Here is a 54,636-nt window from a genome sequence, read left to right as displayed (position 1 = left end):
CGGCCCCCCGCATCCCGGTCCACGAGCCCGACCCCGACCACATACCCGTCGAGCTCGGCGGGGTGACCCGGTTCGTCGCCGTCGACGACATCACCCACGTCGAGGCCCGGGGCGACTACGCCCGGCTGCACACCGACCGCGGCAGCCACCTGGTGCGGATCCCGCTCTCCACCCTGGAGGAGCGCTGGCGTGCCCGCGGCTTCGTCCGCATCCACCGCCGCCACCTCGTCGCCCTGCGCCATGTCGCCGAGCTCCGCCTCGACGCGGGCACCGTGAGTGTCCTGGTCGGCGGCGAGGAGCTCCAGGTCAGCCGCCGGCACGCCCGTGAACTGCGGGACCTGCTGATGAGGAGGCCGTGAGGTGCCCCACCAGGACCCCGCCGAGCGCCGCGTCGTCGTCACCGGCCCGCCCCGGCGCACCCTCCCCCACGCTCGGCTTCGCTCGCGCGGGCGGTACCCCCATGCCTCCGGCCACCACCGCCCGCGCACCGAGATAGACGAGCAGACCACCCTCGGCCACACCTACGTCCGCTCCCTGATGCGCACCCAGCTGCGCGCCGCGCTCACCGCCTTCGCCGTCCTGGTCCTCCTCGTCGGCCCGCTGCCGCTGCTGTTCGCGGCGATGCCCGACGCCCGCCGCCTGGAGTGGGCGGTCCTCGGCTTCGGCCTCTACGCCCCGCTCGTCCTGCTCGCCCGCTGGTACGTCCGCCGCGCCGAACGCAACGAACGCGACCTGGTGCGGCTGGTGGAGGACCGGTGAACTCGGCGTTCGCCGTCCCCGCCGTCGCCCTCGTCGTCGTGGCGACCGTCCTGGTCGGCGCCTTCGGCCTGCGGATCTCCCGCACGACCTCCGACTTCTACGTCGCCTCCCGCACCGTGGGCCCCCGCCTCAACGCGGCCGCCATCAGCGGCGAGTACCTGTCCGCCGCGTCCTTCCTGGGCATCGCCGGCCTGGTCCTCGTCCAGGGCCCGGACATGCTCTGGTACCCGGTCGGCTACACCGCCGGATACCTGGTGCTGCTGCTGTTCGTCGCCGCCCCGCTGCGCCGCTCCGGCGCCTACACCCTCCCCGACTTCGCCGAGGCCCGCCTCGCCTCCCAGGCGGTACGGCGGCTCGCGGGCGCCTTCGTCGTGGGCGTCGGCTGGCTCTACCTGCTGCCGCAGCTCCAGGGCGCCGGGCTGACGCTGACCGTCCTCACCGGGGCCCCCGACACCCTGGGCGGTCTGATCGTGGCCGTCGTCGTCACCGCGACCGTCGCCGCGGGCGGCATGCGCAGCATCACCTTCGTCCAGGCCTTCCAGTACTGGCTCAAGCTGACCGCGCTCCTCGTCCCGGCCCTCTTCCTGGTCCTCGCCTGGCAGGGCGACGGCGCACCCCGGCACGTCTTCGAGGAACCGCCCGCCTTCCGCGACCAGCGGTCCGTCCGGGTCGACGACCGCCTCGACCTCAGGCTGGAGCGGCCCCTGACCGTGACCGTGGACGGCACCGTCGACGGCCGCCGCCACCACGGCGCCGAACTCCGCCTCCCGGCCGGCACCCACCGCATCGAGGAGGGCACCCGTCTCACCTTCCCGCGGGGCACCGCCGTCCCCACCGCCGACCGCGGCGGCAACGGCGGCATGTCCACCTCCCTCGCCGCCGGCCGTGAGGACCGCCCCCTGTACGCCACGTACGGGCTGATCCTCGCGACCTTCCTCGGCACCATGGGCCTGCCCCACGTCGTCGTCCGCTTCTACACCAGCCCGCACGGCGTCGCCGCCCGCCGCACCACCGTCGCCGTCCTCGCCCTCATCGGCGGCTTCTACCTGCTCCCGCCCCTCTACGGCGCGCTGGGCCGCATCTACGCCCCCGAACTCGCCCTCACCGGTGACGCCGACGCCGCCGTGCTGCTGCTGCCGGACCGGGTGATCGGCGGCCTCGGCGGCGACCTGCTCGGCGCGCTGGTCGCCGGGGGCGCCTTCGCCGCGTTCCTGTCCACCGCGTCGGGGCTGACCATGGCCGTGGCGGGCGTGCTCACCCAGGACGTGCTGCCCTCGCGCGGCGTGCGCCACTTCCGGCTCGGCACCGGCCTCGCCATGGCCGTCCCACTGGGGGCGAGCCTGCTGGTGGGCGGGCTGCCGGTGGCGGACGCGGTGGGGCTGGCCTTCGCGGTCTCCGCGTCCTCGTTCTGTCCGCTGCTCGTCCTCGGCATCTGGTGGCGGCGGCTCACCCCGCCCGGCGCGGCCTGCGGGATGCTGGTGGGCGGCGGTTCGGCGTTCGCCGCGGTCGCCGCGACCATGGCCGGCCTCCCCGTGACGGGAACCCCGCACGCCCTGCTCGCCTGGCCCGCCCTGTGGTCCGTCCCGCTGGGCTTCCTCACCATGGTCCTGGTGTCCCTGGCCACCGCGGGCCGGGTCCCGCCCGGCACGGCGGCGGTCCTGGCCCGCTTCCACCTCCCCGAGGAGCTGCGGGCGGCGGAGGTGAAGGCGTGAGCGGCTTCCTGGCGGGCCTGTGCATCGCGATCCTGCCGTTCCTCGCCGCCGGGTTCTGGCTCGGCCGGCGCACCGCCCGCCCCGAGACCCTGGGCGGCCTCGGCACCCCTGTCGAGCACGCCACCTTCCAGACCCTGCACACCGCCTCGCTCGCCGCACCCCCGCTGCGGGCCGGCCTGACGGAGGAGACGGCCCGCAAGTCCGCCCGCCGACTGCGCGTACTCCTCGGCACGGACGCCCTCTGCCTGGCCGACCGCCGGCAGGTGCTGGTCTGGGACGGCGTGGGCGCCCACCACCGCGCCGAGATCACGGCCCGGCTGGCCGGCCCGCTCGACACCGGCCGCGGCGAGGCCTTCCCGCTGGCCTGCGACACCCCCGACTGCCCCGTCCGCTGGGCCGTCGTCGCCCCGCTCACCGTCGACGACCGGGTGCACGGCGCCCTCGTCGCCTGCGCGCCCCGCGAGTCCGCGGTCCTCGTCCGGGCCGCCGGGGAGGTCGCCCGCTGGGTCAGCGTCCAGCTGGAGCTGGCCGACCTCGACCGGTCCCGCACCCGCCTCATCGAGGCCGAGCTCAAGGCCCTGCGCGCCCAGATCTCACCGCACTTCGTGTTCAACTCGCTCGCGGTGATCGCGTCGTTCGTCCGCACCGACCCCGAGCACGCCCGGGAGCTGCTGCTGGAGTTCGCCGACTTCACCCGCTACTCGTTCCGGCGGCACGGCGACTTCACCACCCTCGCCGACGAGCTCCACGCCATCGACCACTACCTGGCGCTGGTCCGCGCCCGCTTCGGCGACCGCCTCTCCGTCACCCTCCAGATCGCCCCGGAGGTCCTCCCGGTCGCCCTGCCGTTCCTGTGCCTCCAGCCCCTGGTGGAGAACGCCGTCAAGCACGGCCTGGAGGGCAAGACCGACAAATGCCACATCCAGATCACCGCCCAGGACGCCGGCGCCGAGGCGCTCGTCGTGATCGAGGACGACGGCGCCGGCATGGACCCGGACCTGCTGCGCCGCATCCTGGCGGGCGAGGTGAGCCCGTCCGGCGGGATCGGCCTGTCCAACGTCGACGACCGGCTCCGCCAGGTGTACGGCGACGACCACGGCCTGGTCATCGAGACCGCGCCCGGGGCCGGGATGAAGATCACCGCCCGGCTGCCGAAGTACCGGCCGGGGGTCCACCCGGCGGCCCGCCCCGGGCCCGGCTGAACGCCGCCCGGCCCGGCTGAACGCCGCCTGGTCCGGCTGAACACCGTCCGGACCGGCTGAACACCGTCCGGACCCGTCCGGACCCGAACGGCCCTGCCCCCGACCCGCCCCGGGCCGGTCTCAGGGGGTGCGGGTCACCACCAGCGCGAGCGTGATCAGCCCGAGCACGACCCAGCCGAACCACAGCCAGCCGTTGCTGCCGAGAGCCACCGTGTAGGCGGTCACCACCACGAGCCCCCCGAGGGTGATCACCCCCATGGTCTTCGTGGAGCCGTCCGTGGTACCGGGCATCGCGACACCCTCCTCCGGCGCGCCCTCCGCAGGGCGCGTCCCCCTCCATGGTGCCCTGGTTCCGCCGTTCGTGGCAGGCCCGTCAGTCCTGGCGTGCGCTCAGCGAGGCCAGATAGGCGTTGTACGCCTCGAGCTCCTTGTCGCCGTCCCGGTCGGCGGCCCGGTCCTTGCGCTTGGCCTGCCGCTGCTCCGACCCGTACCACTGGAAGAGCAGGGCGATGAGGACCAGCACGGACGGGATCTCGCTGAACGCCCAGGCGATGCCGCCGGCCGCGTTCTGGTCGGAGAGGGCATCGATGCCGAGGGAGGCCGGCGGGTTCTCGAACGACGTGACCATCGGCGTCGACGCCATCATCAGCGCGATGCCGAAGAACGCGTGGAACGGCATGCCGGCGAACAGCTCCAGCATCCGCATCAGGTGTCCCGGCCGGTTGGGCCCCGGGTCCACGCCCATGATCGGCCAGAAGAACACCACGCCGACCGCGAGGAAGTGCACCATCATCGCGATGTGCCCCGCCCTGGAGCCCATCAGGAAGTCGAAGAGCGGCGTGAAGTACAGCGCGTACAGGCTCGCGATGAACAGCGGGATCGTGAAGGCGAAGTGCGTGATCACCCGCAGGTACCGGCTGTGCAGCAGCATCAGCAGCAGCTCACGCGGCCCCTTGCGCCCCCGGCCCGCCGTCGGCAGCGCGCGCAGCGCCAGGGTGACGGGCGCGCCGAGCAGGATCAGGATCGGCGACAGCATGCTGATCACCATGTGCTGCACCATGTGCACGCTGAACATGACCATGCCGTAGTCGTTCAGCCGGGTGCACGTCACCAGCGCCACGGTCAGCACGCCCACGACGTACGCCACCGTCCGCGACACCGGCCACGCGTCCCCGCGCCGGCGCAACCGGGCGACCCCCCACACGTACAGGCCGAGCCCCAGCAGGCAGGCGACGAGGAAGAAGGGGTCCGCCGACCACTGAAGACCCCGCCCCAGCGTGAACGGCGGCAGATCCATGGTCATGCCGTGCCCGCTGTGATCCATGTTCGGCGGCTCCTGATTCGTGGGGGGATGTACGTTTCCGGCCGCCCTCAAGAGTAGAGAGGCCCCCGGCGACCTCGGTCACCGGGGGCCGGAGGATCTCGCCGGACGGCTACAGCACCGTCTCCGCCTCGGCGTACCGCTCCTCCGGAACGGTCTTGAGCGTCTCGACCGCCTCCGCCAGCGACACCATCACGATGTCCGTGCCGCGCAGCGCCGTCATCATCCCGAACTCACCCCGGTGCACCGCCTCCACGGCGTGCCACCCGAAGCGGGTGGCCAGCACCCGGTCGTACGCGGTGGGCGTACCGCCCCGCTGCACATGCCCGAGGATCACGGGACGGGCCTCCTTGCCGAGCCGGGACTCCAGCTCGAGGGAGAGCTGCCGCGCGATGCCGGCGAACCGCTCGTGCCCGTAGATGTCCTTGCCGCCCTCGTCGAAGGCCATGGTCCCGGGCTTCGGCTTGGCGCCCTCCGCCGCGACGACGATCGCGAACCGCTTGCCCGCGTCGAACCGCTCGCCCACCCGCGCGGCGAGCTCCTCGATGTCGAACGGCCGCTCGGGCACGACGATGGCGTGGGCGCCGGCCGCCATGCCCGAGTGCAGCGCTATCCAGCCGGTGTGGCGGCCCATGACCTCCACGACGAGGACCCGCTGGTGGGACTCGGCGGTGGTCTTCAGCCGGTCGAGGGCCTCCGTCGCCACGCCCACGGCCGTGTCGAAGCCGAAGGTGACGTCGGTGACCGCGATGTCGTTGTCGATGGTCTTCGGCACGCCCACCACGGGCAGGCCGCTGTCCGACATCAGACGGGCCGCCTTGAGCGTGCCCTCGCCGCCGATCGGGATGATGGCGTCGAGGCCGAGTTCCGCGACGTGGCCGCGGGCCCGCTCCACGCCGTCCCGCAGGTGCGAGGGCTGGACGCGGGAGGAGCCGAGGATCGTGCCGCCGCGGGCGAGGATGCCGCCCACCGCGTCGAGGTCGAGCTTGAGGTAGTCGCACTCCAGGAGGCCCTTCCAGCCGTCCCGGAAACCGATGACCTCGTCGCCGTGGTCGGCGACGGCACGGTGCACGACGGACCGGATGACGGCGTTCAGGCCGGGGCAGTCGCCGCCGGACGTGAGGACACCAATGCGCATAGCCCGATACAACCTTCTTCGCGGGGGCCGGGTCCGGACCGCGTCGTCCGGCTCGATCCCCGCCACCCTAGCGGCAGAAGGGGGCGGGGCCGAAGAACGCGTCCGCCTGCTGGACGGACCTGCTCACCTGTGCGGATGCGCGGTCAGACGGGCTGCTGACGGTGGACCGACCATCAGGTGAACAGCTGGTCGGACGAGCCGCCGCGGCACGCGGTCACGCGGGCTGCTGCGCCGCCGTGATGCGCTCGTTGCGCAGCGCCTCGTACCAGTGGTCGTCGGTCGGCGGGAGCGCGTTCACGTCGAGCGCCAGCTTCAGCAGCAGGTCCGCGATGAGCGGGTTGCGGGCGAGTACCGGGCCGTGCATGTACGTGCCGAACACGGTGTCGTTGTAGGCGCCCTCGGTGCCGTCGCCGGTGCCGTTGCCCTTGCCGAGCTGGACCCGGGCGAGGGGGCGGGCGGTCGGGCCGAGGTGGGTGACGCCCTGGTGGTTCTCGAAACCGGTCAGCGGCGGCAGGCCCAGACGCGGGTCGATGTCGGCGAGGACGTCGCCGACGCACCGCTCGCCCTGGCCGCGCACCGTGGTGACGTCGAGCAGGCCGAGGCCCGGCTCGCGCTGCCCGAGGTCGTTGACGAACTCGTGACCCAGGATCTGGTAGCCGGCGCAGACCGCGAACACGATCGCGCCGTTGTTCACCGCCTGGTACAGGTGCCCGTCGCGGCGCAGCCGCTCCGCCGCGAGCCGCTGCGGCCGGTCCTCGCCGCCGCCGATGAGGTAGATGTCGCCGGAGGTCGGGATCGGCTGGTCGCTGCGGACGTCGAGACGCGCCACGTCGAGGCCGCGCTGCCGCGCCCGGCGCTCCACGACCAGGACGTTGCCCTGGTCGCCGTAGGTGCTGAGCAGGTCCGGGTAGACCCAGACGACCCGCAGTTGGTTGTCGCTCATCACGTGATGGTTCCTCGTCTCAGTTGCCGACGCGGCGGCGCAGGTCCTGGAAGGCGGTGTAGTTCGCGATGACCTCGATACGGCCCGGCGGGGCCGCCTGCACCGCCTGGTCGACGCTGTCGCACACCTGGAAGTGCTGGCCCGCGACCTCCAGGCGCACCGCGAGGTCCAGCTTGCGGTCGCCGATGACGAAGATCGGGTGGCCGGTCAGACGGGTGTAGTCCACGTCCCACAGCCAGGAGGTGTCGGTGCCGTCGGCGCCGCGCGCGTTCACCGACAGGATGACCGGGGTGGGCGGCGGATCGATCAGGCTGAACGTCTCGAGCCAGCCGGCCGGGTTCTTCGCCAGCAGCAGCCGCAGGTCGCGCTCCATGAACTGGACGACGTCGTAGCGTCCGGCGACGGCCTGCACCTGGTACATGCGCTCCAGCGCCACCTGCGGCGGCACGCCGAAGACGGCGGCCACGGCTGCCGAGGAGGCGGCGTTGGCCTTGTTGGCGCGGCCCGGCAGCTGGAGGTGGATCGGCCAGGCGGAGCCGTGCGGGTCGAGGACGTGGTCGCCGGAGAGCACCCAGCTCGGCGTCGGCCGGCGGAAGCCGCACTCGCCGCAGAACCAGTCGTCTCCCGGGCGCTGCATCACACCGCCGCAGGAGGGGCAGGACCAGGCGTCGTCCTTCCACATCTGCCCGGCGGCGACCCAGACGACGTTGGGGGAGGAGGACGCGGCCCACACCACCAGCGGGTCGTCGGCGTTCGCCACGACGACGGCCTTGGAACCGGCCAGCCCCTCGCGCCAGTTCTCGGCGAGCATCCGGGTCTCGGCGGCGCGGTCGAGCTGGTCGCGGGAGAGGTTGAGCAGCGCGATGCACTTGGGCGCGGTGTCCCGGGCCACGCCCGCGAGGTACTTCTCGTCGACCTCGATCACGCCGAACTTGGAGTCCGAGCCGCCCGCCAGCGCCGAGGTGATGCCCGCGGGCATGTTGGCGCCGAGCGCGTTGGACACGACCGGGCCCGCGGCCCGCAGCGCCTCCGCGATCAGCCGGGTGGTGGTGGTCTTGCCGTTGGTCGCCGAGACCAGGACGACGTCCAGGTTCTGTGCGAGCCGGGCGAGGAGGTCGGGGTCGAGTTTCAGCGCCACCCGGCCGCCGATCACCGAACCGCTGCCGCGCCCCGCGGCGCGCGATGCCGCCGCGACCGCCTTGCCCGCGGTCACGGCCAGCTTGGCCCGCGGCGTGAGCGGGTCCGAGTTGCCTGCCATCAGTTCTCGATCCTCCTTGCGTACGCGCCGCGCCTGAAGCCTGACGGCAACGTGGTGGGTGGTCAGCCTATCGAGATCCATTCGCACTCCCGAATCCCGGCACCCGGCCGACCCCGCGCGCGGCATGCCCGTGTCAGAAAGGACCGTACCCTTGCCGCCATGCGACACGGCTCCATCCCGGGCGCCCATGGGCGGGTCCGGCCCCTCACTCTCCTCGGCGACCCCGTCCTGCGGGACCCCTGCCACGAGGTCACCGGCTTCGGCCCGGAGCTCGCCCGTCTCGTGGAGGACATGTTCGCCACGATGTACGCGGCCCAGGGCGTCGGCCTCGCCGCGAACCAGGTGGGGGAGTCCCTGCGGGTGTTCGTCTACGACTGCCCCGACGACGAGGACGTCCGCCATCTGGGCCATGTGGTGAACCCGCGCCTGGTGGAGGCCGACGGGGTCGTGGTGCGCGGCCCGGAGGGCTGTCTGTCCCTGCCGGGCCTGGAGGCGGGGACGGAGCGGTACGACCACGCGGTGGTCGAGGGGGTGACGGTGACGGGGGAGCCGGTCAGGGTCCACGGCACGGGCTTCTTCGCCCGGTGCCTCCAGCACGAGTGCGATCACCTGGAGGGCCGCGTCTACGCGGACCAGCTGACCGGCCGGCGCCGGCGCAGACTGATGCGGCAGGCGGCGCGGGCCTCCTGGCACAGGGGCGGCGGACCGGCTTAGGTCCGGGTTGGCCAGGCCCTGTCGTCGCCTTCCCGTCCGCCCCGCGGCGCGGGCGCCGTCAGAACCCCGGGCCTCCGATCCGGTCCCCGGCGGCCGCGAGCCGCCCCCACAGCAGGTCCGCCAGGCTCCGCACCAGCTCGGCCCGGGAGCAGGGCCGCTCGCCCAGCCACCAGTCGCCGGCCGCGTGCATCATCCCGACGATGCCGTGCCCCCACACCCGGGCGAGCTGCTGGCTCCCGGGGCCGAGGTCCAGCCGGTCCTCGATGACCTGGGCCAGCTCCTCGCCCATCCGCCGCAGCAGCGGGGCCGAGTGCTTGCCGACGTCGAACCCCTGGTCGCCGGGCGAGCCCTCCGCCGGGTGCATCAGGAACCGGTACACCTGGGGGCGGGCCTCGATCGCCGCGAGGTAGGTGTCCAGCGTGGCCTCGACCCGCTCCCGCCGCTCGGCCGGGGCGTCCAGCGCCGCCCGCAGGGAGTCCAGCAGCGCGTCCGTGTGCCGGGTGGCGAGGGCGGCGTACAGGCCGCCCTTGTCCCCGAAGTGCCGGTACAGGATCGGCTTGGTGATGCCGGCCTCGGCGGCGATGGCGTTCATCGAGGCCTGGGGGCCGTCCCGGAGCACCACTCTGTCCGCGGCCTCCAGCAGCTCGCGCCGTCGGCGGTCGGCGGACCGCTGCTGCTCGGTCCGCTGCGTGGTGTCCATGTGCTCTCCCCACCCGTGCTGATTCGGTGACGCCTGCGCAAACTAACACCTGGCAACAGCCTGACATCGAACGGGCCTGCCCAGGTGTCATCAGGAGTTGACTTTTCCTACCGACGGGTAACAGACTTTGGTTACCGCTAGTAACAAGCACTGCCCGCCGCTGGAGGGGACATGGCCGAGTTCACCATGGAGCTCAACGACGAACAGAAGGAGGTACGGGACTGGCTGCACGGCTTCGCCGCCGACGTCATCCGGCCCGCGGCCGCCGAATGGGACGAGCGTGAGGAGACTCCCTGGCCGGTCATCCAGGAGGCCGCGAAGGTCGGCATCTACTCCCTCGACTTCTACGCCCAGCAGTACTTCGACCCGACCGGCCTCGGCATCCCGATGGCCATGGAGGAACTCTTCTGGGGCGACGCCGGCATCGCCCTGTCCATCGTGGGCACCGGCCTCGCCGCCGTGGGCGTCCTCGCCAACGGCACCGAGGAGCAGATCGGCACCTGGATCCCCCAGATGTACGGCGACGCCGGCGACGTCAAGGTCGCCGCCTTCTGCTCCTCCGAGCCCGACGCCGGCTCCGACGTCGCCTCGCTGCGCACCCGGGCCGTCTACGACGAGGCCAAGGACGAGTGGGTGATCAACGGCACCAAGACGTGGGCGACCAACGGCGGCATCGCCAACGTCCACGTGGTCGTCGCGGTCGTCGACCCCGAGCTCGGCTCCAAGGGCCACGCGTCCTTCATCGTCCCGCCGGGCACGCCCGGCCTCTCCCAGGGCCAGAAGTTCAAGAAGCACGGCATCCGCGCCTCGCACACCGCCGAGGTCGTCCTCGACCAGGTGCGCGTCCCCGGCTCCTGCCTGCTCGGCGGCAAGGACAAGCTGGACGAGCGCCTCGCGCGGGCCCGTGAGCGGGCCAAGTCCGGTGAGCGGGTGAAGAACGCGGCGATGGCCACGTTCGAGGCCTCGCGGCCGGCGGTCGGCGCGATGGCCGTCGGTACGGCCCGCGCCGCGTACGAGGTCGCCCTCGACTACGCCATGACCCGCGAGCAGTTCGGCCGCCCGATCATCGACAACCAGGGGGTCGCCTTCCAGCTCGCCGACATGCGGACCTCCATCGACGCGGCCCGGCTCCTCGTCTGGCGCGCCTCCTGGATGGCCATCAACGGCAAGCCGTTCACCGCGGCCGAGGGGTCGATGTCCAAGCTGTTCGCGAGCGAGACGGCCAAGAAGGTGACGGCCCAGGCCGTCCAGATCCTCGGCGGCAACGGCTACACCCGGGAGTACCCGGTGGAGCGCATGCACCGCGACAGCGCGATCTACACGATCTTCGAGGGGACGAGCGAGATCCAGCGGCTCGTCATCGCCCGGACGCTGTCCGGGATGCCGATCCGGTAGCGCCCCGCGGGGAGCTGCGCGACGCGGTCCGCGGGTGCGTCGTGGCTGGTCGCGCAGTTCCCCGCGCCCCTGGGTGCGCTCAGGGGCGCGGGGCCCTGCCGACGTGCGGCTCCGCCGCGTGGGCGCGACGCGCCGCGACGCGCCCGCACCCGGCGACACGCCGCACCCCCTACGGAGTGCTCCCGCTGCTGTGCGCGATGCACGCCACATCGATGCGATCCGCCAGCTTCGCCAGCTCGATGGTCAGCGCGGCGACGGTGTCCTCGTCCAGCCCCTCCGCGCCCGCCTCGACGAGATGCAGCCACCGGCCGCCCAGCGTCCGCAGCAGCTTGCTCACGTCGGCCGCGGACACCTGGAGGGTCCCGCGGTCGTCGACGATCAGCGGCAGAGTCACTTCGCGGTTCACACCCGGGATCGTAGCCGCGCGACGGTCACGCACCGTGCCAAACCGTGGTGATGTTGCAGAACTCGCGGATTCCGTGCCCGGACAGCTCACGCCCGTAGCCCGACCGCTTGACCCCGCCGAACGGGAACGCCGGGTGGGACGCCGTCATGCCGTTGACGTACACCCCGCCCGCCTCCAGATCCCGGACGAAACGGTCGACCTCGGCCTCGTCGCGCGTCCAGACGTTGGAGCTCAGGCCGAACGGGCTGTCGTTGGCGATGAGGACCGCCTCGTCCAGGTCGGCGGCCCGGTACAGCGTCGCGACCGGCCCGAACGCCTCCTCGCGGTGGATCCGCATCTCACGGGTGACGCCGGCCAGCACGGTCGGCGGGTAGTACCAGCCGGGCCCCTCCGGACGTTCCCCGCCGCACAGCACGCGGGCGCCGCCGCGCCGCGCGTCGTCCACCAGCTCCTCCAGGTCGGCGCGCCCCCGCTCGCTCGCCAGCGGGCCGACCTCGGTGTCCTCCTCCAGCGGGTCCCCGACCCTCAGCGCCCTCATCCCTTCGGTGAAGCGCTCGGCGAAGCGGTCGTACACGTCCGTGTGGACGACGAACCGCTTGGCGGCGATGCACGACTGCCCGTTGTTCTGCACCCGTGCCGTCACCGCGACCTCGGCGGCCCGGTCGACGTCCGCGGACGGCATCACGACGAACGGGTCGCTGCCGCCCAGCTCCAGCACCGTCTTCTTGACCATCTCGCCGGCGGTGGAGGCGACCGCGCGTCCGGCCGGCTCGCTGCCGGTCAGGGTGGCGGCCTTGACCCGCTCGTCGCGCAGGATCTCGTCGACCGCGCCGGAGCCGATCAGCAGGGTCTGGAAGCAGCCCTCCGTGAAGCCCGCCCGGTGGAACAGGTCCTCCAGGTAGAGGGCGGTCTGCGGGACGTTCGAGGCGTGCTTGAGCAGACCGACGTTGCCGGCCATCAGCGCGGGCGCGGCGAAGCGGACCACCTGCCACAGCGGGAAGTTCCACGGCATCACCGCGAGGACCGGGCCCAGCGGCCGGTAGCGGACCAGGGCGCGGGAGGCGCCGGAGTCCCTCACGTCGGCCTCGGCCGGCTCCTCGTCGGCGAGCAGCGCCTGCGCGTGCCCGGCGTACCAGCGCATCGCCTTCGCGCACTTCGCGGCCTCGGCCCGCGCCTGCTTGACCGGCTTGCCCATCTCGGTGGTCATCACCCGGGCGATCTCCGGCGCGTCCTCGTCGAGGAGGCCGGCGGCCCGCTCCATCAGCCGGGCCCGCTCGGCCAACGCCGACGTGCGGTACGTGCGGAACGTGGCCTGCGCGAGCTGGAGCCGGCGTTCGAGCTCCTCCTCGTCCATGGCCTCGTACGTCTTGAGCGTCTCGCCGTTCGCCGGGTTCACCGTCGCGATGGGCATGACCGACCTCCTGGAAACCGACTGTGCTTCGACCTTCGCGCGGCGCGCCGGGCCCCGCAACGCGTGCGCTCTCAGCCCGAGTGCTCCGCCAGCCGGTCCAGAAACGCGGACTGGGCCCTGACGATCACCTCGCGCGCCCGGTCCAGGCCGTACCAGGCCACCCGGTCCAGCTCGGGGAACTCCCGCGTCCGCCCGGACCGCGGCGGCCACTCCATGACGAACGTGCCGGGCTCGACCGACGCCGGATCGAGGTCCGCCTCGACCGCCCAGGCCGTGACGGTCTTGCCGTTCGTCTGCCGGACCTCACCGAGCTCGACCGCCTCCCCGTCGGGCGGCGCGACGCCCAGTTCCTCCCGGAACTCGCGGCGGGCGGCCTCCCAGGCGGGCTCGTCGGGCTCGTACTCGCCCTTGGGCACGGTCCACGCCCCGGCCTCCCGGCGCGCCCAGAACGGGCCGCCCATGTGCCCCAGCAGCACCTCCACGCCGGTGTCGGTGCGCCGGAACAGCAGCAGGCCCGCGCTGCGCCGCGCCGTCACGGACGCACCTCGGGGTGCGCGGCGAGCACGGTCTCGACGCTGTCGGCCTCCTCGGGCCGCTTGTCCTCGCGGTAGCGCAACACGCGGGCGAAGCGCAGGGTGACGCCGGCCGGGTAGCGGGTGGAGCGCTGGAGACCGTCGTAGGCGATCTCCACGACGAGGGCGGGGCGTACGGTCAGCCCCCAGCCGTGCTCCTGGACGGCCAGCTCCCTCAGGTGCCCGGTCTGCCAGGTGAGCATCGCGTCGGTCATGCCCTTGAAGGTCTTGCCGAGCATGGCGAAGCTGCCGTCGGCGGTGCGGGCGCCGAGATGCAGGTTGGAGAGCTTGCCGGTACGCCGTCCGTGGCCCCACTCGGCGGCCAGGACCACCAGGTCCAGGGTGTGCACGGGCTTGACCTTCAGCCAGGACGCGCCGCGCCGGCCGGCGCTGTAGGGCGCGTCGAGGGCCTTGACGACGACGCCCTCGTGGCCGCGTCGCAGGGTCTCCGCGAGGAACTCCTCGGCCGCCGCCGTGTCCCGCGGGCCGGACACGACCGTGCGCCGCACCCGCATCGGCTCGGGCACCAGCCGGGCCAGCTCCGCGTGGCGTTCGGTGAACGGCAGGTCGAGCAGGTCCCGGCCGTCCACGGACAGCGCGTCGAAGAAGACGGGGGAGACGGGGACCTCCCGGGCGGCCGTCTCCACGTCCACCCGGGAGCCGACCCGGCCCGCGGTCTCCTGGAAGGAGCGCGGCCGGCCGGCGCCGTCGAGGGCGATGACCTCGCCGTCCAGGATGAACCGCTCCCCGCGCAGCTCGCGTGCCGCCGCGGTCAGTTCGGGCAGGCGGTCGGTGATGTCGTCGAGGGTGCGGGTGTGGACCCGCACGCTGTCGCCGTCGCGGTGGACCTGGACGCGGATGCCGTCCAGCTTCTCCTCGACCGCGCAGGCGCCGAGCTTCCCGACCGCCTCGGTCACCGAGGACGCCGAGTGCGCCAGCATCGGCAGCACCGGGCGGCCCACCGTCAGCCGGAACCGCTCCAGGGCCGCCGGACCGTCCGTGAGCAGCGCCCGCGCCACCGTCTGGAGCGAGCCCGCCAGCATCACGGCCCGCCGCACCTGGGGCGGGGGCGCCCCGGTGGCCTGCGCCAGTCCCTCCACCGCGACCGCGTCCAGCGCGCCCTGCCGGACCTCGCCGGTGAGCAGCCCGAGCAGGAAGCGCTGCTCGGGCTCGGTGGCCGCGCCCATCAGCTCCCCGACCAGCCGGACCCGTTCCGCCTGCGAGCCGGGTCCCGCCACCGTGCCGAGCTCGCCGAGCCGGGCGTCCACCTCGCGCACGGTCAGGGTCGGTTCGACGGCGGGGGCGACCGGCCGGCCCAGCACCTTCCAGCCGACGCCGAGCCTGCCCTGGGGAAGCCGTCCGGCCAGATAGGGGATGACGATCGGCACGTCCTCGGCCTCCGCGTCCCGGAAGAGCTCGGCGAGCAGAGCGATCTTGCGGGAGCGCGCCGAGGCGGCGGCGACCTCCCGGGACACATCGGCGAGCCGGGTCAGCAGCATGCAGCCATGGTGCACCGGCCGCGTCCCCGCTACACCCGCGGCGCCGGGGCGGGCACGGTGGGGACGGGGCTCGCGGCGCCGGGGCGGGCACGCGGCTGGGGACGGCACCCGTGGCGCTGGGGTGGGCATGGTGGGGACGGCACCCGCGGCGCCGGGTGGCCGCGTTGCCGCTGCGGGTGCAATGCCGGGGCGGGTGCGGCCGCGGGCTACACCCGCAGCGCCGCCGCGGCCCGGTCGAGGTCCGCCATCAGCAGCTCCCCGTTGACGGCGGCGCCGGCCCGGTAGCCGCGGCTCGCCGCGTTCACCACCTGTTCGGCGAAGCCGGAGGCGTTGCCCGCCGCCCACAGGCCCGGCACGCTGGTCAGGCCCCGGGCGTCGACCACCGGGTAGGTGCCGAAGGGCGTCTCGGTCATCTCGGCGCCCAGCCGTCGCAGCAGGCCGGTCCGCGGGACGGCCCGGGGCGCGACGAACAGGGTCTCCCGCGCGTGGACGCCGCCGTCGGTGAGCCGGACGCCCGTCAGCCGGTCGTCCTCCACCACCAGCCCGGCCACCTCGCCCGGCACCACCCGCACGCCGGCCGCGGCCAGCCGGCGCAGGTCCTCGCCGGACAGCTCCCGCTCGGCGACCGTGTGCAGGAAGAACGTCACGTCCTTCGACCACTGGGTCACCATCAGCGCCTGGTGGACGCTCAGCGGGCTCGTCGCGAGTACCCCGAAGGCCTGGTCTCGCACCTCCCAGCCGTGGCAGTACGGGCAGTGCAGCACGTCCCTGCCGAAGCGGGCGGCGACGCCCTCGACCGGGGGCAGCTCGTCCCTCAGGCCGGTGGCGACGACGAGCGCCCGTGCGCGCACGGTCCGCCCGCCTCCGGAGGGGGTATCCCCGGCGAGCCGAACGGCGAAGTCCTCGCCCCGCTCGGCGTCCACCGCCCGGTCCCGGACCAGTTCCACCCCGTACCGGGCGATCTCCGCACGGCCGGTGGCCAGGAACTCGGCGGGCGGCATCCCGTCCCGGGACAGGTAGCCCTGCATGTGGGCGGCGGGCGCGTTGCGCGGCTCGCCCGCGTCCACGACCAGCGTCCGGCGCCGGGCCCGGCCCAGGACGAGGGCGGCGGACAGACCCGCCGCGCCACCGCCGATCACGATCACTTCGTATTCCTCGGTCATGAGTGACCACCTCCACGGGCACCGTCATCCGTTCACTGCCGTGTTGACAAACTCATTTGCCGAAACTGCAATGGACTCATGAGTGACGACGGTGTGGACGAGGTGCTCGCGGAGGTCGGCCCGCGGCTGCGGCGGATCCGCAAGGAGCGGGGCGCGACGCTGGGCGGACTGTCCGAGGCGACCGGCATCTCGGTGAGCACGCTCTCCCGGCTGGAGTCGGGCCTGCGCAAGCCCAGCCTGGAACTGCTGCTGCCGATCGCCCGGGCCCACGAGGTGGCACTGGACGAACTCGTGGGTGCGCCGTCGGTGCGTGACCCCCGGGTGAAGTCCCAGCCGATCGTGCGGCACGGGCGCACGTACTGGCCGCTGACCCGCCAGCCCGGCGGCCTCCAGGCCTTCAAGGTGCTGGTCCCGCCGCGCACGGACGAGCCGGAGCCGCGCACCCACGAGGGGTACGAGTGGCTGTACGTGCTGTCCGGGCGGTTGCGGCTGGTCCTCGGCGATCACGACCTCGTGCTGGCCGCGGGGGAGGCCGTCGAGTTCGACACCCGGGTGCCGCACTGGTTCGGGTCGACGGGGGAGGGGCCGACGGAGTTCCTGAGCCTGTTCGGACCGCAGGGGGAGCGCATGCACGTGCGGGCGCGCCCCAAGCGGTCGTGAGGAGCGTCACAGGTTCCCCCATGGCAAGCGACCGCTTAGTATGCACCTCGACCCGGTCGGAGAGCCGGTCGGACGCAGCAGTCCCCTGGAGGCCCCGCATGCAGGCATGGCAGGTGCACGAGAACGGCGAGCCGAGCGAGGTGATGCGGCTCCGGCAGGTCGAGCGGCCCACCCCCGGCGACGGCCAGGTCCTGCTCAGGGTGCGCGCCGCGAACGTCAACTTCCCGGACGCGCTGCTGTGCCGGGGCCACTACCAGGTGCGGCCGCCGCTGCCGTTCACCCCCGGCGTGGAGATCTGCGGCGAGACCGAGGACGGCCGCCGGGTGCTCGCCACCCCCGCGCTGCCGCACGGCGGATTCGCCGAGTACGCCGTCGCGGACGCCGCCGCCGTCCTGCCCGCCCCCGACGCGCTGGACGACGCCGAGGCCGCCGCGCTGCACATCGGCTACCAGACGGGCTGGTTCGCCCTGCACCGCCGGGCCGGCCTCGAAGCGGGCGAGACGCTGCTCGTCCACGCCGCCGCCGGAGGCGTCGGCAGCGCCGCCGTCCAGCTCGGCAAGGCGGCCGGCGCCACCGTGATCGGCGTCGTCGGCGGCGCCGACAAGGCGGCCGTCGCCCGGGAGCTGGGCTGCGATGTGGTGATCGACCGGCGGAGCGAGGACGTCGTCACGGCCGTGAAGGAGGCCACCGGCGGGCACGGCGCCGACGTGGTCTACGACCCGGTGGGAGGCGAGGCCTACACCCAGTCGGCCAAGACCGTCGCCTTCGAGGGCCGGATCGTCGTCGTGGGCTTCGCGAGCGGCACCATCCCGAACCCCGCGCTGAACCACGCCCTGATCAAGAACTACTCGATCCTCGGCCTGCACTGGGGCCTGTACAACACCCGGAACCCCAAGCTGGTCCAGCACTGCCACGAGCAGCTCACCGACCTGGCCGCCCGCGGCGCCATCAAGCCCCTGGTCAGCGAGCGGGTGCCGCTGGAGGACGCCGCCGCCGCCGTCCAGCGGGTCGCCGACGGCGTCACCACCGGCCGGGTCGCCGTCGTCCCGCGGAACGGAGCCGCCGCATGACCGACGCAACCGAACTCGAGCGCCGTACCCGGGAGTTCCTGGCCGCGCACCCCCCGGCCGGCACCGACCGCCTCGCCTTCCTGCGGGCCCGCTTCGACGCCGGGCTGGCGTGGGTGCACTTCCCGGAGGGCCTCGGCGGACTCGGCGCCCCGCGGTCCCTCCAGGCCGTGGTGGACACCGCGCTGGAGGCCGCGGGCGCCCCCGACAACGACCCCCGGCGCATCGGCATCGGCCTGGGGATGGCCGCGCCCACGATCCTCGCCTACGGCACCGAGGAGCAGAAGCGGCGGTTCCTGCGGCCCCTGTGGACCGGCGAGGAGGTGTGGTGCCAGCTGTTCAGCGAGCCCGGCGCCGGATCCGACCTGGCCGCGCTCGGCACCCGCGCCGTGCGGGAGGGCGACACGTGGGTGGTCGACGGGCAGAAGGTGTGGACGTCCAGCGCCCACCTCGCCCGCTGGGCCATCCTCATCGCCCGCACCGACCCGCACGTGCCCAAGCACCGGGGCATCACGTACTTCGTCTGCGACCTGACCGACCCCGGCGTCGAGGTCCGGCCGCTGCGCCAGATCACCGGCGAGGCCGAGTTCAACGAGGTCTTCCTCACCGGCGTCCGCATCCCCGACTCCCACCGCCTCGGCGAGGTGGGCGACGGCTGGCGGGTCGCGCAGACCACGCTGAACAACGAACGCGTCGCCATCGGTGGCATGCGGCTGCCCCGCGAGGGCGGCATGATCGGCCCGGTCTCCAGGACCTGGCGCGAACGCCCCGGCCTGCGCACGCACGACCTGCACCAGCGGCTGCTGACCCTGTGGGTGGAGGCCGAGGTCGCCCGTCTCACCGGCGAGCGGCTGCGCCAGCAGCTCGCCGCCGGCCAGCCCGGCCCCGAGGGCGCCGGCATGAAGCTCGCCTTCGCCCGCCTCAACCAGGAGATCAGCGGCCTGGAGGTCGAACTCCTCGGCGAGGAGGGCCTGCTGTACGACGACTGGACCATGCGCCGCCCGGACCACGTCGACTTCACCGGACGCGAGGCCGGCTACCGCTACCTGCGTTCCAAGGGCAACAGCATCGAGGGCGGGACCAGCGAGGTGCTGCTGAACATCGTCGCCGAGCGCGTCCTGGGCCTGCCCGCCGAGCCGCGCACCGACAAGGACGTCGCCTGGAAGGACCTGGCCCGATGAGCACACAGCCCGACCTGCTGTACTCGGAGGAGGAAGAGGCCCTCCGGGCCGCCGTCCGGGGCCTGCTCGCCGACCACTGCGACGCGGCGGGCGTGATCGCCCGGACCGAGTCGGACGCCCCGCACGACGTGGCGCTGTGGAAGGCGCTCGCCGGGGGGATGGGCCTCGCGGGCCTGCTCGTCCCCGAAGAGCTGGACGGCCAAGGCGCCACCCACCGCGAGGTCGCCGTCGTCCTGGAGGAGCTCGGGCGCGCGGTGGCTCCCGTGCCGTATCTGACGAGCGCCGTCGTCGCCACCGAGGCGCTGCTGGAGTGCGGCGCCGACGACCTGCTCACCGAGCTGGCGTCCGCCACGGCGATCGGGGCCCTCGCGGTCGGGCTGCACACCGCCCCCGGCGCCGGCTTCCCGACCGTACGGCTCGAAGGCGGCCGTCTGCACGGTGAGCTGACCGGCATCGCGGACGCGGCGGTCGCCGACGTGCTGCTCGTGCCCGCGGACGACGGCGGGCTCTACGCGGTCGCCGCCTCCGCGGCCACGATCACCGCGCGGACGGCCCTGGACCTGACCCGGCCGGTGGCCACCGTCACCCTCGCCGGGGCGTCCGGCCGCCGCCTCGGCGACGCCGCACCCGCCGTCCGGCGCGCCCTGCGGGCCGCCGCCGGGCTGCTCGCCTCCGAGCAACTCGGCGTCGCCGAATGGGCGTTGACGCAGACCGTGCGCTACCTGAAGGAGCGCAAGCAGTTCAACCGGCCCGTCGGCGGCTTCCAGGCGCTCAAGCACCGGCTCGCCCGGCTGTGGCTGGAGACCGTCGGCCTCCGGGCCGCCGCCCGGGCCGCGGCCGACGCGCTGACCACCGGCGAGGACACCGACGTGGCCGTCGCCGTCGCCCAGGCCTACGCGGCACCCGTCGCCGTCCGCGCCGCCGAGGAGGCACTGCAACTGCACGGCGGTATCGGCATGACGTGGGAGCACCCCGTCCACCTCTACCTGAAGCGGGCCAAGGCCGACGCGATCGCCTACGGCACGGCCGGCGCCCACCGGGAGGCCCTGGCCGAACTGGTCGACCTCCGCGCCCCCTGACGGCCGGCGGCCGGCGCACCGGGAAGGCCCGCCCCACCTGGGGCGGGCCTTTCGCCGTGCCCGGTGAACGGCCGACGGCGGTCCGGCCAACTCCTGTCGTGTACAGACCCGTTGAGGGGTCCGGCGCGTGATACTCCCTGAGGTCCCGTACGGCATCCCAGGGAGGCAGGAGCCATGCCCCTCACCACCCGTCGCAGAGCCCTCAGTACCCTCGGCGCCGCCCTCGCCGGAGCGGTCGCCCTGCCCGCCGGCCAGGCGCTGGCGGCCGAACGCACGCCGCCCGTCCGCCCGTTGTGGCGCGCCCACGCCCACAACGACTACGAGCACCCGCGTCCCCTGCTGGACGCCCTCGACCACCGCTTCGGTAGTGTCGAGGCCGACATCTTCCTCGTCGACGGTCAACTCCTGGTCGCCCACGACGCCGTGGACCTCGACCCGGCGCGCACCCTGGAGTCCCTCTACCTCGCCCCGCTCGCCGCCCGCGTCCGGGCCCACCAAGGCTCGGTCTACCGCGGTGCGCGCACCCCGCTGCAACTGCTGATCGACATCAAGACCGAGGGTGCGTCCACGTACCTCGAACTCGACCGCCAACTGAGCCGCTACCGCGCCCTGTTCACCACGTACGCCCACGGCCGGGTGCGCCGGGGGCCGGTCACCGCCGTCGTCTCGGGCGACCGCGCGGCCCGCACGCCCCTGGCGGCGCAGACCGTGCGCCGCGCCTTCTACGACGGCCGCCTCACCGACCTCGGCAGCACCGAGGCCTCCTTCGCCGCGCTGATCAGCGACAACTGGACCTCGCACTTCACCTGGCAGGGCGTCGGCGCCTTCCCCGACGCGGAACGCCTCAAGCTGCGCGCGATCGTCGACGCGGCCCACGAGCGCGGGCAGCGGGTGCGGTTCTGGGCCACCCCGGACGTGCCGGGACCCGCCCGGGACGCGCTCTGGGGCGAACTGCTCGCCGCGGGCGTCGACCACCTCAACACCGACGACCTGGCGGGCCTGGAGGCGTTCCTCGACGCCCACCGGGCGGCCTAGGCCCTGCATCGGTCCGCAGGGTTGTTCGACCCCGGCCGACACCACTCGTTCGGAGGACGGCCCAGCCGCACGGACGAACCCTCCGCTACGCCACACTTGCGGCCGAATGCCGCGAAAGCGGACGTGGCGGAGGAGGTTGACGTGGCCGTTTCCATTTCCGTGGTGCTGTTGCTGCTGGTTCTGGCGGTGATCTTCCTGCGCACCGGCGGATTGAAGATCTCGCACGCGCTGGTCTGCCTGCTGCTCGGCTTCTTCCTGGCCGGCACGAGCATGGCCCCCACCATCCACAGCGGCCTCACGGCGACCGCCGACATCGTCAGCAGCCTGCGGCCGTGAGGCCGTGCGGGATCACTGCGTGAAGACGCCGATGCCGTTCGGCACGGGACGCTCCGCACCACCGGAGGGGTGGTTGCGCACCGTGACCTTGGAGGCGCCCGGCGCCCGGGCGACGAGCGTCGTCGAACCGCCGCCGTCCAGGCTGAAGCCCTCGGTGGCGCCCAGGCTCCTGAGCGCCTTGGCGACCTCGGCGATCGTCAGCCCCGAGCGGTGGGCGGCCGCGCCGTCCACCGCGAACAGCAGCACGCGCTGCCCGCCGTTCGCCAGGCCCACGGCCGTGCGCACGGCCGAGGTCCGGGTGTCCAGGCCGGCCGGCGCCTGACCGCCGGAGAGCACCGGATAGCCGCCGAGGGCGAAGCGGTACGCGCGCCGCGACGCGGCCGTCAGGCCGTAGCGCACCGCCACCCGCTGCCCCTTGACGAGCTTGCGCAGGCGCTGCGCGCCCGCCTCCCGTCCGACGAGCACGGTGGTGCCCGCCGCGATGGTGCCGCTGCCCGGGGTCGACGTCGACGACACCACCACGCCCTTGCGCACGGTCACCTCGTAGGTGCTCGTGCTGCACGCGGCGGCCCGTTCGGTGTCCGTGCCGCAGGTGGCCCGGCGCCGGGAGACGCTGCCCCAGTCGGACGTGTACGCGCCGATGGAGTCCTCCGCCAGGGCGTACTGGTTGAGCCCGCCCAGCGGAAGCCGGCGCCCGAGGGTGGTGACCCAGCCGTCGAGGGCCAGGCTGTCCAGCCGGGCCTTGCCGTCGGTGCCGACGCCGACGACGTTCTCCGTGGTGGCGCCCGGCGGCAGTTCGGGCCCGAACCGCTGGCCGTCCGGTACGGCGCCCTTGAGCGCCTTCCCGTCCGCGACGGCCGGCCCCACGGCGGCGCCGGTCGCGGCGACGCCCGGGTGCTGGACCTCGGAGATGTTGAAGAAGTCCCCGTTGACGCCGGCCACGGCCTTCTGCGCCGTGGCCAGCTGGGTGACGGTCGCGCGGGACGCGACCTTCCCCGGGTGCAGCAGGCCGAGGCGGACATGGCTGTTCGTCAGGTCGACGCTCAGCACGTGCACATGGGTGCTGCCGGCCGCGGCCGTCAGGTCGTACTGGCGGTAGGCCACGCCCGCCGCGACGGTGGTCCAGGTCGCCGCGCCGGCGGGCGTCGCCCCGACGAGGAGGCCGCCGGCCAGCGTGCCGAGCGCCGTCAGGACCGTCAGCGTCGTTCTGCGTGCTCCGTACCGTCTCTGATGCGGTTTCTGATGTGGTGTCACGGACCCCCCTGGGTGGTTTCGGGCCCGCAACTTTCCCACGGTCGGCGGGGGGCACCGCCGGGGGGTCGGGCGAACACCACGAGAACGGGTGAGGAAGGCCGCATGCGCGGTCGTCGTACGGTCACCCGGACGCGGTACGGTCCGCGTACGGCGTGAAGGGGGCCGGCGCGTGGTCGATCGGCGGATCCGGGCGCCAGGCGGTGAGGGAGCAGCTCCCAGGTGCCCCGCCGGTGGCGGCCCAGGAGCAGCCCGCGCGGGCCGTGCAGGACGGCGCCGAGGCCGAGGGCCGCGTGCCGAGGAGGGTCTCGTCCGGGCCGGCGCCCGGGAACCCCCAGTCGATCCGTTCCGCCTCCGGGACGGCCGTACCGCGCCGCAGGTGGCGTTCCGCGTAGGCCTGCCAGGCGTCGGCGTTGACGGCCTCCGGGCCGTCCGGGACGAGAGGGTGCGGCATGGGCGGCCTCCGGGGCGGGCGGACGGGTGCGCGGGCGCGGAGATCCTTACCGGCGGCCGGGGCGGGCCATCACCGGGGCGCACCGGAGGGGTGCGGGCATGAACGAGCGAGCGGGTGGACGTGGTCCGTCGGGCTCGGACCGGGGTGCGGGCACAGGGCGGCCGCAGGGCGGGCGCGCCGGCCGAGGGGGACGGACCGTCAGTGGACGGGATGCTTGCTCAGGATGGACACCCGGTTGAAGGCGTTGATGGTGACCGCCACCCAGATCACCGCCGAGAGCTGGTCCTCGGTGAGGACCTCCCGGGCCTCGGCGTACGCGGTCTCCTGCGCGGCGGCGTCGGAGGGGTGGGTGGTCGCCTCCGCCAGGGCCAGGGCCGCCCGCTCCAGCGGGGTGAACAGGTCGGTGTCCCGCCACGCCGCGAGCACTCCCAGCCGGCGCGTGGTCTCGCCCCCGCGCAGGGCGGCCCCGGTGTGCAGGTCGAGGCAGTACGCGCAGCCGTTGAGCTGCGAGACGCGCAGGTTGACCAGCTCCACGACGGTGCGCTCCAGGCCCGCGTCGGCCGCCGTCGTGCGCACGGCCTCGGACGTCTGGACCAGCGCGTGGTAGGCCTTGGGGCTCTGCTTGTCTATGAAGATCCGTCGAGTCATAGTTGAATATGTAACATTCCTGGGAGGGTCGGGATGGAACCGACGAGAGGTGGCCCGCAGTGAGCAAGGTCGAAATACTCACCCCGCGGGACGTCCCGCTGGGCGGCCCACGGGCCATGACCGTGCGGCGGACGCTGCCGCAGCGTACCCGTTCCCTGATCGGCGCATGGTGCTTCGCCGACCACTACGGCCCCGACGACGTCGCCGACACCGGCGGCATGGACGTCGCGCCGCACCCGCACACCGGACTCCAGACCGTCAGCTGGCTGTTCAGCGGTGAGATCGAGCACCGCGACAGCCTCGGCAGCCATGCCCTCGTCCGCCCCGGCGAGCTCAACCTCATGACCGGCGGCCACGGCATCAGCCACACCGAAGTCTCCACCCCGGACACCACCGTCCTGCACGGCGTCCAGCTCTGGGTGGCCCTCCCCGACGCGCACCGCGCCACCGCACGCGACTTCCAGCACCACGCCCCCGAGCCGGTACGGCTGGACGGCGCCGAGATCCGCGTCTTCCTCGGCACCCTCGCCGGGACGGCCTCCCCGGTACGGACCTTCACGCCCCTCCTCGGCGCGGAACTGCTCCTGCGGCCCGGCGCCACGGTCACCCTGCCCGTCGACCCCGCCTTCGAGCACGGCCTCCTAGTCGACACGGGAGCGGTCCGCTTCGCCGACACATCGCTGCGGCCCGCGGAACTCGGCTACCTGGAGCCCGGCGCCGACCGCCTCACCCTGACGAACGAGTCCGACGCCACGGCCCGGGCCGTCCTGCTGGGCGGCACTCCGTTCGAGGAGGAGATCATCATGTGGTGGAACTTCGTCGCCCGGTCGACGGAAGAGATCGCGCAGGCGCGCGAGGACTGGATGGCGGAGCTCGGTGGACCCCGGTTCGGCGAGGTGCGGGGCTACGACGGCGCTCCGCTGCCTGCTCCCGAGCTGCCGAACGTCCCGCTGAAACCGCGGGGAAACCGGCGCTGAACCGCACGCACGCACACACGGCGGTCACCCGCCGCCGCCCCGGTCGCTCAGGCATTCGGCGGCCTTCCACAGCGCCTTGACGGGCAGGGTGCCCGTCTCGTCCGAGAGCATGGCCAGGAACTCGTCGGCATGCGCCCTGGCGTCCGCCGAACGACTGCCTTCGACCTCCGCGGACACCAGCACGAGCAGGGTTCCCGCGGTGTCCGTGGGCGACAACGAGGAGTGTGCGCGCAGACATCGCGCGAGCCGGGTGCGGGTTCGCACCCGGAGTTCGGGCACCGCCATGCGAGGCGGGTTCCGTCCACGTGCCCTCCGTCTTCGTCGTGCCCGGTTCCGACTCCGCGAAGGCGTCCAGGGCGACGTTCATTTCGCCGAGTCGACCCGTAGCGAGTCAGAGCCGCATTCCGGCGATTCCATGGCAATGGATCTGGCGTGATGGTCAACTGCCGAGGTCCGAGCCCACGTTCGCGCCGCGGTGGTCGGCCAGCACCTCCTCGATCACCCGGCGGGCACGGGCGGCGATCACCGGGTTGGTGGTCCGGTAGTAGGGCAACTGGATGAGGGCGATGGACAACGCCCAGCCGCGCCCCCGCTCCCAGGCTGCCGCATCGGATTCCACTGCCGTGCGGAACACCTCCCGCACGGGGGCGGGGAACAGCTCCCACGCCACGCTGAGATCGACCGCCGGATCACCGACGCCCAGGCCGCCGAAGTCGACGACGGAGGCGAGCCGGCCCCCGTGGAACAGCAGGTTGCCCGACGACAGGTCGCCGTGGATCCACACGCCCGGCCCCCGCGGGACCGGCGCCCGCAGGGCCGCGTCCCAGGCCGCGGTGACGGCGGCGGTGTCGACCTCGTCCCCCAGCTCCGCGATCGCCTTCCGGGTGGCGGCGTCGCGGTCGGCGAGCGGGACGCCCCGGTTGAAGTTGTGCGGTCCGGGCGCGGGGCCGCCGGCCGGGTCGATCCGGTGCAGCGCCGCCACGAACCCGGCCAGATCGACCGCTGTCCGACGGAGGTCGGCGATGTCCTCGGCGGCCGCGTTCTCGCCCTCCAGCCAGCGGTAGACGGACCAGTGCCATGGGTAGCCCTCGCCGGGCGCTCCCTTGCCGAGCGGGAGCGGTACGGGCAGCGGCAGCAACGGGGCCAGCTTCGGCAGCCACCGCTGCTCCTTGTCCACCTGGCCGGTGGCGGACGGGATGCGGGGCAGCCGTACGGCCTTGTCCGCCCCCAGCCGGTAGATGGCGTTGTCCGTCCCCGCGGACTCGACCGGTGTCAGGGGAAGATCCGCCCACTGGGGAAACTGAGCGGCGAGCAACCGGCGCACGACGAAGACGTCGAGGTCCACTTCGTCGGCGTGCATCCTGCCGGACATGTACACCCTTCCTGGTAGGGGTTGATCGCCCGCGGTCCTGGGCGGACGGCGGGAGCTATGCGCCGTCCTCCCGGTCACCGGAAACCCGGCGCACGACCTGGAGGCCGTCGAGGACGTCCAGGACGCGCTCCACCTCGGCGATGAAGTCGGGGTGCCCGGGCGTGTCGATCAGGTTGACCGTGGTGCCGCCCACCTCGAAGGAGGCGACCGCCGCCTTGATGGTGATCCCGCGCTGCCGTGCCAGGGCCAGGGAGTCGGTCCGGGTGTCGTCCCTGTCGACGCTGCCGACCGCGTCGACGACACCGGCCGCGTACCGCAGCCGCTCGGTCAGGCTCGTCTTGCCGGCGTCGATGTGTGCCAGGATGCCGAGGTTCAGGATGCGCACCGAGGGTCAGGTCCTCCGCCAGGGCTCAGCCCCCGCCGGGGCCCGCGCCGACAGTGCCTGTACAGCCACATCGCCTCCGTCGGTCGACCGTCGTCGGGTCAGTGCAGCAGGTTTCGCCGAAGAGGGCACATCATTTTTCCCGGCCCTCCTTGGCAAACTGATTCGTCAAGAGTTCGAGTGCCGTGGCAACGCGGCGACTACGAGGCGAACACCGCCGGCGCCTGCGGCGGCCTGCCCTCCGAACCGCGCGAACCGGCCGACTGGTTGACGGAGAACTGCCCGAACCACCCGACCGTCGAGACCGCCGTCCGGAACCGCTCGGGCACAGGTGGACACGCGTCCGCCGCGGGTCGTTCCCGCCAAGGACTCGTACACGCGTTTGGTCGCGGGGAGAGGGGTTACCCGTAGCGGGAAGCCTGCGTCGCAGTGGGGGACAGCGCCGACGGGACCGCGCTAGGACAACAGATGGCAAGGGGCTGGTCGTGATGACCGTGGCGACACAGCAAGGCGGCGGGGGAGGCTCCAGTGGCCTCTACGACGTTCTGGAGCTCATTCTCGACCGCGGGCTGGTGATCGACGCGTTCGTGCGGGTCTCCCTCGTCGGTATCGAGATACTCAAGATCGACATACGGATCGTCGTCGCCAGCGTCGACACCTACCTGCGCTTCGCCGAGGCGTGCAACCGGCTCGATCTGGAGGCGGGGCCGCGCAAGCCGGCCGGGCTCACGGAGCTCACGGGGAAGATCACCGAGTCGGGCGCCCGCGGCAAGACCAAGGGAGTTCTGTCCGGCGCCGCGGAGACCATCTCCAACGCCTTCCAGCAGGCCCGTGAAGAGGGCCAGGAGCGTCAGGGCACGCGCAGGAGGGGGACGGAGTGATGAGCACCTACGTCTACGGAATCATCCGTGCCTCGCACTCCTCACTCCCGCAGGACATGGACGGCATCGGAGACCCGCCACGGCCGGTGCGTGTGCTGCGGCAGGGCGAGCTGGCCGCGATCGTCAGCGACGCACCCGGGGAACTGAGGCCCAAGCGGCGGGACTTGCTCGCCCACCAGCGGGTACTGGACGCGGCCGGAGCGGATGGTGTGGTACTGCCGATGCGGTTCGGCAACACCTCCCCGGACGACGACACGGTGACCACGGTGCTCGCCGAACGCGCGGAGCACTTCCTGGAGCGGCTGGCAGCGCTGGACGGCAGGGCGGAGTACAACGTCAAGGCCAACCACCGCGAAGAGGCCGTGCTGCGGCTGGTGATGGCGGAGAACGACGGGATCCGATCCCTGGCGGAGGCGAATCGGAAGGCCGGCGGCGGGTCGCACGAGCAGAAGATCCACCTGGGAGAGCTGGTCGCCGCCGCCGTTCGGGCACGCGAGGCGGCTGACTCGGAGCTGCTCCAGCTGGCGCTGGAACCGACCGCCAGGGCGGTCAGCGTCGGGCCGCAGAGCACCGGCTGGCTGGCCAACGTCTCCTACCTGGTGGATCACGGTTCAGCCGAGCGATTCCTGGCAGTGGTCGACGAACTCCGCCGGGAGCACCCGCACCTGGATCTGCGTGTCCACGGCCCGCTGCCCCCCTACAGCTTCGTCGACACCCCCTCGCCCCAGCAGGCCGACGGCGGCGCCGCGCATGCGTCCGGAGCCGCGGCGGCGCGGCCGGCGAACGGATAAGGCGACCGGACAAGGAGCCACGAAGCCCTGTGCGCGGGCGGCTTCGGCCCCGCACGAGCCGAGGTGCTCGGACCCGGGGGAGTGCCACCGGACACCACCCGCGACGACGCCACGGCCGGGCCGGGCCGGTAGGCATCAGCGGTCGGACCACCGCCCTCTGGGGGTCCGTCAAGTCCGTCGTGTGACCCGGCTGCCTCAGCGGTCGGCCTCGGGGGCCGGCGCATCGCGCTGAGCGGTTCGGGCGACGCGCGTCAGGAGAAGGCGCAGCCGGCCGGCGTCGTGTTCATCGAGGTCGGTGAGCAGGCGCGCTTCGGCGATGGAGAGGCGATGCTGGGCGCGCTCGAGCTCGGCGCGCCCCTCTTCCGTGATCAGGACCTGACGTGCCCGCCGGTCGCGGGGGTCGGGCGGGACTACTAGGCCGACGCGCAGTCCGGACACAGTCCGCGGTACGTCACCTCGACGTCGCGGACCGTGAAGCCGAAACGCTCCGAGCCGGGCAGGTCGGCCAGCGGGTCGCCGCTCGGCCGGACGTCGCGGATGGCGCCGCACCGGGCGCAGACCAGGTGGTGGTGCGGGCGGTGGGTGTTCGGGTCGTACCGCGTGGCACGCCCGCCGCCGGCGACCTCGGTCAGCTCGCCGAGGGAGACCAGCTCCCCGAGCGTGTTGTAGACCGTCGCCCGGGAGATCTCCGGCAGCTTCGAGACGGCCCGCGCGTGGACCTCGTCGGCCGTCAGGTGGACGTGCTCGCCGTCCAGGACCTCGGCCACCACGCGCCGCTGCGCGGTCATCCGCCATCCGCGTCCACGCAGCCGTTCCAGAAGGTCGCTCATGGATCTGATCCTAACAACAAGAAGGACTAGTTCCTGAATGAATATGATCCTGGAATCCTGCTTGACTTAGACAAAGTCCATTGTAGGATCGAGCCTGGCTCTGGCCAGGGACCTCTGGCGGGGCAACCTCTGGCCAAGGGACAGGAACGGCAGGAATGACGCAGGAGGCGCACGTGACCCAGGGACCTCTCACGACGGAGGCCGGTGCTCCGGTCGCCGACAACCAGAACAGCGAGACCGCGGGCGCCGGCGGCCCGGTCCTCGTCCAGGACCAGCTCCTGCTGGAGAAGCTGGCCCACTTCAACCGCGAGCGCATCCCGGAGCGCGTCGTGCACGCCCGCGGCGCCGGCGCCTACGGCACCTTCACGGTGACCGACGACGTGACGCCGTACACCCGTGCCGCGTTCCTCTCCGAGGTCGGCAAGGAGACCGAGGTCTTCCTGCGCTTCTCGACCGTGGCAGGCAACCTGGGCGCGGCGGACGCCGTCCGCGACCCGCGGGGCTTCGCGGTGAAGTTCTACACCGAGGAGGGCAACTACGACCTCGTCGGCAACAACACCCCGGTGTTCTTCATCCGGGACGCCATCAAGTTCCCCGACTTCATCCACACCCAGAAGCGCGACCCGTACACGGGCTCGCAGGAGGCGGACAACGTCTGGGACTTCTGGGGGCTGTCCCCCGAGTCCACCCACCAGGTGACCTGGCTCTTCGGCGACCGCGGCATCCCCGCCTCGTACCGCCACATGGACGGCTTCGGCTCGCACACCTTCCAGTGGAACAACGAGGCCGGCGAGGTCTTCTGGGTCAAGTACCACTTCAAGACCGACCAGGGGATCAAGAACCTCACGGCGGACGAGGCCAACCGGCTCGCCGGTGCGGACCCCGACTCCCACCAGCGCGACCTGCGCGAGTCCATCGAGCGGGGCGAGTTCCCGTCCTGGACCGTGGGGGTGCAGATCATGCCGGCGGCCGACGCGGCGCGCTACCGCTTCAACCCGTTCGACCTGACCAAGGTGTGGCCGCACGCCGACTACCCGGTCGTCCGTATCGGCCGGCTGGAGCTCAACCGCAACCCGAGGAACATCTTCGCCGAGGTCGAGCAGTCGATCTTCAGCCCCGCGCACTTCGTGCCGGGCATCGGTCCGTCCCCCGACAAGATGCTCCAGGGCCGCCTCTTCGCGTACGGCGACGCCCACCGCTACCGCGTCGGCATCAACGCCGACCACCTGCCGGTGAACCGTCCGCACGCCACCGAGGCGCGCACCCACTCCCGTGACGGTCTGCTGTACGACGGCCGCCACGGCGGCGCGAAGAACTACGAGCCGAACAGCTTCGGCGGCCCGTTCCAGACGGACCGTCCGCTGTGGGGCGCCACCGCGGTGACCGGGGCGACGGGCCACCACGTGACCCCGCTCCACGCCGAGGACGACGACTTCGTGCAGGCGGGCAACCTCTACCGCCTGATGACCGAGGAGGAGAAGGAGCGCCTGATCGGCAACCTGGCGGGCTTCATCGCCAAGGTCTCCCGCGACGACATCGCCGAGCGGGCGATCGAGAACTTCCGCCGGGCCGACGCGGACTACGGCAAGCGGCTGGAGGCCGCGGTCCGGGCCCTGCGCGGCTGACACACCGGACACACCAGCACGCGGCCGCTCGACGCGGGCGGCGGGCCCGTACCCCTCGGGGGTCCGGGCCCGCCTGCATGTCGGTGCGGGCCCGTACCGGTCCCGCGGTGTCGCGCGCGGACGGGGTGGGCACCGGGGGTCACCCCCGCCCCGCGCCCGGGGGGCGGGGGGCGGCGGCCCGCCCCCCCGGCGGCCGCCCCCGCCCCGACGGGCCCGCGGGCGGTGGGGCTAACCCCCCTGTCCCCTAGGGGGCCAGGGTCAGGGTCAAGTGGGTGGACCACCGGATGGGGGGAGGGCCGCCGGATCCGTACCTTCGAGAGGTGACCGCGCGACGCGGACCACGGACGGACTCGAAGACCCGCGGAGGCACCCATGCCGGCCCCTACGCACACCCGGCCCCACCCGGTCGCCACGGGCGGCGGCGTCGCCACCCGGCTGCCCTGGTGGGCCCTGGCGCTCCCGGCCCTCGCCTTCGCCGCCCTGCTCACGCTGATACTGAACCCGGCCGACGCCCAGGCGGCGGCCGGAGACCCGACGATCCCGCACCTCGTCGAGCGCGTGCGCCACCTGCTCGCGCGCTAGCTCCCTCGATCACGCTCCCGGACAGACCCCGCACACCCCGGCCGACCGGCGAAGGCGCATGTCAACTCCCTGCGCCGCATGGCCTGTTTCATGCGAAGCTGGGAGCCATGAGCGTCGTAGAACCCCGCAGGATCGTCCTCTTCCGGCATGCGAAAGCCGACTGGCCCCAGGTGACCGACCACGAGCGGCCGCTCTCCGAGCGGGGCCGTCATGACGCCGCCATCGCCGGACGCAAGCTGACCGACACCGGTATCCCCATCGATCTCGCGCTGTGCTCCACCGCCACCCGCACCCGCGAGACGTGGAAGCTCGCCGTCCAGGAGTTCCCGCAGCGGCCGAAAACCGTCTACGAAGAGCGGATCTACGATGCCTCCCCGGGCGAGCTGATCGCCCTGATCAACGAAACCCCCGACGACGTGCGCAGCATTCTTCTCGTCGGCCACAACCCGGGCATCCACGGCCTCGCCGACATCCTCTCCGGCACCGCCGAGGACGACGCCCGCGAGCGCCTGAACCGCCGCGGCTTCCCGGCGGCCGCCTTCGCCGTCGTGTCCTTCGACGGCTCCTGGAAGTCCCTGGAGCCCGCCGTCGGCACCCTGACCGACTACTGGGCGCCGTCCGAGTGAGCCCGGGACGGGCGTGACCCGCGGGCGGGCGCGGCCGGCACGCGGGACGGTCAGACACCCGTACACGGGACGATCCGCCACCCGCACGCGGGACGGCCCGGCCCCCGCACGCGGGACGGCCCGGCCCCCGGACGCGCGATGGCCCGGCACCCGCACGCGGTGCCGGGCCCTCCCGTCGGCTCGGGCGGCTACCCCTCGTCGTGGGTGTCCGCCGCCTCGACCTCTTCGCGGGTGATGCCCAGCAGATACAGGACGGTGTCCAGGAACGGCACGTTCACCGCGGTGTGCGCGGCCTGCCGCACCACCGGCTTGGCGTTGAAGGCGACACCGAGACCGGCCGCGTTGAGCATGTCCAGGTCGTTGGCACCGTCGCCGATCGCCACCGTCTGCGACAGCGGTACGCCCGCCTCGGCGGCGAACCTGCGCAGCAGCCGCGCCTTGCCCGCGCGGTCCACGATCTCCCCGGTGACCCGGCCCGTCAGCCTTCCGTCGACGATCTCCAGCGTGTTCGCCTGGGCGAAGTCGAGCCCCAGCCGCTCCTTGAGGTCGTCGGTGACCTGGGTGAAGCCGCCGGAGACGACCCCCACCTGGTAGCCGAGCCGCTTCAGCGTCCGGATGAGGGTGCGCGCACCCGGCGTCAGCCGCACCTCCGCGCGCACCTTCTCCACGACCGACGCGTCCAGCCCCTCCAGCAGCGCCACACGCGCGTGCAGCGACTGCTCGAAGTCCAGCTCGCCCCGCATCGCGGCCGCCGTCACCTCGGCGACCTGCTCCTCGCAGCCGGCGTGCGCGGCGAAGAGTTCGATCACCTCGTCCTGGATGAGTGTGGAGTCGACGTCCATGACCACGAGCCGCTGGGCGCGCCGGTGCAGGCCCGCCGCCACGACGGCGATGTCGACCCCCAGCGCGGCGGCGTCCGTGACCAGAGCGGTGCGCAGCGGCTCCGTTTCCACACCGGAGACCGCGAACTCGACGGCCGTGACCGGATACTTGGCCAGCCGGAAGACGCGGTCGATGTTGCCGCCCACCTTGGTGATCTTGGCGGCGACGGCGGCCGTGGCCTCCGCGGTCAGCGGGTGGCCGAGCACGGTGACGAGGGAGCGGCCGAGACCGCGCGGGCGGTTGTCGCCGATGCCGGAGATGATCTCCGCCTGCATCTTCATCGACTCCGCCCAGCTGTGGACGGTCGCCCGCAGATCCCCCTCCAGGCCGTGCGGCGGCTCGGTCACGAGCGCGCACAGCACCATGCGGCCACGGGTGACGACCTGCTCGATGTCGACCACGTCGACGGAGTAGGCGGCGAGGGTGTCGAAGAGGCCGGCCGTGATGCCCGGCCTGTCCTTGCCGAAGATCTTGACAAGGAGGGTGGGGACGTCGGTCGGCGAGGTCTGCTCAGCGCTCATGGTGTAACCACCGTATCCGGCACCCAGTGCCGACCGCCGCCCAGGTCCGCCTAGCGGACACGGAACAGTGGGTGGCGTGCCGGTGGCTCGCGCGTGACGACGGGGCCACGGCTGCCGGCACTACGTTCCGCTCCGCGGCCGGACGGGTCAGCGGGCTGCGCCGCGGCTGCCGGCGCCACGTTCCGCTCCGCGGCCGGACGGTTCGGTGGGCCGGGCCACGGCTGCCGGCGCCACGTTCCGCTGCGCGGCCGGACGGTTCGGTGGGCCGGGCCACGGCTGCCGACGCCACCTTCCGCTCCGCGGCCGGACGGCTCAACGGGGTCGCTTCGGCCTGTCGGGCGGGGGCGCGGCCGGAGGCGGGGGAGGCGGTGGGGGAGGGACCGATGGAGGGTGCGGCGGTGAAGGCGGGGGAGAGGAGGGCGCAGGAGGTGGCGGTGGCGGGGGCGGTGGCGGTCCGTCGTCGGCGTACCGCGCCGGTCGCTCCCCGGCCCGCGGAGGGTCGCCGGGGCGCCGCGGAGACGGCGGCGGCGGCCCGATGGGCCGGATCATGGTGGGGGCGTCGTACAGGTCGCCGAGCGGTGGCGGCCCGTCCGGACGCCGCCCGGGATCCGGGGCACCCACGGCATCCGCGGCACCCGCGGCACCCACGTCACCGGGGGCGTTCGGGGCGGGAGCATCGACGGGCGGCCGGGCGCCGCCCGCAGGCCCGGCGGGTCCGCCCCGGCCGGGCGGGACACCGGGCGCGGACGGCGCGGTCCGACCGGGGCCGGGCCGGGGACCGTCCGGCGGCGGGACGGAACAGGCGTCGTCGGGCGGGGACGCGTCCGCGCCGCGCCCGCTCGGGGCCCCCGGGCGGGCGTCCTCCGGTTCCCGCAGACGGTCCGGCACGCGCAGGTAGGGATTGGTCGCCGGGTTGGGCGGCCGGTACGGCGTGCTCGGCGTGTACGGCCCGGACCGACCCTCGCCGCCGGGCCCGACGGCCGGACGCCCCGCCTTCCCTGCCCCGGCCCTCCCGGGGCCCGACATCCGCACCCCTGGCGCCACCGGGCCCGACACCCCCACCCCTGGCGCCACCGGGCCCGACACCCCCACCCCTGGCGCCACCGGGCCCGACACCCCCACCCCTCGCGCTACCGGGCCCGACACCCCCACCCCCCTGACACCCCGTGCCAGCGGCGCCGCCCCTCCGCCCGCCGCCCCCGTCGCGCGGGCCAGCACCGCGCCGACCGCCCCCGCCCCGGCACCCCACGCGACACCCAGCAGCACCGCCGCGCCGAGGTGCCCGTGCAGCTCGACCCCGGCCTCGAACGCGTCGAACCCCAGCACGGACAGGGAGGCGTCCGCGGACACGTCCGTCAGCCGGGCGAGCAACGGCAGGGTCACCCCGGTCACGATCCCCAGCCGCAGCGCACACCGCCCGGCGAAGCCGACGACGCCGGCGGCACCCGAGCCCCCGGACCCGTCGAAGGGAGTCCGCACGGCCGTCAACACCCCGGCCAGCAGCATCATCACGGCCGTCGCCACCCCCAACAGCCACACACGACGGTCCAGTTCGGCCAGCCGGCCCAGCGTCACCGGCTGTTCGGTGGCCACGCGCAGCAGTTGGTCCAGCGGAGCCGGCAGCACGTCGGTCAGGACGCCCGTCGCCCGGCCGTCCCACGGCACGAACAGGCCGATGCCGAGACCGAGCCAGGCCCCGTTCGGCGCGCCCAGCAGCGCCGCTCCCGCGATGCGCCCGGGGTGGTCGTCGCCGATCGCCCCGTACGCGGCCGCGGCGAACCCTGCCGCCACGGAGACCAGCAACACGGTGACGACGGCGGATACGGCGGGCCGTACCACCCGGTGCGCGGCCTCCCACCCTCGCGGCAGGGGCGTACGGCGCGAGGCCAGCAGGGCGATCGTCAGGACCCCCGCCGACCAGACGAGTCCGCCGAGCAGCGTCGGGCCCGTGTCGACGGTGAAGCCGACGGCCGCCTGAGCGTCCATCAGGTCTCCGAATCGGTCCGGCAGCAGACCGCCGACGTCCCCCAGGTCACCCAGCCCGGGGATCTCGACCCCGCCCCCGCCCCCGCTCCCGTCGGACAGGTCGCCGTCCAGCCCCAGCGCGCCCCCGTCGACGGTGACGACGTCGTCTCCCGCCCAGGCCGGACCGCCCAGCATCGCGACGAACAGCGCGACCGTCGTGGCCGCGCGGGCGAGGAGTTCGGCCGGCGCGATCACCGCGCCCGCCGTGCGCAGGGACCGCAGGAAGAACCACGACAGCAGCAGCGCCCCGACCAGGCCGACGCCCAGTGGCGTGATCTCGACGGTCGCCGCCGCCTCCGCGCCCGTGAGGCCGAACGCCGACAGATCGGCCGACGGCGTCACCGCACCACCCGCCCCGAGCGCCACCACCGCCGCCGTCATCGGGCCCAACGAGCCCGCCGTGTCGGCCTCCAGCAGATGCAGCCCGAGCGCCGCGGTCCCCGCCATCCCGATCAACGCCCAGCTCACCGCGGCGATCGCGGACAGCAGCACGTCGGCCCACGGCACACCCGTGCCGCGCTCCGAGCCCCCGACGCCCTCGACACCCGTGCCGGCACCCATGCAGACCCCCCGATCCGCGGCGCGGAGCGGCGAAGATCGCCGCTTCCATCCCCTCTCGCGTGCGTTTACCACTCTCGGGCCCGGTTTCAACCCCGTCAACGGATACGGCCTACAAGCCCGTACGCGGTCTTCACAAGGCCCGGCTTTCGGTCAGGGGGCCGTGCCTGAAATAGTTCCCGACGATGTTCGACATCCCTAGACTCCCTGCGATGGGGGTAACTCGGGGGACTACTCAGTGGGGCATGGAGTGCCGGAACTCGTACTGGAATTGAACGGACGCACCTGGAGGCTGGATCCGTCCAGGGCCTACAGCCTGGGACGCGATCCGCAGGGGGACATCGTCCTCGACGACGCCAGGGTCTCCTGGCGTCACGCCACGCTCAGCTTCGACGGCCGTGGTTGGGTCCTGGAGGACCACGGCAGCACCAACGGCACGTTCGTGCAGGGCCGAAGGGTCCAGCAGGTGGAGCTCGGCGCCGGTTCGGCGGTGCACCTCGGCAACGCGACCGACGGACCCCGGCTGAACCTCTCCGGCGCGGCGGCGGGCGCCGCCGCGCCGCAGGCCCAGCCGCAGCAGCAGCCGTACGCGGCGCAGGGCGCGAACCCGGGCTGGGGCCAGCAGGCCCCGCACCCGCAGGCCCCGCAGCAGGCCCCGCACCCGCAGGCCCCGCAGCAGGCGCCGCACGTGCAGGCCCCGCACGCGCAGGGCCCGCACCCGCAGGCCCCGCAGCAGGCGCCGCAGCAGCAGGCGCCGCAGGCCGGCTGGCAGCAGCCGCAGCAGGCCGCCGCGCCCATTCCGCAGCAGCAGGGCCCCGGCGTCGGCGCGGGGGCGCCGCCGGTCTACGGCGACCGCAGCCCGACCACGTTCCACCAGTTCTCCCTCGGCCGTGTCATGCGCATCGGCCGCGCCCTGGAGAACGACCTGGTCGTCTCCGACCTCCAGGTCTCCCGCAATCACGCCGAGTTCCACTCCACGCCCGACGGCCGTATGGAGATCCGCGACCTCGGCTCGCACAACGGCACGTACGTCAACGGCCAGCCGATCGCCAAGGGCGGCTCGCAGCTGCTCGGCCCGGCCGACGTCGTCGGCGTGGGCCACTCGACGTTCCGGATCGTCGGCGACCGCCTCGAGGAGTTCGTCGACACCGGTGAGGTGTCCTTCTCCGCCCGCCACCTGACCGTCACGGTCGACGGCGGCAAGCAGATCCTGAAGGACGTCTCCTTCGGCGTACCGGAGAAGTCGCTGATCGCGGTCATCGGCCCGTCCGGTTCCGGCAAGTCCACCCTGCTCAAGGCACTCACCGGCTACCGGCCCGCCAACCAGGGCGACGTCCTGTACGACAACCGCAACCTGTACAAGCAGTTCGCCGAGCTGCGCCAGCGCATCGGTCTGGTCCCGCAGGACGACATCCTGCACAAGGAACTGACCGTCAAGAAGGCCCTCAAGTACGCGGCCAAGCTCCGCTTCCCCGCCGACACCACGGCGGCCGAGCGCGAGTCCCGCATCGACGAGGTGCTGCGCGAACTGAAGCTGGACATCCACAAGGAGAAGAAGGTCACCTCCCTCTCCGGCGGCCAGCGCAAGCGGGTCTCGGTGGCCCTGGAGCTGCTCACCAAGCCGTCGCTGATCTTCCTGGACGAGCCGACCTCCGGCCTCGACCCGGGCATGGACCGCGACGTCATGCAGCTGCTGCGCGGCCTCGCCGACGACGGCCGCACGGTCCTCGTCGTCACCCACTCCGTGGCCGAACTGGCGATCTGCGACAAGCTCCTGGTGATGGCGCCCGGCGGTTCCGTCGCCTACTTCGGTCCGCCCGAGGAGGCGCTGAACTTCTTCGGCTACGACACCTGGGCCGATGTCTTCTCCGCCTTCGAGAACTACCGCGACTACGACTGGGCGGGCCGCTGGAAGGGCTCGCAGCACTACCAGATGTACGCCGCGGACATCGACGCGGTCGCCCCGCAGTCCGTATACATGCCCCCGCCGCAGGCGATGCGCCCGCCCAAGCCGCAGGGCTGGATGTCCCAGTTCGTCACGCTGGTGCGCCGGTACGTGTCGGTGATCGTCTCCGACAAGGGCTTCCTCGCCCTGATGGTGATCCTGCCGGCCGTCCTGGGCGCGGTGAGCCTGCTCATCGACCCGGACCGCGGCCTGCTGCCGAACCCGGCCAACCCCAAGACCGGCCGGATCGTCCCCAACGGCACGGCCACCACGGTCCTGCTGATCCTCGCCGTCGGCGCGTGCTTCGCCGGTGCCGCGAACTCCGTCCGTGAGCTGATCAAGGAACGGGTCATCTACGAGCGGGAGCGCGCGACCGGCCTGTCGCGCTCCGCGTACCTGATGTCCAAGGTGTTCGTGCTGGGCATGATCACCGTGCTCCAGGGCCTGCTGGTCGGCGTCATCGGCCTCTCCAGCCGGGAGATCCCGGAGGAGGGCCTGGTCCTCGGCAAGCTCACGCTCCTCGAGATGTCGCTGCCGATCATGGCGCTCGGCTTCACCTCGATGATGTTCGGCCTGATCATCTCCGCGCTGGTGAAGACCGCCGAGAAGACCATGCCCCTGCTGGTCATGTTCGCGATCATCCAGGTCGTCTTCACCGGCTGCCTGTTCGCCCTGAACGGCTCGATCGGCGTCAACCAGTTCTCGTACCTCATGCCCTCGCGCTGGGCGGTCGCCGCCGCGGGCGCCACGCTGGACTTCAACAGGATCAGCCCGCCCGAGGAGGGCGTCGGCAACGACCCGCTGTGGGAGCACACCGTCGGCGCCTGGGTCATGGACATGACCGCCCTGATCGCCCTCGGCGTGATCTGCGGCTTCTTCGTGGCCCGCTTCCTGCGCCGCCACGAGCCCGAGGTCATGCGGAAGTAGACCTCGCACGACCGACGCCGGAGGGCGGCACCCCGACCAGGGGTGCCGCCCTCCGGCGTCGGCGGACAGGCTCAGTACGCGCTGTTGACGTTGTCCATGGAGCCGTAGCGGTCGGCCGCGTAGTTGCAGGCGGCGGTGATGTTGGCGACCGGGTCGTAGATGTTCCAGGACGTGCCCGGGACGTGGTAGGCCGAGAAGGTCGGCGGGATGACCTGGAGCAGGCCCTTCGACGGGACGCCGTTGATGGCGTTGATGTCCCAGTTGTTGATGGCGTTCGGGTTGCCGGAGGACTCCCGCATGATGTTGCGGTGGATGCCCGAGTAGGAGCCCGGGATGCCGTGCTTCTTCATGATGTCGAGCGACTCGCGGATCCAGCCGTCGAGGTTGTTCGCGTAGCTCGTGACGGAGACCGGCTTGACGGCGGCGCGCAGCGAGGCCCGGCTCGTGGCCTGCTGCACCTTGCGCTCGGCGGCGGCCTTCGCGACCGCGCGGGCGGCCGCCTTCTTCTGGGCGGCAGCCTCGGCGGCGGCCTTCTTCTTCGCCGCGGCGGCAGCGGCGGCCTTCTTCTGGGCGGCCGCGGCGTCGGCGGCGGCCTTCTGCTTCGCCTCGATGGCGTCCAGCTTCACGGTGACGCCGGCCAGCTGGCCGGTCACGCCGGCCTTGACGTCCTTCACCGGCTCGGAGCTGTAGGCGACGCGGGACGAGGAGGCGGCGTCCGTCGTGGTCGTGTGCGTGTCGGCCGGCACCACGGAGAAGGCGATGGCGGCGGCACCGAGGGTGGTGACACCGGCGATCGCGATCTTGCGGGTGTTCTTGGGCATGGCGGAATGACCTCTTCGAATAGCGCGGAGGTCGCTCTGTCTGTCCACGGCGGACACGGGTGCTTTCGGCACGAACGCCGCGGGGGGACCCGCGGCGCTGAGCGACGGCAGCCATTGTTAGCGGCCGCAAAATTCGGAGGCAATGATGTGACGTACGAAGCCAGGTAGTGGATCAGGGAAGGGCAAAACGGGACAGACCACAACGTCTGTCCCGTTCAGCCCGGAAGCATGTGACTCCTATCGTCCTTCGTACGTGATGTGCACCCTATGTGCGGGCTCACATGCGCCGCTCACGCTTCTCACTGCTAGTTGCTGGAGCAATGCCGAGCGTGAGTGCCTGGGAGAGGGGGATCGCCACCGCCCCGTTCGGGCGGGTCGCGACCGCCCCGCTCAGGCGAAACCGTGGTCCCCGTCCCCGCCCTCCGGCAGAAGGAGGTGCAGATCGCCGAACTCGTGCCACAGGTACCGCCCGCGCAGCGCCTCCTCGTACCCCCGGTCGATCGCGGCCCGCCCCGCCACCGCCTCCAGCATCAGCAGGTGCGAGGCCTCCGGCTCGTGCAGCCCGGTCAGCAGCCCGTCGACCACCCGCACCCCGCGCCCGGGCGTGACGACGAGGTCCGTCCACCCCTCCCGCGCGCGCACCACCCCGTCCGCCCCGGACGCCGACTCCACGGCCCGCACGGCCGTCGTCCCCACCGCGATCACCCGCCCGCCCGTCCGCCTCCCGCCGCCCGGCAGGGCGAGCGCCCCGCGCCCGTCCCGCTCGGCCCGCACGGCGTTGATCAGCCGGGCCGACGCCTCCGGGACCGCGAACCACTCCGGGTACGGCGGCTCGTGCGCCTCCGCCGAGGCCACCCCCGTGTGCAGGGTGACCGGCGCGAACCGCACCCCGCGGCTCACCAGCTCCACCACCAGCCGAGCCGTGAAGGGCCGCGCCGCACTCGGCATCTCCGCACTGCCCGACCCGTCGGCCGACGGCAGCGCGAACACCGTCTGGTACACCGACAACGGCTGGTCCCGCTCCGTGTAGGAGTACCGGATGGGCCGCCCGTGCCCCCGCAGCAGCCCCGGCACCGACCCGCCGGACACCCGCGCCCACCACAGCCTCCCCACGCCCCCGCCCAGCGCCTCCTCGCACACGAGCCGCACCCCTCCCGGCAGCCGCACCTCCGTCCCCGGGGCCGAGCCCGCCGCCCTCCCCACCCGCGCGCGCGTGGTGCCCCTGCCGTCCGGGTCCCGCAGCTCGACCGCCCACCGCCCGTCGTCCCCGCGCGTGGAGAAGTGCACCACCACGCGCGCGTGCCCGATCCGCCCGTCCACCGCGGCCGCCAGCGTGGGCGAGGTGTTCACCACCAGCAGGTCCCCGGCCCGCAGCAGTCCGGGCAGCTCCCGGAACGCGTGATGCGCCACCTCCGTCCCCCGCGACACCAGCAGCCGTACGGAGTCCCGGTCCCGGCCGGGGCCGCGCTGCTCGGCCGGCAGCCGCGCCGACAACTCCTCGGGCACGCTGCCCCACCCTCGACTGAGCTCGTGCGGAGGGACCCCCGTGGCCGGCGTCATCGCCGTCCTCCCAGCAGCGCCGGAGCCCCGTACCGCCCGCTGGCCGGCCGCTCGTCCAGCAACCGCAGGAACGCCGGTGCCACACCGCGCGGATCCGGCCGCGGAGCGTCGTCGTCCGGTACGGCCGCCGCGTACAGGTCCGTGGCCATGTCCCCGGGGTCCACCGCCCACACCCGCAGCCCCGGCTCCTCCGCGCCGAGCACCGCCGCGATCTGGTCGAGGGCCGCCTTCGAGGCCCCGTAGCCGCCCCACGTCCCGTACGCCTCGGCGGCGGCGTCCGAGCTGACCGTGACCACCGCACCCGCCCGCGCCGACCGCAGCAGCGGCAGCGCCTCCTGGACGAGGCCCAGCGCGGCCACGACGTTCACCTCCAGCGCCCGCCGCAGTCCGTCCACGGGCAGCTCCGCCAGCCGGACCAGCGGCTCGGCACCCAGCGCGCTCGCGTTGCTCACCAGCAGATCGCAGCCGCCGAGCCGCCCGGCGGCCGCCACCAGCTCCGACCGGTGCGCGGGATCGGTGACGTCCCCGGCCACCGCCTCGACGCGCGTCCCGTGCTCCGCCGCGACCGCGGCCGCCGTCTCCTTCAGCACCTGCGCCGTCCTGGCGTCCAGCACCAGATCCCAGCCCCGCGCGGCGAGCACCTCGGCCAACGCCCTCCCCAGGCCCTTCGACGCTCCCGTGATGATCGCTACCGGCATGACAACCGTCCCCTCGTCCGACGACCCGCCTCCGCTCGGCGGTGCCCTCACCGTAGGAACCGCGCCGCCCGCCCCGCCTCGGACGCGGGGCGGGGGACACCGGGGCCCTTCGGCGTACGTCCCCGCACCCCGCCGCGCGCCCTACGCCCCACCGCCCGGGACCTCGGACCTAGGTCCCGGGCCCCACCCCGACGCCGTCACCGGCCCGATCCCCCTGTCACACCCCGCCGGTACCGTGAGGGCATGAGTCAAGGCCCCCGGTCCGGCCTCGCCGCGGTGAGCTCCGCGCTGCTGGCCATGAGCAGGCACCTCGAGGTGCGCGACGTCCTCAAGACGATCGTCGCCTCGGCCCGCGAGCTGCTCGACGCGCAGTACGCCGCGCTCGGCGTCCCGGACGACCACGGCGGCTTCGCCCAGTTCGTCGTCGACGGCATCGGCGAGGAGCAGTGGAAGGCCATCGGCCCCCTGCCCCGCCAGCACGGCATCCTCGCCGCGATGCTCCACGAGGCCCGGCCCGAGCGCCTCGCCGACGTGCGCGAGGACCCGCGCTTCGAGGGCTGGCCGTCCGCCCACCCGGACATGTCCGACTTCCTCGGCCTGCCCATCCGCGACGGCGACGAGGTCGTCGGCGCGCTGTACCTCGCCAACAAGAACTGCGCCAGGCCGGCCGGCGGCTGCGGCTTCACCGAGGACGACGAGGAACTGCTCTCCATCCTCGCCCAGCACGCCGCGATCGCCCTCACCAACGCCCGCCTGTACGAGCGCAGCCGCGAACTGACGATCGCAGAGGAACGCTCGCGACTGGCCCACGAACTCCACGACGCGGTCAGCCAGAAACTGTTCTCCCTGCGTCTGACCGCCCAGGCCGCCGCCGCCCTCGTCGACCGCGACCCCTCCCGCGCCAAGGGCGAACTCCAGCAGGTCGCCGCGCTCGCCGCCGAGGCCGCCGACGAACTGCGCGCCGCCGTCGTGGAGCTGCGCCCCGCCGCCCTCGACGAGGACGGCCTGGTCGCCACCCTCCGCACCCAGATACAGGTCCTCGACCGCGCCCACTCCGCGCGCGTGACCTTCACCAGCCGCGGCGTCCGCGCCCTGCCCGCCGCGCAGGAGGAGGCCCTGCTGCGCGTCGCCCAGGAGGCCCTGCACAACGCGCTGCGCCACTCCGGCGCGGAGCACGTCGAGGTCAGCCTCCACCGGCGCGGCCCCGCCGCGGTCCTGCGCGTCACGGACGACGGCGGCGGCTTCGACCCCACGGCGGTCCGCAGGGCCGGCCGCCACCTCGGCCTGGTCTCCATGCGGGACCGGGCGAGCGGCGTCGGCGGCAGCCTGGTGGTGGAATCGGCGCCCGGCAAGGGCACCACGATCGAGATGGAGGCCCCCGGTGGCTGACGCAATCAAGGTGCTGCTCGTCGACGACCACCAGGTCGTCCGCCGGGGCCTGCGCACCTTCCTGGAGGTCCAGGACGACATCGAGGTCGTCGGCGAGGCCGCCGACGGCGCCGAGGGCGTCGCCCGCGCCGAGGAGCTGGGACCCGACGTCGTCCTGATGGACGTCAAGATGCCCGGCATGGACGGCGTCGAGGCCCTCCGCAGGCTCCGCGAACTCGACAACCCCGCGCGCGTGCTGATCGTCACCAGCTTCACCGAACAGCGCACCGTGGTCCCGGCCCTGCGCGCGGGCGCCGCCGGATACGTCTACAAGGACGTGGACCCCGACGCCCTGGCCGGCGCCATCCGCTCGGTCCACGCCGGCCACATCCTGCTCCAGCAGGAGGTCGCGGGCGCCCTGCTCTCCCAGGAGGAGGCCACCACCGGGCAGGGCAGGGGCGGTTCGCTCACCGAGCGGGAGCGCGAGGTCCTCGGGCTGATAGCGGACGGCCGCTCCAACCGGGAGATCGCCCGCGCCCTGGTCCTCTCCGAGAAGACCGTCAAGACCCACGTCTCGAACATCCTGATGAAACTCGACCTGGCCGACCGCACCCAGGCCGCCCTGTGGGCCGTACGCCATGGTGTGACCGGCTGAAACGCGCTCCGGCGCACGACCGGGGGCGCTCCCGGGCGCCGCGGCGGAGCGGTTCCCTCCGGTCCGAGATTCATACCGTCGTGGGAATGTCCCCCGGATGGCGCACCCTCCGCCGGGCGCCCGCGTTCTCCAGTGCGTACCGCGGCGCCTGCCGCGGCACTCGCCAGGAGGGCCAGGAGGGCTCAGAAGTGAAGAACCTGAAGAAGGCAGCGGCCGTGACGATGGTGGCCGGCGGTCTGGTCGCCGCGGGCTCCGGTATGGCCTTCGCCACCGGCGGCGCGTCGGCCCACGGCGTGGCCGAGGGCTCGCCGGGCGTCCTCTCGGGCAACGTGGTCCAGGCCCCGGTGCACATCCCGGTCAACGCCGTCGGCAACAGCGTCAACGTCATCGGCGTGCTGAACCCGGCCTTCGGCAACACGGGCCTCAACCACTGACGCCCTCGCGGACCCCGGCGTCCACCGGCCTCCCCCGGCCCCACTCCGGGGGAGGCCGGTCCGCTTGTCGCCGTGAACGACCGAGACCGCCCGGCCCGCACCGGAGCCCCGCGTCGGGAAGAACACGGAGCCCCGTGCGTGACCCGCCCCCGTCGGACCACGGGCTCCCACCGGCGCCGGTCTCCGTCCGACCGACGCTCACCTCACCCCACCGAGGCCCTCACCGCACCCCTCGCTCCAGCTCCTCCACATACGCGTTGTACGCGGCGACCTGCGCCCGCCGAGCCGTCCGCTCCACCGGCCGCAGCGCCTCCCCGCGAGCCGCCATCTCCGACGCGCTCACCGCACCCCCGTGCCCGCGCTCCAGGGCGAGGGAGATCAACAACCCCACCCGCTGCGCCAGCTCCAGCACCCGCACCGCCCGCGGCGGGTACCCCGGCGCGAGCACCTCCCGCCCACGCTCCGCCCGAGCCCGGTACGCGTCGATCGCCGCCTCCGCCACCGGCCCGGACCCCGCCACGTCCAGCCGCGACAGCACCACCGTGGCCTCCCGCAACGCCTCCGCCAGCTCCCGCTCCGCCTCGCCCAGCGACGGCACGTCGGCGGGCGGCGCCTCCCGCACCGCGAGACAGTGCCACACCACCTCGGCATGCACATCGCCCTCGGGCCCGGCCTCGGACACCTCCGGCACCAGCCCCAGCGCGGATCCGTGGCAGATCACCGCCTCCTGCGCCTCCAGCGCCCGCGCGTTGAACTCCGGCGGCCCGCTCAGACCCAGCGGATGCCCGGACGCGGGCAGCGCCACCCGCAGCCCTCTCACCCCCAGCGCCCGCAGCCGCCCCAGCGCGAGCGTGAGTCCGACGGGCGCCGTCTCGCCGGGCAGCCCCGCCACCCGGTGCACGGCATCGGCACCGACTATGGCGTGCACCGCATCGTCCGGAGAGACAAATCCGGACAGAAGTGCGTTTCCCCAAGCGGCAAGGCGACCAGAGCGCGGTTCCGAAAGCATCCCCCCACCCTAAGGACCGGACCGATGGAACGGCTCCCCCGACCGGTGGCGTAGATTTTCCCGGAGGGCCGCGCCCACCCGCGCGCGGCGGTCCGAGCCACAGGCGTACGCGACGACCGAGTCCGGCCACACTGCAAGGGGAGACAACGCGCTCATGAGCGATGTTCTGGAGCTTCAGGACGTATCCGTGGTCCGCGAGGGCCGGGCTCTGGTGGACCAGGTCTCCTGGTCGGTCAAGGAGGGCGAACGCTGGGTCATCCTCGGCCCCAACGGAGCCGGCAAGACGACCCTGCTGAACGTCGCGTCCAGCTACCTCTACCCCAGCAAGGGCACCGCCACCATCCTCGGCGAGACCCTCGGCAAGCCCGGCACCGACGTCTTCGAACTGCGCCCCCGCATCGGCATGGCCGGCATCGCCATGGCCGAGAAGCTCCCCAAGCGCCAGACGGTGCTGCAGACCGTCCTCACCGCCGCCTACGGCATGACGGCCGGCTGGCAGGAGGAGTACGAGGCCATCGACGAGCAGCGCGCCCGCGCCTTCCTCGACCGCCTCGGCATGACCGAGTACCTCGACCGCAGGTTCGGCACCCTCTCCGAGGGCGAACGCAAGCGCACCCTGATCGCCCGCGCCCTCATGACCGACCCCGAACTGCTGCTCCTGGACGAGCCGGCCGCCGGCCTGGACCTCGGCGGCCGCGAGGACCTCGTCCGCCGCCTCGGCCGCCTCGCCCGCGACCCCATCGCCCCGTCGATGATCATGGTGACGCACCACGTCGAGGAGATCGCCCCCGGCTTCACCCACGTCCTCATGATCCGCCAGGGCAAGGTCCTCGCCGCCGGCCCGGTCGAACTCGAACTCACCTCCCGCAACCTCTCCCACTGCTTCGGCCTCCCCCTCGTCGTGGAACAGGTCGGCGACCGCTGGACCGCCCACGGCCTGCCGCTGTCCTGACCGCCGTCCCGACCGCCCCCGTTCGCGCCCTGTCGGCGGAACGACCCTCGGTCCTACCATGAACGCGTGAACGACATCGACGCGTGGGTGTGGTGGCTCGTGGGGGCGGCAGCACTCGGTATACCGCTCGTGGTGACCGCGATGCCGGAGTTCGGCATGCTCGCGGCCGGCGCCGTCGCGGCCGCCGTCGCCGCGGGCCTCGGCCTCGGCACCGTCGCCCAAGTACTCGTCTTCCTCGCCGTGTCGGTCGCCCTCATCGCCGTCGTACGGCCCATCGCGGCCCGCCACAGCAGACAGCGCCCCCAACTCGTCACCGGCGTCGACGCGTTGAAGGGCAAGCAGGCCGTCGTACTGGAACGCGTCGACGGTTCCGGCGGACGCATCAAACTCGCGGGCGAGGTCTGGTCGGCCCGCGCCCTCGACACCGACCACGCCTACGAGGTGGGCCAGGAGGTCGACGTCGTGGACATCGAAGGGGCCACGGCGATCGTCATCTGACCTTGCACAACTCCCGCACCACGCAAGTGGACCGAACACACCACGAGCCGCACGACCGTCTGTCAGACTCGACCAGCAAGATCTTCAACAAGCCTAAGATCTTCCGAAAGCGCCGAGGCGGAGAAGGGGACGGGGAGCACGATGGAACCGGTCATCATCGTCTTGATCATTCTGGTGGTGTTGGTCTTCATCGCCCTGATCAAGACGATCCAGGTCATCCCACAGGCGAGCGCCGCCATCGTGGAGCGCTTCGGCCGCTACACACGCACGCTCAACGCCGGACTCAACATCGTCGTCCCGTTCATCGACACCATCCGCAACCGCATCGACCTGCGCGAACAGGTCGTGCCGTTCCCGCCCCAGCCGGTGATCACCCAGGACAACCTGGTCGTCAACATCGACACCGTCATCTACTACCAGGTGACCGACGCCCGGGCCGCGACCTACGAGGTCGCCAGCTACATCCAGGCGATCGAGCAGCTCACCGTCACCACGCTGCGCAACATCATCGGTGGCATGGACCTGGAGCGGACCCTGACCTCCCGCGAGGAGATCAACGCGGCCCTGCGCGGCGTCCTCGACGAGGCCACCGGCAAGTGGGGCATCCGCGTCAACCGCGTCGAGCTCAAGGCCATCGAGCCGCCGACCTCCATCCAGGACTCGATGGAGAAGCAGATGCGCGCCGACCGTGACAAGCGCGCCGCGATCCTCACCGCCGAAGGTACGCGCCAGGCCGCGATCCTCACCGCCGAGGGCGAGAAGCAGTCCCAGATTCTGCGCGCCGAGGGCGAGGCCAAGGCCGCCGCCCTGCGCGCCGAGGGCGAGGCCCAGGCGGTCCGTACCGTCTTCGAGGCGATCCACGCCGGCGACCCGGACCAGAAGCTGCTCTCCTACCAGTACCTCCAGATGCTCCCGAAGATCGCCGAGGGCGACGCCAACAAGCTCTGGATCGTCCCCAGCGAGATCGGCGACGCCCTCAAGGGCCTCTCCGGCGCGATGGGCAACTTCGGTGCGATGGGCGGCGGTTCGGGCTCCAACGGCGGGGGCACCGAGAAGAGGGTCCCGGAGCGCCGCGAGAAGCCGTCGATCGACTGACGGCACCGGACAGCAGAGAGCCCCGCACCCCGTCAGAAGGGGGTGCGGGGCTCTGTCGACACCACGCGGGCCCGACGCCGAACCGCTAGGCCGCGTCCACGGACAACCACTCCGGCAGCGCGGCCAGGTCCTCCTGCCCCAGAGCCAACAGCATCGCGTCCTGCGGAGTCGGCTCGAACGGCAGCCGCAGCAACGGCATCATCGCCTGCTCCGGAGTGCGGTCCGCCTTGCGGTGATTGTCCTCCGCGCAGGAGGCGACCGTGTTCAGCCACGAGTCCTGCCCGCCCTGCGCCCGCGGCACCACGTGGTCCACGGTCGTCGCCCGCCGCCCGCAGTACGCGCACCGGTGCCGGTCCCTGACCAGCACACCCCGCCTCGACCACGGTGCTTGTCTTCGGAACGGCACCCTCACGTACCTGCAGAGCCTGATCACCCGGGGCGCCGGTATGTCCACGGCGGCCCCCCGCATCCGCAGTTCGGGGTGGGACTGTTCGACGACGGCCTTGTCCTGGAGCACCAGAACGACGGCTCGGTTCAGCGTCACCGTCGACAGCGGCTCGAAGCTCGCGTTGAGTACCAGCGTGTCCCGCATACCAGCCCACCTCCCGTATGCACCGGCCCACCCCCTGGCGGGCTGGGATCAACTCTGGCCGGGCACGCCGAGATGGACAACGCAATATCTGCTGCTCCCACGGGGGGTGACCCCCGCGACCCCCGGCAACAAAAACGCCCGCCCCTGATCACTTCCAAGACCAGGGGCGGACAAACGTTGATTGAACGATGAGCTCACTCACCTCACGGCGTCAGCTCCGCGCGGGGTTCTCGTACTCACCGATCAGCTGGGCGCGCGCGATCGTGTGGAACCGCAGGTTGAAGCCCACGACGGCGGGTGAGGCGTCCGCGTCCGGACCGAGCTTGTCCTGGTCCACCGCGTAGACGGTGAAGACGTAGCGGTGCGGACCGTCCCCGGGCGGCGGCGCCGCGCCGCCGAAGTCCTTCGTCCCGTAGTCGTTGCGCGCGTGGACGGCGCCCTCCGGCAGTCCGTCGAACTTCCCGCTGCCCGCGCCCACCGGCAGCTCGGTCACCGAGGCCGGGATGTCGAACAGGACCCAGTGCCAGAACCCGCTGCCCGTGGGGGCGTCCGGGTCGTAGCACGTCACGGCGAAGCTCTTGGTCCCGGGCGGGAAGCCCTCCCACCGCAGCTGCGGCGAGGTGTTCCCCTCCGCGTGGACCTGCGCACTCTTGAGGGTCGCGCCCTCCTCGACGTCCTCGCTCGTCACCGTGAACGACGGAACGGGAGGATGGAAGTCGTGGGGGAGCGGCCGCCTCTTGTGCTCGGTCACCTCGGTACCTCCTGAACGGTTTCTGGAGTCAGTGGTTCCGAGCCTAGAACCAGTTGCGCTTGCTGCCGACCTCGGACAGCCACTGGTTGAGGTACGCCGCCCAGTCGGTCCCCTGGTAGTCGTTCAGTCCCACCTGGAACGAGCGGAAGGTGTCGCTTCCCTCGCCGAACAGCCCCGGCTTCTTGTCCATCTCCAGCACGACGTCCATGGCCTGCGCGTCGGCCACGAAGCTCAGCTCGACCTGGTTCAGGCCCCGGTACTGCGCCGGCGGGAAGAACTCGATCTCCTGGTAGAACGGCAGCTTCTGCCGCGTGCCCCGGATGTGGCCGCGCTCCAGGTCCGCGTTCTTGAAACGGAAGCCCAGCTGGATGAAGGCGTCCAGGATCGCCTTCTGCGCGGGCAGCGGGTGCACGTTCACCGGGTCCAGGTCGCCGGAGTCCACGGCCCGCGCGATCTCCAGCTCGGTGGTCACACCGATGTTCATCCCGCGCAGCGCCTGCCCGTCGATCGTCGTGATCGGCGTCTCCCAGGGGATCTCCAGGCCGAACGGCACCGCGTGCACCGCACCCGCCGACAGCTCGAAGGCCCCGCCCAGACGCTGCTTGGTGAACTCGATGTCCTGCTTGTACTCCTGGTCGCCGCTCTCGACCTCCACCTTGGCCTGGAGCCCGACGGACAGCCCCTCGATCTGCTGGTTCACGGACCCGCCCTGGATCCGCACCTCGCCCTGGACCACGCCGCCCGGAACGACGTTGACCTCGGTCAGCACCGTCTCGACCGAAGCCCCGCCGGCCCCGAGACTCGCGAGCAGCTTCTTGAACGCCATGACTTCCCCTCTACGACCTCTACGACTGGATCCTTGATCCTTTAAACGCGACCCGGCCGTGGCCGGTTCCGTCACACACACCCTGGCAAGCCGAGGGCCCGCCGACCACCCCGACGCTCCCACCCGTCTGCACTACGCTCGGAGGGCATGATCGCGACCTCCGACCGTACGCCCCTTCCCCGGTCCTTCTTCGACCGCCCTGTCCTGGAGGTCGCCCCCGGCCTCCTAGGCCGCCTTCTCGTCCGCACGACCCCGGACGGTCCGATCACCCTGCGCCTCACGGAGGTCGAGGCCTACGACGGCCCGAACGACCCGGGCTCCCACGCCTTCCGCGGCCGCACCGCCCGCAACAGCGTGATGTTCGGCCCGCCCGGACATGTGTACGTCTACTTCACCTACGGCATGTCAAGGCGGTCAGCATGAACGTTGCCCTCCTCGCGCATCCTGCCGAAGAAGTCGCCCCCAAGCTGCTCGGGAGCGTCCTCACCTGCAAGACCCCCGAGGGAACCGTGAGCATCGCCATCACGGAGACTGAGGCGTACTCCGGTACGGCTGACCCAGCTTCCCATGCCTACCGAGGCCAGACACCCCGTAACGCCGTCATGTTCGGACCCGCAGGACACCTGTACGTCTACCGGTCCCACGGCCTCCACTGGTGCGCCAACGTCGTCACCGGGACGGACGGCATCGCCTCGGCCGTCCTCATCCGGGCAGGCAGGGTCATCGAGGGGGAAGACCTGGCACGCCAGCGGCGAGGGGAGAGGGTCGCGAGCCCACGTCTTGCCCGAGGTCCGGGGAACTTCTGCCAGGCGCTCGGCATCACGGGAGAGCACAACGGCGCAGACCTCCTGGCAGGTACCTCGGTCATGTTGTCCGGGGGCGAGTCGGTGCCTGCCGCGCTCATCCGGGTTGGTCCTCGGGTAGGTGTGAGCAAGGCCCACGACTGGCAACACCGGTTCTACCTCGCCGGTGATCCAACGGTCTCGGCGTACCGACTGAGCCCGCGAGCCAAACCGCCCGCCGGAGCCTGAGCCGCTGTGCGCCTTGCTGCCGGCCTGCCGGTGAGTCGGTGCGGAAGCGGGTCAGGTGATGCGTGATCGTCCACGAGCGCGGCGCGTGACGCGTTCCTGGCCGGTCGAGTGACTGCTGACGTGCGCCGACTCGGACCGGACGGGTGGGTGTGACTGAGTGTGCCAGTTGGCGTTTGAGCAGCTGAGTTGGGATCTTGTCCCTGCCTGGTGCATGCGAACCAAAGCAACAGACACAGATCTGGGCCGGTCAGACGTAGGGGCGGGTGGATGGGCGCAGATGTGGAGCGGGAGCGCTGGGAGCTGCGATCTGGAGAAGGCGTGGGGCCGCTGAGGTTCGGGATGTCTCCAGCCGAGGTCGCCGACGCACTGCTGGTCTCGGGGCCTCTGGCACGGGTTGGTGGTCCGTATGAGCAGGAAGACTTCCCGGACGGGGTGAAGGCGTTCTACGACGCGGGCAAGCTCGCATGCGTCGCGCTGGATGCAGTCACCGGTCCGCAGGTCTTCCTGGCCGCCTTCCCGTTGGCGGGGAGCGATCCAGTGCAGGGCCATCAGTTTCTGCTGGACCACGCCGCGGAGCATGGGAACTGGATTCTTTACACCCCTGAGGAGTCGCTTTCCCTGACCGATCTCGGACTTCTTCTGCGTTCGCAGCGAGTTGGGAACGCGCGCCTTACACGTCCACTCTTCGTCAAGGAGGAGTGGCTGGAGTCGCAGTACTTCCGAGACCACCTTCCGCTTGAGGATGCCTCAGGCTGAGCGCTCTATCCGGTGAGCGGTGAGGGAGGGCTCCCTGAACAGGGTCCTTCCTCCTTCGTGGCCGATCCCTCGGCCAGGTCGCCGCCGTCGCTCCCGACCGCACGAGACCGAGTCCAGGCCCGAAGGCTTGGGCGTCCACCTGTGAAGAGAGACCGCGTCCTCCGGGCACGGTCCACCCCCGCAATGAAAGGGAGGCGCATGTCCCGCCATCCGGCGGGGGTCACTGGCGCACGCGTGTGCGCCTCACAGGAAGGGGCCACACTCGGTGGCTATCAGCTTCGGCCATGACCGCCCGTGGGGCGGTGTCTCCCAGCACGAGTACCGGCGCATGGCGCAGCACCCGGGACACCCTCTCGCCTACCGCGTGCACTTCGCCGCCATCGGATGGGCAGACCGGCAAGGACAAGCAGGCTTTGATCCCGGCCGGCTGGCCGCGCTGCTGGGCAAGGAGGGCAAGCCGCTTTCCGGCCAGAGCACCCGCAACGCGGTGGCCCGCGCCAGGAAGCTGGACCTTGTTTCGCCCCGATCGGGGCCGCCTGCCTCGTGCTTCCGTCTCATCTGTTCCAGAAGGGCAAGGCTGCGCCGGTCCCCTGCCGACTCCCTCAAGACCGGTAGCTACATGCTGGGCGTGTAGTCAGAGCACGTCTGGCGTGTACCGGCACTGGCTCCGACCTGCGCGAGCGTTCGCGTCCTCTGGCCCTGCCCGACACTCGTCAGACAGGGCCCGTGCTCACTGAGCGCCGACGGCCGACTCGGCTCTCCGTGCTGGGATCTCAGGGGTTCCGGAACGTGATCCGGCAGTGCTCGGCCTTGAAGCTTCGGCCCCCTCGACCGCGCGGTATCAGCTCGACTCGCTCGCAGACCTGGGTGACGACGGTCCGCACGTAGTCGATGCGGTCGGGGTCCTCGTAGTCCAGTTCCTCCCACAGGTACTCGATGTCGCCCAGGTCGACGCGTACCCGCTTCGCTGCCAGGTCTGCCAGCTCGGCCCGGATCTTGGTCAGGTCGGCGTCACACCTGCCGATGCCCGCCCGCAGGGTCGACCCGTCGATGTCTCCTACAGCGAACATCTCCGCCAGGGCGGTGCGCCTCTCGGACGTGGCAGTCTCCTCGGCCAGCAGTTCGGCCTCTCGCTCCTCGTCTCCGTTGTCCGTGGCCGGTGCCGCGTTCCACTCCTCGGCCTTGTCGATGACCTTCCGGACCACGAAGGAGTCAAGAGCATCTGCTGGGCAGGTGATGCACCGGCCACCTGAACAGGTATAGATGCGGTACCGCTCGCCTGCCGCGTTCTTCTTGCTCCACCCCTGAGTGGCGACGGCCTGACACTTCGAGCAGCGGACGACGCCGGACAACAGGGCCTTGCGCTTGCCGCCGCCACCCGTGTTGCGCTCGGGATCGCTCAGGTAGCGGACCAGTGCCCGGAACATGCCCTCGGAGACGATCGCCTCCCAGTTGCCCGCACCGGTCTCCTCGGTCAGCCGCACGCGCTTCCCGTCCGGCTTCTCGACCCACTGCGAGTACGTCTGGATTCCCGCGTTCCTCGGCTTCAAGAGGACACCCCGAAGGTTCGAGCTGCGCCACTCCTTGCCGTGCGGCGAGAGCAGTCCACGGGCGTTCCAGTCCTTCGCGATGGACCAGAGGGAGAGACCGGTCAGGACATCCCGGTACGCCTGCTGTAGGGCTTCCGCCTCTGCCTTGCGATGCCTGCCGTCGCGCTCGAAGCCGAAGGGGCGAGTACTCCAGAAGGGCCTGCCCGACTCTCTACGGCGCTGGTGTCCGAGTACCTGACGCTCTACTCGCATGTCGGTCTCGTTGCGAGCCACCACAGCGCCGATGCGAGCAGCGAGACGGCCGGACGGGGTGGACAGGTCGAGCACCCCCTGAGCTTGAGCGGCGGCCAGCGTGACGCCGGTCGACTCGGCCAGGTCCACCAGGTCCTCAAGATCCCAGGGGGTGCGGTACATGCGGTCGAAGTGGCGAGACACGATGGCGTCTGCCCTGCCGTCCTCCACCAGAGCCTTGACGCGCTCCCACTCGTCGCTTCGCTTGGCTCCCCGCTTGGTCGAGGCTGACGTGTCCTTCTCGACGATCACGGCTACGACGGACCAGCCGTTCCGGTCGCACAGCGCCTGAGCAACTGGCCAAAGGCCCCGCCCGTCTGGCCACGGCCCTGGACGTGGACCGCGCCCTCGACGGCACGGACGCCTGCACCCCCGGTGACACCCCCCTCCGCATCCTGGCCGGCACCCCCGTACCCCCCCGAGCAGGTGCGCAACGGCCCCCGGACGGGAGTCTCCGGCGACGGAGCCGTCCACCCGTGGCGCTACTGGGTCGCCGACGACCCGACGGTGAGCCCTTACCGTGCCCATGTTCCGAGGCGCCGCCGAAGTTGACTCGCCTTGGAGCGGGGCGTAACGTAGCCCGAGCCGCTTGAACCGGGTACGGCATTCGCCTGCAGCCGGAAGCGGCCAACCCACTATCTAGTACAGCCCTCAGCGGGGTCTCATTCGGCGTGTCCGCATGCCCGAATTCGACTCGGCGGAACTCGATTATGAGCTCACGAGGGAATCGGCTAACGTAGTGAATGTCGAAAGGCTGACAGGCGCAAGCCAGAAGGCCTCAGGCAAATCCCGCCGACAGGGAATCGGAACGAAAAGCGTCTGATAGAGTCGGAACCGCCGGAAAGGAAACCGCGAAACAAAAGCGGGAACCTGGAAAGCACCGAGGAAATCGGATCGAGAAAAGATCTGATAGAGTCGGAA

56 protein-coding genes and 3 pseudogenes (1 of these 59 only partly in view) are annotated in these 54,636 nt (G+C 72.5%); 30 read left to right on the top strand and 29 right to left on the bottom strand.

Annotated features, from left to right (window positions below; translation table 11 throughout):
- The 4 genes in view from ACFV9M_RS31140 to ACFV9M_RS31125 are tightly spaced (at most 1 nt apart) and all read left to right on the top strand, a layout consistent with a single transcriptional unit that may run on beyond the window.
- Positions 1-359: the final stretch of a LytR/AlgR family response regulator transcription factor gene (locus ACFV9M_RS31140; protein WP_385074659.1), read on the top strand. The gene continues 391 nt to the left of window position 1, outside the view; the window shows 359 of its 750 coding nt (coding positions 392-750); its start codon lies off the left edge, out of view; its stop codon occupies positions 357-359.
- Position 360: 1 nt separating this feature from the next.
- Positions 361-759, top strand: coding sequence for a hypothetical protein (locus tag ACFV9M_RS31135; RefSeq protein WP_385074662.1), 399 nt, complete (start codon positions 361-363; stop codon positions 757-759).
- Positions 756-2,471 carry a cation acetate symporter gene (locus ACFV9M_RS31130; RefSeq protein WP_385074664.1) on the top strand — a complete coding sequence of 572 codons (1,716 nt, stop codon included), beginning with the start codon at positions 756-758 and terminating at the stop codon, positions 2,469-2,471. The genes ACFV9M_RS31135 and ACFV9M_RS31130 overlap by 4 nt, the downstream gene beginning before the upstream one ends.
- Positions 2,468-3,673 (top strand): sensor histidine kinase, encoded by a 1,206-nt coding sequence (locus tag ACFV9M_RS31125; protein WP_385074667.1) that lies wholly within the window; start codon positions 2,468-2,470, stop codon positions 3,671-3,673. Before ACFV9M_RS31130 ends, ACFV9M_RS31125 begins: the two co-directional genes overlap by 4 nt.
- Positions 3,674-3,793: 120 nt before the next feature.
- On the opposite strand, the gene ACFV9M_RS31120 is transcribed toward ACFV9M_RS31125, so the two are convergent.
- From ACFV9M_RS31120 to ACFV9M_RS31100, 5 genes are all read right to left on the bottom strand, one after another.
- A complete protein-coding gene (locus tag ACFV9M_RS31120; protein WP_385074669.1) occupies positions 3,794-3,964 on the bottom strand; it encodes a hypothetical protein in 171 nt (56 codons plus the stop codon).
- A gap of 82 nt (positions 3,965-4,046) precedes the next feature.
- A complete protein-coding gene (locus ACFV9M_RS31115; RefSeq protein WP_385074672.1) occupies positions 4,047-4,997 on the bottom strand; it encodes a cytochrome c oxidase assembly protein in 951 nt (316 codons plus the stop codon).
- 109 nt (positions 4,998-5,106) lie between these two features.
- Positions 5,107-6,132, bottom strand: a complete 1,026-nt coding sequence (locus ACFV9M_RS31110; protein ID WP_385074674.1) for a 6-phosphofructokinase — start codon at positions 6,130-6,132, stop codon at positions 5,107-5,109.
- A 214-nt stretch (positions 6,133-6,346) separates the two neighbouring features.
- Positions 6,347-7,075 carry a type 1 glutamine amidotransferase gene (locus ACFV9M_RS31105; protein ID WP_385074676.1) on the bottom strand — a complete coding sequence of 243 codons (729 nt, stop codon included), beginning with the start codon at positions 7,073-7,075 and terminating at the stop codon, positions 6,347-6,349.
- A gap of 19 nt (positions 7,076-7,094) precedes the next feature.
- On the bottom strand, positions 7,095-8,333 hold the full coding sequence (locus tag ACFV9M_RS31100; protein ID WP_385074678.1) for a MurT ligase domain-containing protein: 1,239 nt from the start codon (positions 8,331-8,333) through the stop codon (positions 7,095-7,097).
- Between the two features lie 159 nt (positions 8,334-8,492).
- Between ACFV9M_RS31100 and def the strand changes: the two genes are divergently transcribed.
- Positions 8,493-9,047: a peptide deformylase gene (gene def, locus ACFV9M_RS31095; RefSeq protein ID WP_385074681.1), complete on the top strand. Its 555-nt coding sequence runs from the start codon at positions 8,493-8,495 to the stop codon at positions 9,045-9,047.
- A 58-nt stretch (positions 9,048-9,105) separates the two neighbouring features.
- On the opposite strand, the gene ACFV9M_RS31090 is transcribed toward def, so the two are convergent.
- Positions 9,106-9,747 carry a TetR family transcriptional regulator gene (locus ACFV9M_RS31090; protein WP_385074684.1) on the bottom strand — a complete coding sequence of 214 codons (642 nt, stop codon included), beginning with the start codon at positions 9,745-9,747 and terminating at the stop codon, positions 9,106-9,108.
- Between the two features lie 171 nt (positions 9,748-9,918).
- Here ACFV9M_RS31090 and ACFV9M_RS31085 point away from each other — a divergent pair, with 171 nt between their 5' ends.
- Entirely contained in the window at positions 9,919-11,142 is a 1,224-nt protein-coding gene (locus ACFV9M_RS31085; protein ID WP_385074686.1) for an acyl-CoA dehydrogenase family protein, read from the top strand.
- A gap of 169 nt (positions 11,143-11,311) precedes the next feature.
- Here the strand turns inward: ACFV9M_RS31085 and ACFV9M_RS31080 are convergent, their stop codons facing one another.
- From ACFV9M_RS31080 to ACFV9M_RS31060, 5 genes are all read right to left on the bottom strand, one after another.
- Positions 11,312-11,548 carry a DUF6213 family protein gene (locus tag ACFV9M_RS31080; protein WP_358794725.1) on the bottom strand — a complete coding sequence of 79 codons (237 nt, stop codon included), beginning with the start codon at positions 11,546-11,548 and terminating at the stop codon, positions 11,312-11,314.
- A gap of 25 nt (positions 11,549-11,573) precedes the next feature.
- Complete coding sequence (locus ACFV9M_RS31075; RefSeq protein ID WP_385074688.1) at positions 11,574-12,959, bottom strand: NADP-dependent succinic semialdehyde dehydrogenase; 1,386 nt, start codon at positions 12,957-12,959, stop codon at positions 11,574-11,576.
- A gap of 71 nt (positions 12,960-13,030) precedes the next feature.
- Positions 13,031-13,495: an NUDIX domain-containing protein gene (locus ACFV9M_RS31070; RefSeq protein WP_385074689.1), complete on the bottom strand. Its 465-nt coding sequence runs from the start codon at positions 13,493-13,495 to the stop codon at positions 13,031-13,033.
- Positions 13,492-15,030: an ATP-dependent DNA ligase gene (locus ACFV9M_RS31065; RefSeq protein ID WP_385074692.1), complete on the bottom strand. Its 1,539-nt coding sequence runs from the start codon at positions 15,028-15,030 to the stop codon at positions 13,492-13,494. Before ACFV9M_RS31065 ends, ACFV9M_RS31070 begins: the two co-directional genes overlap by 4 nt.
- A 206-nt stretch (positions 15,031-15,236) precedes the next feature.
- Positions 15,237-16,193 carry an NAD(P)/FAD-dependent oxidoreductase gene (locus ACFV9M_RS31060; protein ID WP_385074695.1) on the bottom strand — a complete coding sequence of 319 codons (957 nt, stop codon included), beginning with the start codon at positions 16,191-16,193 and terminating at the stop codon, positions 15,237-15,239.
- A 78-nt stretch (positions 16,194-16,271) separates the two neighbouring features.
- Here ACFV9M_RS31060 and ACFV9M_RS31055 point away from each other — a divergent pair, with 78 nt between their 5' ends.
- The 6 genes from ACFV9M_RS31055 to ACFV9M_RS31030 all read left to right on the top strand — a co-directional run bounded on the left by ACFV9M_RS31055 (position 16,272) and on the right by ACFV9M_RS31030 (position 21,551).
- Entirely contained in the window at positions 16,272-16,853 is a 582-nt protein-coding gene (locus ACFV9M_RS31055; protein ID WP_385074697.1) for a helix-turn-helix domain-containing protein, read from the top strand.
- A gap of 98 nt (positions 16,854-16,951) precedes the next feature.
- On the top strand, positions 16,952-17,923 hold the full coding sequence (locus ACFV9M_RS31050) for an NADPH:quinone oxidoreductase family protein (RefSeq protein ID WP_385074700.1): 972 nt from the start codon (positions 16,952-16,954) through the stop codon (positions 17,921-17,923).
- Positions 17,920-19,101 carry an acyl-CoA dehydrogenase family protein gene (locus ACFV9M_RS31045; protein WP_385074702.1) on the top strand — a complete coding sequence of 394 codons (1,182 nt, stop codon included), beginning with the start codon at positions 17,920-17,922 and terminating at the stop codon, positions 19,099-19,101. Before ACFV9M_RS31050 ends, ACFV9M_RS31045 begins: the two co-directional genes overlap by 4 nt.
- Positions 19,098-20,180, top strand: a complete 1,083-nt coding sequence (locus ACFV9M_RS31040) for an acyl-CoA dehydrogenase family protein (RefSeq protein ID WP_385074704.1) — start codon at positions 19,098-19,100, stop codon at positions 20,178-20,180. Before ACFV9M_RS31045 ends, ACFV9M_RS31040 begins: the two co-directional genes overlap by 4 nt.
- Before the next feature lie 174 nt (positions 20,181-20,354).
- Entirely contained in the window at positions 20,355-21,215 is an 861-nt protein-coding gene (locus ACFV9M_RS31035; RefSeq protein ID WP_385074707.1) for a phosphatidylinositol-specific phospholipase C/glycerophosphodiester phosphodiesterase family protein, read from the top strand.
- Positions 21,216-21,356: 141 nt separating this feature from the next.
- Complete coding sequence (locus ACFV9M_RS31030; protein ID WP_385074710.1) at positions 21,357-21,551, top strand: hypothetical protein; 195 nt, start codon at positions 21,357-21,359, stop codon at positions 21,549-21,551.
- Between the two features lie 12 nt (positions 21,552-21,563).
- Here ACFV9M_RS31030 and ACFV9M_RS31025 read toward each other — a convergent pair whose 3' ends face one another.
- The 3 genes from ACFV9M_RS31025 to ACFV9M_RS31015 all read right to left on the bottom strand — a co-directional run bounded on the left by ACFV9M_RS31025 (position 21,564) and on the right by ACFV9M_RS31015 (position 23,904).
- Positions 21,564-22,805, bottom strand: coding sequence for a phosphodiester glycosidase family protein (locus tag ACFV9M_RS31025; RefSeq protein ID WP_385074712.1), 1,242 nt, complete (start codon positions 22,803-22,805; stop codon positions 21,564-21,566).
- Between the two features lie 121 nt (positions 22,806-22,926).
- Positions 22,927-23,256 (bottom strand): hypothetical protein, encoded by a 330-nt coding sequence (locus ACFV9M_RS31020; RefSeq protein WP_385074715.1) that lies wholly within the window; start codon positions 23,254-23,256, stop codon positions 22,927-22,929.
- Between the two features lie 198 nt (positions 23,257-23,454).
- Entirely contained in the window at positions 23,455-23,904 is a 450-nt protein-coding gene (locus tag ACFV9M_RS31015) for a carboxymuconolactone decarboxylase family protein (RefSeq protein WP_385074718.1), read from the bottom strand.
- Positions 23,905-24,020: 116 nt separating this feature from the next.
- Here ACFV9M_RS31015 and ACFV9M_RS31010 point away from each other — a divergent pair, with 116 nt between their 5' ends.
- Entirely contained in the window at positions 24,021-24,881 is an 861-nt protein-coding gene (locus tag ACFV9M_RS31010) for a pirin family protein (protein ID WP_385074736.1), read from the top strand.
- Between the two features lie 24 nt (positions 24,882-24,905).
- Here the strand turns inward: ACFV9M_RS31010 and ACFV9M_RS31005 are convergent, their stop codons facing one another.
- The 3 genes and pseudogenes from ACFV9M_RS31005 to ACFV9M_RS30995 form a co-directional block, all read right to left on the bottom strand.
- A complete protein-coding gene (locus tag ACFV9M_RS31005) occupies positions 24,906-25,166 on the bottom strand; it encodes a hypothetical protein (protein WP_385074720.1) in 261 nt (86 codons plus the stop codon).
- 154 nt (positions 25,167-25,320) lie between these two features.
- Complete coding sequence (locus ACFV9M_RS31000) at positions 25,321-26,253, bottom strand: aminoglycoside phosphotransferase family protein (RefSeq protein WP_385074722.1); 933 nt, start codon at positions 26,251-26,253, stop codon at positions 25,321-25,323.
- A gap of 91 nt (positions 26,254-26,344) precedes the next feature.
- Positions 26,345-26,638, bottom strand: a pseudogene (locus ACFV9M_RS30995) (GTP-binding protein); the annotation flags it as partial.
- Positions 26,639-27,123: 485 nt separating this feature from the next.
- Between ACFV9M_RS30995 and ACFV9M_RS30990 the strand changes: the two are divergent.
- Together ACFV9M_RS30990 and ACFV9M_RS30985 are read left to right on the top strand one after the other, a co-directional pair.
- Positions 27,124-27,516 (top strand): gas vesicle structural protein GvpA, encoded by a 393-nt coding sequence (locus ACFV9M_RS30990; protein WP_385074724.1) that lies wholly within the window; start codon positions 27,124-27,126, stop codon positions 27,514-27,516.
- Positions 27,516-28,307: a GvpL/GvpF family gas vesicle protein gene (locus ACFV9M_RS30985; RefSeq protein ID WP_385074726.1), complete on the top strand. Its 792-nt coding sequence runs from the start codon at positions 27,516-27,518 to the stop codon at positions 28,305-28,307. The genes ACFV9M_RS30990 and ACFV9M_RS30985 overlap by 1 nt, the downstream gene beginning before the upstream one ends.
- 195 nt (positions 28,308-28,502) lie before the next feature.
- Here the strand turns inward: ACFV9M_RS30985 and ACFV9M_RS30980 are convergent, their stop codons facing one another.
- Together ACFV9M_RS30980 and ACFV9M_RS30975 are read right to left on the bottom strand one after the other, a co-directional pair.
- Positions 28,503-28,745, bottom strand: coding sequence for a hypothetical protein (locus tag ACFV9M_RS30980; RefSeq protein WP_385074728.1), 243 nt, complete (start codon positions 28,743-28,745; stop codon positions 28,503-28,505).
- Complete coding sequence (locus ACFV9M_RS30975) at positions 28,721-29,137, bottom strand: Fur family transcriptional regulator (RefSeq protein WP_385074731.1); 417 nt, start codon at positions 29,135-29,137, stop codon at positions 28,721-28,723. The genes ACFV9M_RS30980 and ACFV9M_RS30975 overlap by 25 nt, the downstream gene beginning before the upstream one ends.
- Before the next feature lie 155 nt (positions 29,138-29,292).
- Here ACFV9M_RS30975 and ACFV9M_RS30970 point away from each other — a divergent pair, with 155 nt between their 5' ends.
- The 3 genes from ACFV9M_RS30970 to ACFV9M_RS30960 all read left to right on the top strand — a co-directional run bounded on the left by ACFV9M_RS30970 (position 29,293) and on the right by ACFV9M_RS30960 (position 31,970).
- Entirely contained in the window at positions 29,293-30,762 is a 1,470-nt protein-coding gene (locus tag ACFV9M_RS30970) for a catalase (RefSeq protein WP_385074734.1), read from the top strand.
- A gap of 372 nt (positions 30,763-31,134) precedes the next feature.
- A complete protein-coding gene (locus ACFV9M_RS30965; RefSeq protein ID WP_385077997.1) occupies positions 31,135-31,344 on the top strand; it encodes a hypothetical protein in 210 nt (69 codons plus the stop codon).
- A 107-nt stretch (positions 31,345-31,451) separates the two neighbouring features.
- Entirely contained in the window at positions 31,452-31,970 is a 519-nt protein-coding gene (locus ACFV9M_RS30960) for a SixA phosphatase family protein (RefSeq protein ID WP_385077994.1), read from the top strand.
- Positions 31,971-32,158: 188 nt separating this feature from the next.
- Here ACFV9M_RS30960 and serB read toward each other — a convergent pair whose 3' ends face one another.
- Positions 32,159-33,373 carry a phosphoserine phosphatase SerB gene (gene serB, locus ACFV9M_RS30955; RefSeq protein WP_385077991.1) on the bottom strand — a complete coding sequence of 405 codons (1,215 nt, stop codon included), beginning with the start codon at positions 33,371-33,373 and terminating at the stop codon, positions 32,159-32,161.
- 312 nt (positions 33,374-33,685) lie between these two features.
- Positions 33,686-35,959, bottom strand: coding sequence for a streptophobe family protein (locus ACFV9M_RS30950; protein WP_385102588.1), 2,274 nt, complete (start codon positions 35,957-35,959; stop codon positions 33,686-33,688).
- A gap of 247 nt (positions 35,960-36,206) precedes the next feature.
- Here ACFV9M_RS30950 and ACFV9M_RS30945 point away from each other — a divergent pair, with 247 nt between their 5' ends.
- A complete protein-coding gene (locus ACFV9M_RS30945) occupies positions 36,207-38,828 on the top strand; it encodes an FHA domain-containing protein (RefSeq protein ID WP_385079756.1) in 2,622 nt (873 codons plus the stop codon).
- Positions 38,829-38,899: 71 nt separating this feature from the next.
- Here ACFV9M_RS30945 and ACFV9M_RS30940 read toward each other — a convergent pair whose 3' ends face one another.
- The 3 genes from ACFV9M_RS30940 to ACFV9M_RS30930 all read right to left on the bottom strand — a co-directional run bounded on the left by ACFV9M_RS30940 (position 38,900) and on the right by ACFV9M_RS30930 (position 41,907).
- Entirely contained in the window at positions 38,900-39,649 is a 750-nt protein-coding gene (locus tag ACFV9M_RS30940; protein WP_385078524.1) for a transglycosylase SLT domain-containing protein, read from the bottom strand.
- Positions 39,650-40,039: 390 nt separating this feature from the next.
- Positions 40,040-41,209, bottom strand: coding sequence for an S-adenosylmethionine:tRNA ribosyltransferase-isomerase (locus tag ACFV9M_RS30935; RefSeq protein ID WP_385078522.1), 1,170 nt, complete (start codon positions 41,207-41,209; stop codon positions 40,040-40,042).
- Positions 41,206-41,907, bottom strand: coding sequence for an SDR family NAD(P)-dependent oxidoreductase (locus tag ACFV9M_RS30930; protein ID WP_385078520.1), 702 nt, complete (start codon positions 41,905-41,907; stop codon positions 41,206-41,208). The genes ACFV9M_RS30935 and ACFV9M_RS30930 overlap by 4 nt, the downstream gene beginning before the upstream one ends.
- A 243-nt stretch (positions 41,908-42,150) precedes the next feature.
- On the opposite strand from ACFV9M_RS30930, the gene ACFV9M_RS30925 reads away from it, so the two are divergent.
- The 3 genes from ACFV9M_RS30925 (at position 42,151) to chpE (ending at position 44,364) form a co-directional block, all read left to right on the top strand.
- The gene (locus ACFV9M_RS30925; protein ID WP_385078517.1) at positions 42,151-43,296 is read left to right on the top strand and encodes a GAF domain-containing sensor histidine kinase; all 1,146 of its coding nucleotides are present in this window, start codon (positions 42,151-42,153) and stop codon (positions 43,294-43,296) included.
- Positions 43,289-43,930, top strand: a complete 642-nt coding sequence (locus ACFV9M_RS30920) for a response regulator (protein WP_385078514.1) — start codon at positions 43,289-43,291, stop codon at positions 43,928-43,930. Before ACFV9M_RS30925 ends, ACFV9M_RS30920 begins: the two co-directional genes overlap by 8 nt.
- Positions 43,931-44,118: 188 nt before the next feature.
- Complete coding sequence (gene chpE / locus ACFV9M_RS30915; protein ID WP_385078510.1) at positions 44,119-44,364, top strand: chaplin ChpE; 246 nt, start codon at positions 44,119-44,121, stop codon at positions 44,362-44,364.
- Between the two features lie 220 nt (positions 44,365-44,584).
- Here the strand turns inward: chpE and ACFV9M_RS30910 are convergent, their stop codons facing one another.
- Positions 44,585-45,373 carry a hypothetical protein gene (locus tag ACFV9M_RS30910; RefSeq protein ID WP_385078507.1) on the bottom strand — a complete coding sequence of 263 codons (789 nt, stop codon included), beginning with the start codon at positions 45,371-45,373 and terminating at the stop codon, positions 44,585-44,587.
- A 154-nt stretch (positions 45,374-45,527) separates the two neighbouring features.
- Here ACFV9M_RS30910 and ACFV9M_RS30905 point away from each other — a divergent pair, with 154 nt between their 5' ends.
- The 3 genes from ACFV9M_RS30905 (at position 45,528) to ACFV9M_RS30895 (ending at position 47,918) form a co-directional block, all read left to right on the top strand.
- Complete coding sequence (locus ACFV9M_RS30905) at positions 45,528-46,325, top strand: ABC transporter ATP-binding protein (protein ID WP_385078505.1); 798 nt, start codon at positions 45,528-45,530, stop codon at positions 46,323-46,325.
- A 66-nt stretch (positions 46,326-46,391) separates the two neighbouring features.
- Positions 46,392-46,823, top strand: a complete 432-nt coding sequence (locus tag ACFV9M_RS30900) for an NfeD family protein (protein ID WP_385078502.1) — start codon at positions 46,392-46,394, stop codon at positions 46,821-46,823.
- 141 nt (positions 46,824-46,964) lie between these two features.
- Positions 46,965-47,918, top strand: coding sequence for an SPFH domain-containing protein (locus tag ACFV9M_RS30895; RefSeq protein WP_385078500.1), 954 nt, complete (start codon positions 46,965-46,967; stop codon positions 47,916-47,918).
- 85 nt (positions 47,919-48,003) lie between these two features.
- Here the strand turns inward: ACFV9M_RS30895 and ACFV9M_RS30890 are convergent, their stop codons facing one another.
- From ACFV9M_RS30890 to ACFV9M_RS30880, 3 genes are all read right to left on the bottom strand, one after another.
- On the bottom strand, positions 48,004-48,510 hold the full coding sequence (locus tag ACFV9M_RS30890) for an HNH endonuclease (RefSeq protein ID WP_385078497.1): 507 nt from the start codon (positions 48,508-48,510) through the stop codon (positions 48,004-48,006).
- Positions 48,511-48,721: 211 nt separating this feature from the next.
- Positions 48,722-49,261 carry a YbhB/YbcL family Raf kinase inhibitor-like protein gene (locus ACFV9M_RS30885; RefSeq protein WP_385078495.1) on the bottom strand — a complete coding sequence of 180 codons (540 nt, stop codon included), beginning with the start codon at positions 49,259-49,261 and terminating at the stop codon, positions 48,722-48,724.
- A gap of 43 nt (positions 49,262-49,304) precedes the next feature.
- Complete coding sequence (locus tag ACFV9M_RS30880) at positions 49,305-50,087, bottom strand: sporulation protein (RefSeq protein ID WP_385078492.1); 783 nt, start codon at positions 50,085-50,087, stop codon at positions 49,305-49,307.
- 147 nt (positions 50,088-50,234) lie between these two features.
- Between ACFV9M_RS30880 and ACFV9M_RS30875 the strand changes: the two are divergent.
- From ACFV9M_RS30875 to ACFV9M_RS30860, 4 genes and pseudogenes are all read left to right on the top strand, one after another.
- Positions 50,235-50,492: pseudogene (locus ACFV9M_RS30875) on the top strand (DNA-3-methyladenine glycosylase); the annotation flags it as partial.
- Between the two features lie 14 nt (positions 50,493-50,506).
- On the top strand, positions 50,507-51,118 hold the full coding sequence (locus tag ACFV9M_RS30870; RefSeq protein WP_385078491.1) for a DNA-3-methyladenine glycosylase: 612 nt from the start codon (positions 50,507-50,509) through the stop codon (positions 51,116-51,118).
- A 267-nt stretch (positions 51,119-51,385) separates the two neighbouring features.
- Positions 51,386-51,874, top strand: coding sequence for a hypothetical protein (locus ACFV9M_RS30865; protein WP_385078489.1), 489 nt, complete (start codon positions 51,386-51,388; stop codon positions 51,872-51,874).
- A 265-nt stretch (positions 51,875-52,139) separates the two neighbouring features.
- Positions 52,140-52,508 (top strand): hypothetical protein, encoded by a 369-nt coding sequence (locus ACFV9M_RS30860; RefSeq protein WP_385078486.1) that lies wholly within the window; start codon positions 52,140-52,142, stop codon positions 52,506-52,508.
- A 139-nt stretch (positions 52,509-52,647) separates the two neighbouring features.
- Here ACFV9M_RS30860 and ACFV9M_RS30855 read toward each other — a convergent pair whose 3' ends face one another.
- Entirely contained in the window at positions 52,648-53,967 is a 1,320-nt protein-coding gene (locus tag ACFV9M_RS30855) for a recombinase family protein (protein ID WP_385078483.1), read from the bottom strand.
- A gap of 41 nt (positions 53,968-54,008) precedes the next feature.
- On the opposite strand from ACFV9M_RS30855, the pseudogene ACFV9M_RS30850 reads away from it, so the two are divergent.
- Positions 54,009-54,267 (top strand): annotated as a pseudogene (locus ACFV9M_RS30850) (DNA-3-methyladenine glycosylase); the annotation flags it as partial.
- Between the last annotated feature and the right edge of the window lie 369 nt (positions 54,268-54,636).

This window comes from Streptomyces sp. NPDC059895 (assembly GCF_042731035.1).
Taxonomy (GTDB): Bacteria; Actinomycetota; Actinomycetes; order Streptomycetales; family Streptomycetaceae; genus Streptomyces.
This window is presented reverse-complemented; position numbering and strand designations above follow the sequence as displayed.

Bases quoted from the DNA above. Each gene is read 5' to 3' on its own strand.
- ACFV9M_RS31040 (WP_385074704.1), top strand. From the start codon at position 19,098: ATGAGCACACAGCCCGACCTGCTGTACTCGGAGGAGGAAGAGGCCCTC.
- ACFV9M_RS31060 (WP_385074695.1), bottom strand. From the start codon at position 16,193: ATGACCGAGGAATACGAAGTGATCGTGATCGGCGGTGGCGCGGCGGGT.
- ACFV9M_RS30970 (WP_385074734.1), top strand. From the start codon at position 29,293: ATGACGCAGGAGGCGCACGTGACCCAGGGACCTCTCACGACGGAGGCC.
- ACFV9M_RS30880 (WP_385078492.1), bottom strand. From the start codon at position 50,087: ATGGCGTTCAAGAAGCTGCTCGCGAGTCTCGGGGCCGGCGGGGCTTCG.
- ACFV9M_RS31005 (WP_385074720.1), bottom strand. From the start codon at position 25,166: ATGGCGGTGCCCGAACTCCGGGTGCGAACCCGCACCCGGCTCGCGCGA.
- ACFV9M_RS31115 (WP_385074672.1), bottom strand. From the start codon at position 4,997: ATGGATCACAGCGGGCACGGCATGACCATGGATCTGCCGCCGTTCACG.
- ACFV9M_RS30930 (WP_385078520.1), bottom strand. From the start codon at position 41,907: ATGCCGGTAGCGATCATCACGGGAGCGTCGAAGGGCCTGGGGAGGGCG.
- ACFV9M_RS31090 (WP_385074684.1), bottom strand. From the start codon at position 9,747: ATGGACACCACGCAGCGGACCGAGCAGCAGCGGTCCGCCGACCGCCGA.
- ACFV9M_RS30865 (WP_385078489.1), top strand. From the start codon at position 51,386: ATGGGCGCAGATGTGGAGCGGGAGCGCTGGGAGCTGCGATCTGGAGAA.
- ACFV9M_RS30905 (WP_385078505.1), top strand. From the start codon at position 45,528: ATGAGCGATGTTCTGGAGCTTCAGGACGTATCCGTGGTCCGCGAGGGC.
- ACFV9M_RS30935 (WP_385078522.1), bottom strand. From the start codon at position 41,209: ATGACGCCGGCCACGGGGGTCCCTCCGCACGAGCTCAGTCGAGGGTGG.
- ACFV9M_RS30990 (WP_385074724.1), top strand. From the start codon at position 27,124: ATGACCGTGGCGACACAGCAAGGCGGCGGGGGAGGCTCCAGTGGCCTC.
- ACFV9M_RS30895 (WP_385078500.1), top strand. From the start codon at position 46,965: ATGGAACCGGTCATCATCGTCTTGATCATTCTGGTGGTGTTGGTCTTC.
- ACFV9M_RS31015 (WP_385074718.1), bottom strand. From the start codon at position 23,904: ATGACTCGACGGATCTTCATAGACAAGCAGAGCCCCAAGGCCTACCAC.
- ACFV9M_RS31075 (WP_385074688.1), bottom strand. From the start codon at position 12,959: ATGCCCATCGCGACGGTGAACCCGGCGAACGGCGAGACGCTCAAGACG.
- ACFV9M_RS31050 (WP_385074700.1), top strand. From the start codon at position 16,952: ATGCAGGCATGGCAGGTGCACGAGAACGGCGAGCCGAGCGAGGTGATG.
- ACFV9M_RS30890 (WP_385078497.1), bottom strand. From the start codon at position 48,510: ATGCGGGACACGCTGGTACTCAACGCGAGCTTCGAGCCGCTGTCGACG.
- ACFV9M_RS30910 (WP_385078507.1), bottom strand. From the start codon at position 45,373: ATGCTTTCGGAACCGCGCTCTGGTCGCCTTGCCGCTTGGGGAAACGCA.
- ACFV9M_RS30950 (WP_385102588.1), bottom strand. From the start codon at position 35,959: ATGGGTGCCGGCACGGGTGTCGAGGGCGTCGGGGGCTCGGAGCGCGGC.
- ACFV9M_RS31110 (WP_385074674.1), bottom strand. From the start codon at position 6,132: ATGCGCATTGGTGTCCTCACGTCCGGCGGCGACTGCCCCGGCCTGAAC.
- ACFV9M_RS31100 (WP_385074678.1), bottom strand. From the start codon at position 8,333: ATGGCAGGCAACTCGGACCCGCTCACGCCGCGGGCCAAGCTGGCCGTG.
- ACFV9M_RS30925 (WP_385078517.1), top strand. From the start codon at position 42,151: ATGAGTCAAGGCCCCCGGTCCGGCCTCGCCGCGGTGAGCTCCGCGCTG.
- ACFV9M_RS31000 (WP_385074722.1), bottom strand. From the start codon at position 26,253: ATGTCCGGCAGGATGCACGCCGACGAAGTGGACCTCGACGTCTTCGTC.
- ACFV9M_RS31045 (WP_385074702.1), top strand. From the start codon at position 17,920: ATGACCGACGCAACCGAACTCGAGCGCCGTACCCGGGAGTTCCTGGCC.
- ACFV9M_RS31085 (WP_385074686.1), top strand. From the start codon at position 9,919: ATGGCCGAGTTCACCATGGAGCTCAACGACGAACAGAAGGAGGTACGG.
- ACFV9M_RS30960 (WP_385077994.1), top strand. From the start codon at position 31,452: ATGAGCGTCGTAGAACCCCGCAGGATCGTCCTCTTCCGGCATGCGAAA.
- ACFV9M_RS30940 (WP_385078524.1), bottom strand. From the start codon at position 39,649: ATGCCCAAGAACACCCGCAAGATCGCGATCGCCGGTGTCACCACCCTC.
- ACFV9M_RS31035 (WP_385074707.1), top strand. From the start codon at position 20,355: ATGCCCCTCACCACCCGTCGCAGAGCCCTCAGTACCCTCGGCGCCGCC.
- ACFV9M_RS30965 (WP_385077997.1), top strand. From the start codon at position 31,135: ATGCCGGCCCCTACGCACACCCGGCCCCACCCGGTCGCCACGGGCGGC.
- ACFV9M_RS31020 (WP_385074715.1), bottom strand. From the start codon at position 23,256: ATGCCGCACCCTCTCGTCCCGGACGGCCCGGAGGCCGTCAACGCCGAC.
- def (WP_385074681.1), top strand. From the start codon at position 8,493: ATGCGACACGGCTCCATCCCGGGCGCCCATGGGCGGGTCCGGCCCCTC.
- ACFV9M_RS31065 (WP_385074692.1), bottom strand. From the start codon at position 15,030: ATGCTGCTGACCCGGCTCGCCGATGTGTCCCGGGAGGTCGCCGCCGCC.
- ACFV9M_RS31010 (WP_385074736.1), top strand. From the start codon at position 24,021: ATGACCGTGCGGCGGACGCTGCCGCAGCGTACCCGTTCCCTGATCGGC.
- ACFV9M_RS31120 (WP_385074669.1), bottom strand. From the start codon at position 3,964: ATGCCCGGTACCACGGACGGCTCCACGAAGACCATGGGGGTGATCACC.
- serB (WP_385077991.1), bottom strand. From the start codon at position 33,373: ATGAGCGCTGAGCAGACCTCGCCGACCGACGTCCCCACCCTCCTTGTC.
- ACFV9M_RS31105 (WP_385074676.1), bottom strand. From the start codon at position 7,075: ATGAGCGACAACCAACTGCGGGTCGTCTGGGTCTACCCGGACCTGCTC.
- ACFV9M_RS31055 (WP_385074697.1), top strand. From the start codon at position 16,272: ATGAGTGACGACGGTGTGGACGAGGTGCTCGCGGAGGTCGGCCCGCGG.
- ACFV9M_RS30975 (WP_385074731.1), bottom strand. From the start codon at position 29,137: ATGAGCGACCTTCTGGAACGGCTGCGTGGACGCGGATGGCGGATGACC.
- ACFV9M_RS30870 (WP_385078491.1), top strand. From the start codon at position 50,507: ATGAACGTTGCCCTCCTCGCGCATCCTGCCGAAGAAGTCGCCCCCAAG.
- ACFV9M_RS30985 (WP_385074726.1), top strand. From the start codon at position 27,516: ATGAGCACCTACGTCTACGGAATCATCCGTGCCTCGCACTCCTCACTC.